This is a genomic window from Comamonas sp. Y33R10-2, assembly GCF_019355935.1.
Taxonomy (GTDB): domain Bacteria; phylum Pseudomonadota; class Gammaproteobacteria; order Burkholderiales; family Burkholderiaceae_C; genus Comamonas.
In genome coordinates this window covers 1149542-1207212 of the sequence record NZ_CP079925.1, presented here as the reverse complement: position 1 = coordinate 1207212, position 57671 = coordinate 1149542, and the positions used below count along the sequence as shown (strand labels likewise).

The 57671-nt window shown below is 55.4% G+C and carries 48 protein-coding genes, 2 tRNA genes and 1 pseudogene (1 of these 51 cut by a window edge); 26 read left to right on the top strand and 25 right to left on the bottom strand.

Features of this window, described 5'->3' with window-relative positions; genetic code table 11:
* Window positions 1-87: 87 nt before the first annotated feature.
* Complete coding sequence (locus KUF54_RS05455; protein ID WP_219345646.1) at window positions 88-1527, bottom strand: short-chain fatty acyl-CoA regulator family protein; 1440 nt, start codon at window positions 1525-1527, stop codon at window positions 88-90.
* Window positions 1528-1700: 173 nt separating this feature from the next.
* Here KUF54_RS05455 and prpC point away from each other — a divergent pair, with 173 nt between their 5' ends.
* The 5 genes from prpC to KUF54_RS05430 all read left to right on the top strand — a co-directional run bounded on the left by prpC (window position 1701) and on the right by KUF54_RS05430 (window position 8215).
* Window positions 1701-2885, top strand: a complete 1185-nt coding sequence (gene prpC / locus KUF54_RS05450; RefSeq protein ID WP_219345645.1) for a 2-methylcitrate synthase — start codon at window positions 1701-1703, stop codon at window positions 2883-2885.
* Between the two features lie 18 nt (window positions 2886-2903).
* On the top strand, window positions 2904-3353 hold the full coding sequence (locus KUF54_RS05445; RefSeq protein ID WP_219345644.1) for a GntR family transcriptional regulator: 450 nt from the start codon (window positions 2904-2906) through the stop codon (window positions 3351-3353).
* A 21-nt stretch (window positions 3354-3374) separates the two neighbouring features.
* Complete coding sequence (acnD, locus tag KUF54_RS05440) at window positions 3375-6002, top strand: Fe/S-dependent 2-methylisocitrate dehydratase AcnD (RefSeq protein WP_219345643.1); 2628 nt, start codon at window positions 3375-3377, stop codon at window positions 6000-6002.
* 78 nt (window positions 6003-6080) lie between these two features.
* Window positions 6081-7289 carry a 2-methylaconitate cis-trans isomerase PrpF gene (prpF, locus tag KUF54_RS05435; protein ID WP_219345642.1) on the top strand — a complete coding sequence of 403 codons (1209 nt, stop codon included), beginning with the start codon at window positions 6081-6083 and terminating at the stop codon, window positions 7287-7289.
* 65 nt (window positions 7290-7354) lie between these two features.
* Complete coding sequence (locus KUF54_RS05430; protein WP_219345641.1) at window positions 7355-8215, top strand: oxaloacetate decarboxylase; 861 nt, start codon at window positions 7355-7357, stop codon at window positions 8213-8215.
* 204 nt (window positions 8216-8419) lie between these two features.
* On the opposite strand, the gene KUF54_RS05425 is transcribed toward KUF54_RS05430, so the two are convergent.
* The gene (locus KUF54_RS05425) at window positions 8420-9310 is read right to left on the bottom strand and encodes a LysR family transcriptional regulator (RefSeq protein WP_219345640.1); all 891 of its coding nucleotides are present in this window, start codon (window positions 9308-9310) and stop codon (window positions 8420-8422) included.
* A 102-nt stretch (window positions 9311-9412) separates the two neighbouring features.
* Between KUF54_RS05425 and msuE the strand changes: the two genes are divergently transcribed.
* The 3 genes from msuE to KUF54_RS05410 all read left to right on the top strand — a co-directional run bounded on the left by msuE (window position 9413) and on the right by KUF54_RS05410 (window position 12134).
* Window positions 9413-10009 carry an FMN reductase gene (gene msuE / locus KUF54_RS05420; RefSeq protein ID WP_219345639.1) on the top strand — a complete coding sequence of 199 codons (597 nt, stop codon included), beginning with the start codon at window positions 9413-9415 and terminating at the stop codon, window positions 10007-10009.
* Between the two features lie 45 nt (window positions 10010-10054).
* Window positions 10055-11038 (top strand): DUF1852 domain-containing protein, encoded by a 984-nt coding sequence (locus KUF54_RS05415; RefSeq protein ID WP_219345638.1) that lies wholly within the window; start codon window positions 10055-10057, stop codon window positions 11036-11038.
* Between the two features lie 70 nt (window positions 11039-11108).
* Window positions 11109-12134, top strand: a complete 1026-nt coding sequence (locus tag KUF54_RS05410; protein ID WP_219345637.1) for a methionine synthase — start codon at window positions 11109-11111, stop codon at window positions 12132-12134.
* 136 nt (window positions 12135-12270) lie between these two features.
* Here KUF54_RS05410 and KUF54_RS05405 read toward each other — a convergent pair.
* Window positions 12271-12972, bottom strand: a pseudogene (locus KUF54_RS05405) (hypothetical protein); the annotation flags it as partial.
* A gap of 151 nt (window positions 12973-13123) precedes the next feature.
* Between KUF54_RS05405 and KUF54_RS05400 the strand changes: the two are divergent.
* Window positions 13124-13513: an MAPEG family protein gene (locus tag KUF54_RS05400; RefSeq protein WP_219345636.1), complete on the top strand. Its 390-nt coding sequence runs from the start codon at window positions 13124-13126 to the stop codon at window positions 13511-13513.
* Between the two features lie 90 nt (window positions 13514-13603).
* On the opposite strand, the gene KUF54_RS05395 is transcribed toward KUF54_RS05400, so the two are convergent.
* Together KUF54_RS05395 and KUF54_RS05390 are read right to left on the bottom strand one after the other, a co-directional pair.
* The gene (locus tag KUF54_RS05395; RefSeq protein WP_219345635.1) at window positions 13604-13972 is read right to left on the bottom strand and encodes a DUF1428 domain-containing protein; all 369 of its coding nucleotides are present in this window, start codon (window positions 13970-13972) and stop codon (window positions 13604-13606) included.
* A gap of 426 nt (window positions 13973-14398) precedes the next feature.
* Window positions 14399-15253, bottom strand: a complete 855-nt coding sequence (locus KUF54_RS05390) for an SDR family oxidoreductase (protein ID WP_219345634.1) — start codon at window positions 15251-15253, stop codon at window positions 14399-14401.
* A 69-nt stretch (window positions 15254-15322) separates the two neighbouring features.
* Between KUF54_RS05390 and KUF54_RS05385 the strand changes: the two genes are divergently transcribed.
* The gene (locus KUF54_RS05385) at window positions 15323-15760 is read left to right on the top strand and encodes a helix-turn-helix domain-containing protein (RefSeq protein ID WP_219345633.1); all 438 of its coding nucleotides are present in this window, start codon (window positions 15323-15325) and stop codon (window positions 15758-15760) included.
* Window positions 15761-15962: 202 nt separating this feature from the next.
* On the opposite strand, the gene arsH is transcribed toward KUF54_RS05385, so the two are convergent.
* The 6 genes from arsH to KUF54_RS05355 form a co-directional block, all read right to left on the bottom strand.
* Entirely contained in the window at window positions 15963-16682 is a 720-nt protein-coding gene (arsH, locus tag KUF54_RS05380) for an arsenical resistance protein ArsH (protein WP_219345632.1), read from the bottom strand.
* A gap of 13 nt (window positions 16683-16695) precedes the next feature.
* Window positions 16696-17982 (bottom strand): arsenic transporter, encoded by a 1287-nt coding sequence (locus KUF54_RS05375; RefSeq protein WP_219345631.1) that lies wholly within the window; start codon window positions 17980-17982, stop codon window positions 16696-16698.
* 49 nt (window positions 17983-18031) lie between these two features.
* Entirely contained in the window at window positions 18032-18535 is a 504-nt protein-coding gene (locus tag KUF54_RS05370; protein WP_219345630.1) for an arsenate reductase ArsC, read from the bottom strand.
* Between the two features lie 35 nt (window positions 18536-18570).
* Window positions 18571-18894 (bottom strand): helix-turn-helix transcriptional regulator, encoded by a 324-nt coding sequence (locus tag KUF54_RS05365; RefSeq protein ID WP_219345629.1) that lies wholly within the window; start codon window positions 18892-18894, stop codon window positions 18571-18573.
* A gap of 125 nt (window positions 18895-19019) precedes the next feature.
* The gene (locus tag KUF54_RS17525) at window positions 19020-19166 is read right to left on the bottom strand and encodes an integrase core domain-containing protein (protein WP_370627602.1); all 147 of its coding nucleotides are present in this window, start codon (window positions 19164-19166) and stop codon (window positions 19020-19022) included.
* A gap of 61 nt (window positions 19167-19227) precedes the next feature.
* Window positions 19228-20187 (bottom strand): MerR family transcriptional regulator, encoded by a 960-nt coding sequence (locus tag KUF54_RS05355; protein WP_219345627.1) that lies wholly within the window; start codon window positions 20185-20187, stop codon window positions 19228-19230.
* 160 nt (window positions 20188-20347) lie between these two features.
* Here KUF54_RS05355 and KUF54_RS05350 point away from each other — a divergent pair, with 160 nt between their 5' ends.
* The 9 genes from KUF54_RS05350 (at window position 20348) to KUF54_RS05310 (ending at window position 27810) form a co-directional block, all read left to right on the top strand.
* Window positions 20348-21655 carry an NAD(P)/FAD-dependent oxidoreductase gene (locus KUF54_RS05350; protein ID WP_219345626.1) on the top strand — a complete coding sequence of 436 codons (1308 nt, stop codon included), beginning with the start codon at window positions 20348-20350 and terminating at the stop codon, window positions 21653-21655.
* Entirely contained in the window at window positions 21652-22491 is an 840-nt protein-coding gene (locus tag KUF54_RS05345; protein WP_255576317.1) for a DUF1365 domain-containing protein, read from the top strand. Before KUF54_RS05350 ends, KUF54_RS05345 begins: the two co-directional genes overlap by 4 nt.
* Before the next feature lie 5 nt (window positions 22492-22496).
* Entirely contained in the window at window positions 22497-23720 is a 1224-nt protein-coding gene (locus KUF54_RS05340; RefSeq protein ID WP_219345625.1) for a cyclopropane-fatty-acyl-phospholipid synthase family protein, read from the top strand.
* Window positions 23721-23851: 131 nt separating this feature from the next.
* The gene (locus KUF54_RS05335) at window positions 23852-24406 is read left to right on the top strand and encodes a chalcone isomerase family protein (RefSeq protein ID WP_255576315.1); all 555 of its coding nucleotides are present in this window, start codon (window positions 23852-23854) and stop codon (window positions 24404-24406) included.
* On the top strand, window positions 24403-25737 hold the full coding sequence (locus tag KUF54_RS05330; protein ID WP_219345623.1) for an MFS transporter: 1335 nt from the start codon (window positions 24403-24405) through the stop codon (window positions 25735-25737). The genes KUF54_RS05335 and KUF54_RS05330 overlap by 4 nt, the downstream gene beginning before the upstream one ends.
* Window positions 25734-26270, top strand: a complete 537-nt coding sequence (locus tag KUF54_RS05325) for a DUF3833 domain-containing protein (protein ID WP_219345622.1) — start codon at window positions 25734-25736, stop codon at window positions 26268-26270. The genes KUF54_RS05330 and KUF54_RS05325 overlap by 4 nt, the downstream gene beginning before the upstream one ends.
* 11 nt (window positions 26271-26281) lie before the next feature.
* Window positions 26282-27082 (top strand): SDR family oxidoreductase, encoded by an 801-nt coding sequence (locus tag KUF54_RS05320; RefSeq protein WP_219345621.1) that lies wholly within the window; start codon window positions 26282-26284, stop codon window positions 27080-27082.
* Window position 27083: 1 nt separating this feature from the next.
* Complete coding sequence (locus KUF54_RS05315) at window positions 27084-27572, top strand: nuclear transport factor 2 family protein (protein WP_219345620.1); 489 nt, start codon at window positions 27084-27086, stop codon at window positions 27570-27572.
* A 147-nt stretch (window positions 27573-27719) separates the two neighbouring features.
* Window positions 27720-27810: transfer RNA gene (locus KUF54_RS05310), tRNA-Ser, on the top strand.
* A gap of 61 nt (window positions 27811-27871) precedes the next feature.
* Here the strand turns inward: KUF54_RS05310 and KUF54_RS05305 are convergent.
* Genes KUF54_RS05305 through KUF54_RS05295 form a run of 3 tightly spaced genes read right to left on the bottom strand, consistent with a single transcriptional unit; the run spans window position 27872 to window position 30237 of the window.
* A complete protein-coding gene (locus KUF54_RS05305) occupies window positions 27872-28672 on the bottom strand; it encodes an amino acid ABC transporter permease (protein ID WP_219345619.1) in 801 nt (266 codons plus the stop codon).
* The gene (locus KUF54_RS05300; protein WP_219345618.1) at window positions 28669-29331 is read right to left on the bottom strand and encodes an amino acid ABC transporter permease; all 663 of its coding nucleotides are present in this window, start codon (window positions 29329-29331) and stop codon (window positions 28669-28671) included. The genes KUF54_RS05305 and KUF54_RS05300 overlap by 4 nt, the downstream gene beginning before the upstream one ends.
* Before the next feature lie 3 nt (window positions 29332-29334).
* Window positions 29335-30237 carry a glutamate ABC transporter substrate-binding protein gene (locus KUF54_RS05295; RefSeq protein ID WP_219345617.1) on the bottom strand — a complete coding sequence of 301 codons (903 nt, stop codon included), beginning with the start codon at window positions 30235-30237 and terminating at the stop codon, window positions 29335-29337.
* Window positions 30238-30383: 146 nt separating this feature from the next.
* On the opposite strand from KUF54_RS05295, the gene KUF54_RS05290 reads away from it, so the two are divergent.
* The 4 genes from KUF54_RS05290 (at window position 30384) to KUF54_RS05275 (ending at window position 32693) form a co-directional block, all read left to right on the top strand.
* Window positions 30384-30460 (top strand) — tRNA-Gln (locus KUF54_RS05290).
* 403 nt (window positions 30461-30863) lie between these two features.
* A complete protein-coding gene (locus tag KUF54_RS05285) occupies window positions 30864-31082 on the top strand; it encodes a hypothetical protein (RefSeq protein ID WP_219345616.1) in 219 nt (72 codons plus the stop codon).
* A 22-nt stretch (window positions 31083-31104) separates the two neighbouring features.
* Complete coding sequence (gene infA, locus KUF54_RS05280; protein WP_219345615.1) at window positions 31105-31371, top strand: translation initiation factor IF-1; 267 nt, start codon at window positions 31105-31107, stop codon at window positions 31369-31371.
* A 332-nt stretch (window positions 31372-31703) separates the two neighbouring features.
* Window positions 31704-32693: a bile acid:sodium symporter family protein gene (locus KUF54_RS05275; protein ID WP_219345614.1), complete on the top strand. Its 990-nt coding sequence runs from the start codon at window positions 31704-31706 to the stop codon at window positions 32691-32693.
* 75 nt (window positions 32694-32768) lie between these two features.
* On the opposite strand, the gene KUF54_RS05270 is transcribed toward KUF54_RS05275, so the two are convergent.
* The 8 genes from KUF54_RS05270 to KUF54_RS05235 form a co-directional block, all read right to left on the bottom strand.
* Window positions 32769-34745, bottom strand: a complete 1977-nt coding sequence (locus tag KUF54_RS05270; RefSeq protein WP_255576314.1) for a LapD/MoxY N-terminal periplasmic domain-containing protein — start codon at window positions 34743-34745, stop codon at window positions 32769-32771.
* A gap of 46 nt (window positions 34746-34791) precedes the next feature.
* Window positions 34792-35451 (bottom strand): transglutaminase-like cysteine peptidase, encoded by a 660-nt coding sequence (locus KUF54_RS05265; protein ID WP_219345613.1) that lies wholly within the window; start codon window positions 35449-35451, stop codon window positions 34792-34794.
* Window positions 35452-35760: 309 nt separating this feature from the next.
* Entirely contained in the window at window positions 35761-44673 is an 8913-nt protein-coding gene (locus tag KUF54_RS05260) for a retention module-containing protein (RefSeq protein ID WP_219345612.1), read from the bottom strand.
* 275 nt (window positions 44674-44948) lie between these two features.
* Window positions 44949-45587, bottom strand: a complete 639-nt coding sequence (locus tag KUF54_RS05255) for a response regulator transcription factor (protein WP_219345611.1) — start codon at window positions 45585-45587, stop codon at window positions 44949-44951.
* Window positions 45588-45619: 32 nt separating this feature from the next.
* On the bottom strand, window positions 45620-47023 hold the full coding sequence (locus KUF54_RS05250) for an HlyD family type I secretion periplasmic adaptor subunit (protein ID WP_219345610.1): 1404 nt from the start codon (window positions 47021-47023) through the stop codon (window positions 45620-45622).
* Window positions 47020-49308 carry a type I secretion system permease/ATPase gene (locus KUF54_RS05245; RefSeq protein WP_219345609.1) on the bottom strand — a complete coding sequence of 763 codons (2289 nt, stop codon included), beginning with the start codon at window positions 49306-49308 and terminating at the stop codon, window positions 47020-47022. The genes KUF54_RS05250 and KUF54_RS05245 overlap by 4 nt, the downstream gene beginning before the upstream one ends.
* A gap of 12 nt (window positions 49309-49320) precedes the next feature.
* Window positions 49321-49566, bottom strand: coding sequence for a hypothetical protein (locus KUF54_RS05240; protein ID WP_219345608.1), 246 nt, complete (start codon window positions 49564-49566; stop codon window positions 49321-49323).
* Window positions 49567-49651: 85 nt separating this feature from the next.
* Complete coding sequence (locus KUF54_RS05235) at window positions 49652-51103, bottom strand: TolC family outer membrane protein (RefSeq protein WP_219345607.1); 1452 nt, start codon at window positions 51101-51103, stop codon at window positions 49652-49654.
* A 932-nt stretch (window positions 51104-52035) separates the two neighbouring features.
* Here KUF54_RS05235 and KUF54_RS05230 point away from each other — a divergent pair.
* The 3 genes from KUF54_RS05230 to nth all read left to right on the top strand — a co-directional run bounded on the left by KUF54_RS05230 (window position 52036) and on the right by nth (window position 55158).
* Complete coding sequence (locus KUF54_RS05230; RefSeq protein WP_219345606.1) at window positions 52036-52344, top strand: SWIB/MDM2 domain-containing protein; 309 nt, start codon at window positions 52036-52038, stop codon at window positions 52342-52344.
* Window positions 52345-52763: 419 nt separating this feature from the next.
* Window positions 52764-54413 (top strand): ShlB/FhaC/HecB family hemolysin secretion/activation protein, encoded by a 1650-nt coding sequence (locus KUF54_RS05225; protein ID WP_219345605.1) that lies wholly within the window; start codon window positions 52764-52766, stop codon window positions 54411-54413.
* A gap of 88 nt (window positions 54414-54501) precedes the next feature.
* On the top strand, window positions 54502-55158 hold the full coding sequence (gene nth, locus KUF54_RS05220) for an endonuclease III (RefSeq protein WP_219345604.1): 657 nt from the start codon (window positions 54502-54504) through the stop codon (window positions 55156-55158).
* A gap of 58 nt (window positions 55159-55216) precedes the next feature.
* On the opposite strand, the gene cobT is transcribed toward nth, so the two are convergent.
* The 3 genes from cobT to KUF54_RS05205 all read right to left on the bottom strand — a co-directional run.
* Window positions 55217-56308 carry a nicotinate-nucleotide--dimethylbenzimidazole phosphoribosyltransferase gene (gene cobT, locus KUF54_RS05215; RefSeq protein WP_219345603.1) on the bottom strand — a complete coding sequence of 364 codons (1092 nt, stop codon included), beginning with the start codon at window positions 56306-56308 and terminating at the stop codon, window positions 55217-55219.
* A gap of 183 nt (window positions 56309-56491) precedes the next feature.
* On the bottom strand, window positions 56492-56950 hold the full coding sequence (locus KUF54_RS05210; protein ID WP_219345602.1) for a hypothetical protein: 459 nt from the start codon (window positions 56948-56950) through the stop codon (window positions 56492-56494).
* A 129-nt stretch (window positions 56951-57079) separates the two neighbouring features.
* Window positions 57080-57671 carry the end of a cobyric acid synthase gene (locus KUF54_RS05205; RefSeq protein WP_219345601.1) on the bottom strand. Its footprint extends 863 nt past the window's final position, so the window shows 592 of its 1455 coding nt (coding positions 864-1455); its start codon lies off the right edge, out of view — the gene reads right to left on this strand; the stop codon is at window positions 57080-57082.

Below are 57671 nucleotides of genomic sequence, written 5' to 3'. Positions count from 1 at the left end.
ACCAGCTTCGGTGGTGGATATCGTTGAATAGACTCCCTGAGGTAAAAGTCTTACGAGAGAGACTTGACATTGGAATTGCCGTGCCTCCTACCCATATGGCACAAATCCGCTCTCATTTTCATTGACTCTCAACGGCTTTCCCACGAATGGGAAGGCCCGCTGCGGGCAGGCGTTGCGCTCACAGACTTTGCAACCCATACCGATGGGAGTAGCTGCGTCAACATTGCGCAGATCAAGCCCTCTGGAATACACCAATCTTGCCGCGTGCTGCAAATCGCAGCCCAGCCCAATGGAGAAAGTCTTGCCTGGCGCCCCCCAGCCTGCTCCCGCATGACTGATAGTGCGAGCAATCCACAAGTACACACGCCCATCCGGCATGGATGCTAGCTGCGGAACGATTCGACCTGGCTGGGTGAATGCCTCATATACGACCCACAACGGGCAAGTACCGCCGGTTTTAGAAAAGTGAAAATGCGTGGCCGACTGACGCTTGCTGATATTGCCTGCTCGGTCCACCCGAATAAAGAAAAACGGAACGCCCGGTGCATCGCCCCGCTGCATGGTGGAGAGACGATGGCACACGGTCTCAAACCCCACACCAAAGCGCCGCGCTAACAAATCGATGTCGTAGTGCAGACACTCTGCAGCTTTCAGGAATTCGCCATAAGGCAAAACAAAAGCACCAGCAACATAGTTTGCTAAGCCAGTGCGGGCTAAGCGTCTTGTGGCGTCATCCTTCCATTGAATCGACTGCAGAGCCTCGTGTATCAATGGCTCAAATTCGAGCAATGCCAGTTGCGTTGCCAACTGAAACGCTTGCTGTGCAGGACTCAGTTGAGGCGCGATGTAGAGTGTGCGTGCGCTTGCATCAAAGCGGCGGTGACTGTAGTTTGCCTCCGTTGCATTTGCTGCACGCAACACCAAGACCTTGTGACTGTCTCGCAAGCGGTTTTGCAGCCATTCCTGAACATTGCCTTGCTCTGCGGCCAGTTTTGCTAAAGCTTCTGCGGCACGATCCAATGCATCAAAGTAATTTCGGTGGGCAAAGAAAAAATCTCGCACAGCCTCAAACGACATTTGCCTTGCCGGCTCAGCAAGCTCAATGCCGCCTCCTTCAAGATCAGTGCGCCCGTCCCCTAGGCGAGCCGTCAGAGCCTCCAGCCGCTCAGTATCAGCCAAATGGCGCTGGTGCATGGCCAGCAAAGCCTGAGCCAGTTGCGGAAGCTTTGAAGCAAGCTCTCGCAACTCAGGCAAAGGCACAGTGCTATTGGCATGGGGCATCGCTGCCAAAGCATCACGCAACTGGGCCAGCAAACGCGCCTCTTCATCCTCAGAAAATTGCTGAATATCTACGCCCAGCACTTTGTGGATCTTGAGTAGTACCGCCACCGTGAGCGGGCGCTGATCCTGCTCTATCTGATTCAAGTAGCTAGGCGATAGCTCCAGCGCGTGTGCCAGCGCAGCTTGAGTCATCCCACGCTCGGCGCGCAGGCTACGCAAGCGTACTCCCATAAAAGTCTTAGCCATCTTCTCGCTCCCTGTTCTTGTTCTGCATTCAAAAAATTCGCAAACTTTGCAAAAACACAAATTTCTCTTCGCAATCATTCGCCAATTCAGCTCTATCTCTCTCTAATGCAAATGCGTAGATTGCGAAGTATCGCAGACAAAACTGTGATTTCAATCACGTCTAGGAGACCCGCATGAGCATCGTGGCCGAACCCAAAATCGCATTGACTACCGCAGCAGGTAGTAGTTTCAAACCCAAGAAATCCGTCGCTCTGTCCGGTGTGACAGCAGGGAACACCGCTTTATGTACTGTAGGCAAAACCGGCAACGATTTGCACTACCGTGGCTATGACATTCTGGATATTGCCGAAGTCTGCGAATTTGAAGAAGTCGCCCACCTGCTGGTGCACGGAAAGCTGCCCACGCGCGCCGAACTGAAAGCCTACAAGACCAAGCTCAAGGCTTTACGCGGCCTGCCCACCAGTGTGAAAGTGGCACTGGAGCAACTGCCCGCCGCCAGCCACCCTATGGATGTGATGCGCACCGGCGTCTCTGCCATGGGCTGCGCCCTGCCTGAAAAGGATGACCATAACCTGCCTGGAGCACGCGATATTGCCGACCGCCTGATGGCATCGCTGGGTTCCATGCTGCTGTACTGGTACCACTTCAGCAATTCGGGGCGCCGCATCGAAGTGGAAACTGACGACGATTCCATCGGAGGCCACTTTCTGCACCTGCTGCATGGAGCCAAGCCATCCCAGACTTGGGTGCGCGCCATGCATACCTCGCTCAATTTGTACGCCGAGCATGAGTTCAATGCATCCACCTTCACCGCTCGCGTGGTAGCAGGCACGGGCAGCGATATGTACTCTGCCATCACCGGTGCGATTGGTGCATTGCGTGGCCCAAAGCATGGCGGAGCCAATGAAGTAGCGTTTGAAATCCAGAAGCGCTATGACAACCCCGCCGAAGCCGAAGAGGATATTCGCCGCCGCGTGGATGCCAAGGAAGTCGTCATCGGCTTTGGCCACCCCGTCTATACCGTCAGCGACCCACGCAATGTGGTGATCAAGGGCGTGGCTAAACAGCTTTCTGATGAAGCGGGCAGCACCAAGATGTATGACATCGCTGCACGCCTGGAGTCGGTGATGTGGGAAGTTAAGAATATGTTCCCCAACCTCGACTGGTTCAGCGCCGTCAGCTATCACATGATGAGCGTACCTACAGCCATGTTCACACCGCTGTTTGTGATGGCCCGCACCAGTGGCTGGGCCGCCCACATCATTGAGCAGCGTCAGGACAACAAGATCATCCGCCCCAGCGCCAACTACACAGGCCCGGACGATTTGAAGTTCGTGCCCATCGACGAGCGCCAGTGAAATCTTTGCCAAAAAGCTATGACTGCCCTGCCCATGCAACCTCATTCACTGTGCATCGCCATCGCTAGCAAACTGCGTGAACGCATTCTTAGCCACCGGATCCCGCCTGGCAGTGACATCCAAGATGGAGTGCTGGCCCAGGAGTTTGGCGTCAGCCGTACACCTGTGCGTGAGGCCATGAAACTGCTGTGTCACGAAGGACTGCTTACCGCGCAACCAAGGCGAGGCATGAGCGTCACCCAGCTCTCTGCTGCGCAGCTTGCTGAGGCCCGACTGCTGTGCCAGCTGCTTGCTCAGCATTTGTCGCAATTAAAAGCCCAGCCGCTCAGTGCCTGCACAGAGCTGACCGAGCGTTTGCATGCGGTTGCGCAGGCAAGGCTGCATTTGGCGCTTGGCCCTCTCGCGCATACACCTTTGAGCTATTCCACCCCTCAAGCAGTGCACCAGCACACCGCTTTGGCGCTCTGAAACCCGAGACAGAACAAAATAATGAGCAAACCCCAACCTCATCACTACCGCAAGCCTTTACCAGGCAGTCAACTGCATTACTTTGATGCCCAAGCTGCAGTGGAGGCCATCAAACTCGGCGCCTGGGCCACCCTGCCCTACACCAGCCGTGTCCATGCCGAAAACCTGGTGCGCCGCTGTGATCCCGCCATCCTGACCGAATGCTTGACGCAAATCATCGAACGCAAGCGCGAGCGCGACTTTCCGTGGTTCCCGGCTCGCGTGGTCTGCCACGATATTCTGGGCCAGACGGCTCTGGTCGATCTGGCTGGCTTGCGTGATGCAATTGCTGATCAAGGTGGTGACCCCGCCGCCGTCAACCCTGTCGTGCCTGTGCAACTGATCGTGGATCATTCTCTGGCAGTGGAATGCGGTGGCTTTGACCCCCAGGCTTTTCAGAAAAACCGCGCCATCGAAGATCGTCGCAACGAAGACCGCTTTCACTTCATCGACTGGTGCAAGCGCTCATTCAAGAATGTGGAAGTGATTCCACCGGGCAACGGCATCATGCACCAGATCAATCTGGAGCGCATGAGCCCAGTGATCCATGCTATCAATGGAGAAGCGTACCCCGATACTCTGGTAGGCACGGACAGTCATACCCCTCATGTCGATGCGCTGGGCGTGATCGCCGTGGGTGTGGGCGGGCTGGAGGCTGAAAATGTCATGTTGGGCCGCGCATCTTGGATGCGCCTGCCCGAGATCATCGGTGTGAAGCTCACCGGCGAGCGTCAAAGCGGCATCACCGCAACCGATACCGTGCTGGCCCTGACCCAGTTCCTGCGCCAGCAAAAAGTGGTGGGCGCCTACCTGGAGTTCTATGGCGAAGGTGCCCGCAGTCTGACCATTGGCGACCGGGCAACCATCTCCAATATGGCGCCTGAATATGGTGCCACCGCCGCCATGTTTGCCATCGACGAGCAAACCATTGACTACCTGCGCTTGACAGGCCGTGAGCCTGCTCAGGTGCAATTGGTGCAAACCTACGCCAAGCAAGCTGGCTTGTGGGCAGACTCGCTGATGAATGCCGAATACGAGCGCACGCTGCAGTTCGATCTGTCCAGTGTGGTGCGCAATATGGCCGGACCATCCAATCCTCATGCGCGTCTGGCCACTAGCGACCTAGTTGCCAAGGGTATTGCGGGCGAATGGACTCAGCCAGAGGGCCAAATGCCTGACGGTGCAGTCATCATTGCCGCCATCACCAGTTGCACCAACACCAGCAATCCCCGCAACGTGATTGCAGCAGGTTTGCTGGCACGCAACGCGCGCAATCTAGGCCTCACGCGCAAGCCATGGGTCAAGTCGTCTTTAGCCCCCGGCTCCAAAACCGTGCCGCTGTATCTGGCTCAAGCTGGCTTGCTGCATGACCTTGAAGCACTGGGCTTTGGCGTCGTCGCTTTCGCCTGCACCACCTGCAACGGCATGAGTGGCGCTCTTGATCCGGCCATCCAGCAAGAGATCATTGATCGCGACTTGTACACCACGGCCGTACTCTCGGGCAACCGCAACTTTGACGGGCGTATCCACCCCCATGCCAAACAAGCCTTCCTCGCTTCGCCACCGCTGGTCGTGGCCTATGCGATTGCCGGCACGATTCGCTTTGATATTGAAAACGATGTCCTCGGCACCTTTGAAGGTCGCGAAATTCGCCTCAAGGACATCTGGCCCAGCGATGAAGAGATTGACCGCGTGGCCAAGGCCGCCGTCAAGCCCGAGCAGTTCCGCCAAGTCTACGAGCCCATGTTTGCCATCCATGCCGACAACGGTACTCAAGAAGAAGCGCTGTACCACTGGCGCCCTCAAAGCACTTACATTCGCCGCCCGCCCTACTGGGAAGGTGCACTGGCCGGAGAACGCACTCTGCGCGGCATGCGGCCGCTGGCCATACTGCCGGACAACATCACCACTGATCACCTCTCTCCCTCCAACGCCATCATGCTGGACAGTGCAGCCGGTGAATACCTGCACAAAATGGGTCTGCCTGAGGAGGACTTCAACTCCTACGCCACGCACCGGGGTGACCACTTGACGGCACAGCGCGCAACCTTTGCCAACCCTAAGCTGTTCAATGAGATGGTGGTGGATGACAACGGCCAAGTGCGCCAAGGCTCGCTGGCCCGCGTGGAGCCAGAAGGCCAAGTCATGCGAATGTGGGAAGCCATCGAGACCTATATGGATCGCAAGCAGCCGCTGATCATTATTGCGGGTGCCGACTACGGTCAGGGGTCGAGTCGCGACTGGGCTGCCAAAGGTGTCCGCTTGGCCGGGGTCGAAGCGATTGTGGCCGAAGGCTTTGAGCGCATTCATCGCACCAATCTGATTGGCATGGGCGTGCTGCCGCTGGAGTTTTTACCGGGCACTACGCGCCACACCTTGGGACTGGATGGCACGGAGACCTTTGATGTGATCGGCCAACGCAAGCCCGGTGCGCAACTGACGCTGCATATCTACCGCACCACTGGTGCCCGCACTGAAGTGCCTGTCACCTGCCGTTTAGACACCGCCGAAGAAGTCAGCATCTACGAAGCCGGTGGTGTGCTGCAGCGCTTTGCCCAAGACTTTCTGGCTGAAAACATCGAACAAAAAGTGCTTGAGCAGCAGGAATGACGAGCACAGGCAGCTATCAAAAAAGTAGTAGCTACCGCTTGCAGACATCCTGCATCTCATGGAGAAAGCGAAAGACAAATGAGTGAAATCAAGCAGTTCGCTGCGCAAATCAAAATTCCCGCCACCTATATGCGTGGCGGCACCAGCAAGGGCGTGTTCTTTCAACTGCAAGACTTGCCCCCAGCGGCCCAGCAACCCGGCCCGGTGCGTGATGCTATTTTTTTGCGCGCTTTGGGCAGCCCCGACCCCTACGGCAAGCAAATCGACGGCATGGGCAATGCATCGTCCTCAACCAGCAAGGCGGTGATCCTCTCCAAGAGCATCCGCCCAGACCACGATGTGGACTACCTGTTCGGTCAGGTCTCCATAGACCGGCCCTTTGTAGACTGGAGCGGCAACTGCGGCAACCTGAGCGCCGCTGTTGGCCCCTGCGCCATTCACATGGGTCTGATCGATATCGCAAAGATCCCGCACAACGGCGTGGCAACCATCCGCATCTGGCAGGCCAATATTGGCAAGACCATTGTGGCCCATGTGCAAATGTCAGAAGGCCAGGTGCAGGAAACCGGTGACTTTGAACTCGATGGCGTGACGTTCCCGGCTGCCGAAGTGCCACTGGAGTTTCTGGAGCCCGCTGACGATGGAGATGACGGCGGCGCAATGTTCCCCACCGGCAATCTGGTTGACCGGCTGGATGTCCCCGGCGTGGGTAGCTTTGCCGCCACCATGATCAATGCCGGTATTCCCACCATCTTCTTGAATGCCAAAGAGATGGGCTACACAGGCTGCGAGCTGCAGGAAGCAATCAACAACGATACCGAGGCTCTCGCCAAATTTGAGAGCATTCGCGCCCACGGTGCGCTGCGCATGGGCTTGATCAAGAACTTGAGCGAGGCCGCTACCCGCCAGCACACGCCCAAGATTGCCTTTGTGGGCCCCGCGCAAAGCTATACGGCATCTAGCGGCAAGGCCATTGATGCCGAAGCTATTGATCTGCTCGTGCGGGCGCTGTCCATGGGCAAGCTTCACCACGCAATGATGGGGACTGCTGCGGTAGCCATCGGCACAGCGGCGGCCATTCCCGGCACGTTAGTCAATCTGGCGGCTGGCGGCGGTGAGCGGCAAGCCGTGCGTTTTGGCCACCCCAGTGGCACGCTACGAGTGGGTGCCCAAGCCAAGTGCGTCGACGGCGAATGGCAAGTCACCAAAGCTTTGATGAGTCGTAGCGCCCGCATCCTAATGGAAGGCTGGATACGTGTACCCGCCGACGTCCTGCACGCCAAATAAGTATTCAAACAGGCTGTAGCGCTTGATGCAAAAGTACTTGCAGCTATCAAAACAAGAGACAGATCATGAACCCAAAACAACAACTCAAAGCCTTGGCCGATTCGCGCCGTGGCGTGCTCGTGCCCGGTGCCTTCAATGCCATGTCTGCCAAAGTGATCGAAGATCTGGGCTTTGAAGCCATCTACATCACCGGCGCTGGCGTCACCAATATGTGGTTTGGCATGCCAGACCAAGGCTTTATGGGCCTGAGCGATATCGCTGACCACACAGCCCGCATCCGCGACGCCGTGCAAGTGCCGCTACTCGTCGATGCCGATACCGGCTTTGGCAATGCCGTCAACACTTACCATGCCGTGCGCACGCTAGAGCGCGCCGGTGCCGACTGCATCCAGCTCGAAGACCAGGTCAGCCCCAAACGCTGCGGCCACTTCAACGGCAAGCAAGTCATTGAAACCAGCGAGATGCTGGGCAAGATCAAGGCAGCCGTCGATGCTCGCCGTGATAGAGGCACCCTTATTATGGCCCGCACCGATGCCGCTGCTGTTCACGGCTTTGAAGCCGCCGTCGAGCGCGCACAGCTGTTTCAGGAGGCCGGTGCCGATATTCTGTTTGTGGAAGCCGTGACTCAGGCTGAAGAAGTGCGCGCCCTGCCTCAGCGCCTGCAAGCTCCCCAGCTCATGAACATGGTCATCGGCGGCAAGACCCCCATATTTAACGCTGACGAACTAGGCGCGCTGGGCTTTGGCTTTGTGCTCTACGCCAACGCGGCCCTGCAAGGCGCGGTCGCCGGCATGCAAAAATGCCTGACCCTGCTACGCGATGAACACAAGGTCGATGAAGACCCTGCCATCGTGGCCCCATTCCTTGAGCGCCAGCGACTGGTGAACAAGGACTTTTGGGATGGGCTGGAGCAGAAGTACAAATAACTTGCGTATCGACGTTGAGGGCATTGAGGGCGTTGAGGTTTCCTCAAATCTTCTCGCCGCTCCAAAGTAGAAAATCCAGCCCGCAAAGGTCTTTGCATGCATGAGCAAGCAATGTCAGGGCTGGATGAGCTGCCTGTGCAGCCTCAATAGTGTTGGCCTCTCTTAGAGGGCTAGGGTCTGTTGAAAATTGATCGAAGATCGCAATCAAATTGCGACTGAGCCCCTGGCCAATGCAATAAACGCCTGCAAGTAGTCCGTGTGCAATTCAGACTCGCGAGCGCCTAGATAGATTTGTTTGGCAATTCCTTTGGTGCCCAGCTTCACAGATGTCACCGCCATCTTTTCGGCATATGCCAGAGCCAGCCAGCGCGGCAGTGCGGCCACACCGCGGCCGCTGGCCACCATCTGCATCATGATGTCCGTGGTCTCTATAGTTTTATGGCGGCGCGGCGAAATACCTGCGGGCAGCAAAAACTGGGTGTAGACATCGAGTCTGTCCACTGCCACGGGGTAGGTAATCAGCACCTCGCTCATTAAATCCTTGGGATTCACATGCTTGTGGCCAGCAAGCGCGTGATCACTGCTGACGACCAGCACCTGCTCGTAGTCAAAAACAGGCTCGAAGTCCAGACCTGGCTTGAATAACGGGTCGGGCGTGACCAGTAAATCAATCTCATAGCCATACAGCGCACCAATGCCGCCGAACTGGAATTTTTGCTTCACATCCACATCCACATCAGGCCAAGCCGCCAGATACGGTGAAACGATTTTCAGCAACCACTGGTAGCAAGGGTGGCACTCCATGCCAATGCGCAGCGTGCCGCGCTCCCCCTGCGCAAACTGCTTAAGTCGCTCTTGGGCCAAATCCAGTTGCGGCAATACACGGTTGGCCACCGCCAGCAGATATTGCCCAGCCTGAGTCAGGCGCAGGCTGCGGCCTTCGCGCAGCCAGATGTCGGTGCCCAGTTGGCCTTCTAGCTTTTTCATGCTGTGACTGAGCGCCGACTGGGTGACGCACAGCACATCGGCGGCGGCCGTCAAAGAGCCTTGTTTTTCAACCTCTTGAATGATGGCGAGATGGATGCGCTCTAGCATTGATGAATTTAACTCATGGTTATGTGAGATTTAACCATTTTACTTCATGGTCCGGAGTACCTAGTATTCACCCTAGTTTCTTTGAGAGGGACAAGCCATTCCATGAGTACTATCAAAACAACACGACCACTGCGCGTAGTCGCCGTTTCCGGCGGGCTGCAGCGCCCTTCCAAATCAGCAGCGCTGGCCGAGCATCTGCTGGAGTTGATTGCCAGCGAAATCCCATGTCAGCCACACCTGATCGAAATAGGGCAAATCGCAACTCAATTCGCTGGTGCGGTCTGGCGCTCACAACTGCCCGGCGCGGTGGTGCAGCAACTGGCAGCGGTTGAGCAAGCAGATGTGCTGATCGTGGTCACCCCAGTTTTTCGCGGCTCTTACACCGGGCTGTTCAAGCACTTCTTCGACTTCATTGAACAAGATGCCCTGATCGACAAGCCGATCTTGCTGGCTGCGACAGGTGGCAGCGAACGTCATGTGCTGGTCATTGACCACCAGTTGCGACCACTGTTTAGCTTCTTTCAGGCTCGTACCTTGCCGCTGGGCATCTATGCCACCGACAAAGATTTTTCGGGCTACCAGCTGCAAAGCGAGGCCTTGATAGAGCGGGCTAACTTGGCGGTTCAAAGGGCTCTCCCAATACTGCAATTGACGCAGCGCACCGCGCCCTTGCACACCGAAGAATGGCTCGCAGCCTGAAACAAGCATCTTCCTTATTTTAAAAAATCAAATCACTGGATCGCCATGACTACCGAACTCAGCTTTGAGCTCAAGAGCATTTGCTTCGATGAAAACTACCACCCTTCGGACTGCACACGCTTAACCACCAATTTTGCCAACCTGGCAAGGGGTGCAAGCAGGCAGCAAAACCTGCGCCACACGCTGAGGATGATTGACAAGCGCTTTAATGACTTGGCCCATTGGGACAATCCTGCAGGAGATCGCTACACGGTCGAGCTGGAGATCATCTCAGTCGAGATGTATTTAAATGCCAAAAGCGCTGATTCAAGCTTTCCATTGATCGAGATTTTGAAACCACGCATTCTCGACAAAGCAACGAACAAATGTTTTGACGGCATTGCAGGCAACAGCTTTTCTTCCTATGTGCGCGATTACGACTTCAGCGTTCTGCTTCCTGAGTACAACCTCAATAGGGCGGAATTCAAAACGCCGGAGAATTTTGGCGACTTACATGGCAAGCTGTTCCAAGAGTTTGTCAACTCGAACGTCTACAAACAGCGCTTTCACAAGCAGCCTGTCATCTGCATCAGTGCATCAACCAGCAAGACCTACCGGCAAACAGGCAACCAGCATCCCGTGTTGGGGATCGAATACCAACAAAGCGAGCTGTCATCGACGGATCAATACTTCGCCAAGATGGGGATGAAGGTGCGCTTTTTCATGCCGCCAAACAGCGTCGCCCCCTTCGCTTTCTATTTCCATGGTGACTTGTTAAACGACTACACCAATCTGGAGTTGATTGGCACGATCGCCACGATGGAAACCTTTCAGAAGATCTACCGGCCCGAAATTTACAACGCCAACTCTGCAGCTGGAAAGTTCTATCAACCAAGCTTGAAGCACCAAGACTATTCGCTGACGCAGATTGTCTATGACCGTGAAGAGCGCAGCCAGTTGGCTGTTAAGCAAGGCAAGTTCACGCAAGAGCGCTTTATCAAGCCCTACAAGCATGTGCTTCAACAGTGGGCGACCGAGTTCTCGATCTGAGAGATCTGAACAGGCACCAGCAGCTTTATTGATCCTCATCGTCACACCCCATTTTTTAAGGAATTCTCTGATGTTTGAAACCTCCATCGCAGGCAGCTTGCCCAAACCCGCTTGGCTGGCTGAAACCGACAAGCTCTGGCCTCAATGGAAAGCTGAAGGCGATGCGCTTCGCCAGGCAAAAGCAGACGCGACACTGCTGTGGATAAAGGCCCAGGAGGATGCAGGCTTAGACATCGTGTGTGATGGCGAACAATCGCGCCAACATTTCGTGCATGGTTTGTTGGAGCAGGTCGAGGGCATCGACTTCGACAACAAGGTGAAGATGGGCATCCGTGATAACCGCTATGACGCGATGGTGCCGCAGGTGACATCAACCCTGCGCCTGAAGGGCCGCGTACATGCCTTCGAAGCACAGCTGGCCCGCGCACACACGAAGAAAAAGCTGAAGTTCACTCTACCTGGCCCCATGACCATAGTGGACACCGTTGCGGATCGCTTTTACGGAGACAAAGTCAAAATGGCTTTTGCCTTCGCAGAACTGCTGAACCAAGAAGCACTAGCCCTGCAAGCCGAAGGCGTAGACATCATCCAGTTCGACGAGCCTGCCTTTAATGTTTACATGAAGGATGCCGCCGACTGGGGTGTGAAGGCACTGGAGCGCGCAGTGCAGGGCTTGAGCTGTACGACGGCAGTCCACATCTGCTACGGTTACGGCATCAAGGCGAATACCGACTGGAAGAGCTCTCTCGGAGAAGAATGGCGCCAGTACGAGACAGTATTTCCCGCACTTGCACTCAGCAGCATTGATCAAGTGAGCTTGGAATGCATCCACTCCCATGTGCCACCCAACCTGATGAAACTGCTGGCCGGCAAGGACGTTTTGGTCGGCGTGATCGATGTTGCCAGCGATGTCGTCGAGACCCCCGAGGAAGTGGCTGACACCATTGGCCGAGCGCTGGAGTTCGTACCCAAGGAGCGACTCTTTCCATGCACCAATTGCGGCCTCGCGCCGATGAGCAGGGATGTGGCGTGGCGCAAGCTGGAAGCGCTAGCTGCGGGCACAAAACTGGCTAAGGAGCGCCTTACCAAGACTTGATTTGTAAAAGTTCCGATCTGATCTGACAGTTGCTCCCGTTTCGACGGGGGCGGTTGTCAGATTAATTCAGCACTTTTACTTTCTCGCCCCATTCCTCTTTTGCATCAAGCAATATTTGCATCGGTGTCCTGCTTCAGCACATCTTGCCCTGATGTGCGCGCTGGCCGTTGTAGTCGATCCAGTCATCCAAATCCACCTACAATTCCGCAACTCTGTGCCTCAGTCCGTCAAGATTCGCAACATGCCCATGCCTTCCTCGACAAAGAATGGCAGCACCCGATCATTGAGCAAGTCAGCACCGGTGAACAGCATCTTGGTGGTGTAAAGCTTGGGGCATCCCATTTGGAATAGTTATCCACCAAGGCCTGCTGGTAGATGCGGCCCACTCCCTTGATCGGGTCCACGTAGAAGGTGTCTTGGGTATTGGCTACCTAGGCAGCCAGGATGCGCCGTTTCGATTTCTCCGCAGGCCAAGTCATCGTCACGCTTTCACTCCAATGCTGTCACCTGGGCCTCCGTGAGAACGCATCTGGTCTTGACCACCTCAGCTTCTAGGTTGGATAGCCGTTGCTTAAAGCTGGCCAGTTGATGACGCATCCAGATGGAGCGCACGCCAGAGGGCGATACGAATATGCCTCGCCTGCGCCCCTCGTTGCTGGTGCGCAATTACCCATGGGGGGGCTGCTCAAGGGCATAGGCGATGACAGCCGCTTCAGCAGTTGAAGGTGTCACGAGAGACGCCCATGACTTTGCAGGCTTTGGAGATATTGCCCAACTCGCTGGCAAGCTTGAGCAAGCCGACCTTGTGCTGGATGATGGTTTGGTTGAAACTGTTCATGAGGTTTCTCCGTTGGGCGCTTGCACGCCAGGATTGATAAAGATTCGTACTCTTATCAAAACGGGAACCCTCACCTGTTAGCAAGGCCCACTGTCAGATCAAGTCTGAACTTCTACACATTTTTTAGCCACGCTCACTCATTACATGCCCTATGACACTCGCAGAAATTTGCATCCTAATTGCCTGTTTGCTTCCAATAGTCTGCGCGGGTATCGCCAAGTCAAAGAGCTTTGGCAAACCCCATAGCGATGGCGGTTTTGATAACAATAATCCAAGATTGTGGCTCGCAAATCTTCAGGGTTGGCAAGCTCGTGCTCACGCAGCACAACTCAACAGTTTCGAGGCATTGCCTCTCTTCATAGCTGGAGTTTTGGTGGCTCAGCATCACAATGCAAATCAGTACGTGGTCAATGCTCTCGCAGCGTCATTTATCGTCATGCGTATTGGCTACATCTGGATGTACCTTATAGATTTCGCAAGCTTTAGGTCAGTTCTTTGGGCCCTCGGCCTAGTTAGTTGTATCGCTCAGTTCTTCATTTAAGAGCAGCGGTCTGAGCAAACGATACCTAGCTTAGACGTCAGCTGCCGCTGAAAGCAGCCGCAGTAGTTGCTGTTGGACTCAGAGGAAAACTCAAGCATTGACTTCGACGACCTGCTCAAAGCCGCCAAAGATCATGCGTTTTCCATCGAAAGGCATGGGCGGGTTGTCGGGTGAGGACGGATCCATACGTGGATCTTCCATCATCTTTTTCATAGCGGCGTCGCGCGTGGCCTTGTCCGGCCACTCTACCCAGGAGAAAGCTACCGTCTCATCTGACGTGGCCTGAACGGAACGGCGAAAGTCGGTAACTTTTCCGACGGGAACATCATCACCCCAAGCCTCAATAACGCGGATTGCACCCAGCTCGATAAATATAGGGTCGAGTTTGCGCGCGTGCTCGATGAATTTCTCTCTGTTGGCAGTGGGGACAGCAATAACGAAACCATCTATGTAGGGCATGTCTTTACTCCTGCTAAGTTGACTTGTCAGAGCGATGGAGCATCGCAGTGCCCGCCCACTCAGCCTCTGTAATAGGACATTAAGCCTTTTGAACGCAGCAGTCACGCTCAAGTAATCAACGAAAGCATGGGCTTTCTGCACATTCAACTTTAGAGACCACCTTTCCGATAGTTCGCGGAGAGTTCAAAAAGCTCTGTTGTTAGTTTATCTTGTACTCATGCTTTCGGCCAATATCAGGCTTACGACTTTGTGGTGACCATAGTCTTGTTTGTCTATACAACGTCTACCTGCTGCCTTTTTTCGCTATTCCATTTCAACTGAATCAGCCGAGCCTATCTGCTTTCAAAGGAATAGCAAAAACTCGTTATTTCATCGTCATTGATGAAATCCGATGGAGTTGATAAAGCGTTTATCTATTTGTTCTTCTCACACCGCAGGTGGAATTGCATGCGAAACACAAGCGGCCAAAGGCGTAGTAGGTCGGCCAATCAGTTTGGACAGTGCGCGCCCATCGTCGAACAATGCGCCTTTGGACACCAGCACATCAATGGCGGGCAAAGCATCAGGCCAAGGAGCCGGAACTCCAGCCTTACGAAGCGCCGCTGAATAGTTTGCGGGTGCCAGATCCGTATAGGGGATCTCCTTGCCGGTCTGACGCGAGATTTCGGCAGCGAGCTCGGCCAGAGTGTAGGCACTATCTCCTGCAAGCTCATAGGTCTTGCCTTCATGCCCCTGCGTGGTGAGCACGGTGACCGCTGCATCGGCGAAGTCCGCACGTGATGCCGAAGCGATCTTGCCTTCCCCGGCGCTGCCAATAAGGGTGCCCATTGCCAAGGCTGCGCCTACGGACATCGTGTAATTTTCGGTGTACCAACCATTGCGCAAGATGGTGTAGCTCAGGCCGCTGGCTTTCAGCAGATTCTCCGTTTCCAGATGCTCTGGGGCCAGACCTAGCGGTGAGTGGTCCGCATGGAGCAGGCTGGTGTAGACCACATGCTTAACGCCCGCCGTCTTGTCTGCCTCAATCACGTTGCGATGTTGGCTTACGCGTTGGCCGACTTCGCTGGAAGAAATAAGCAAAAGCGTATCGATGCCAATCAGCGCTTGGCTCAAGGTTTCCGGGCGGGCGTAGTCAGCCTCTCGCACTTCAACGCCAAGGTCCACCGCCTTGGATGGTGTACGAACCAAGGCAACGATGTTGGTGGCAGATACTTTGGCGCGCAAGCCTTCAATGACCAAGCGTCCAAGTTGACCAGTAGCGCCAGTGACTGCAATTTTCATAGTGATTTGAGGATGAATAAAGAGATGGAGACACTGTACGATTAATGCTTATTTTTTGTAAGTACGCACATGAACGTAAGTACCCCTTCTCCAGCTTTACCCAACCTCGAAAACGAAGCGACGTTGCTCAACGCCATGCGCCGCGGGGAACTCATGGACGGAGCTTGTGCCGGCCGAGAGGTGCTCCAGCATGTCACCAGTCGATGGGGCGTGCTGATCCTGCTCGTACTTGAAACCCGTGTCCACCGCTTTAGCGAGTTGCGCCGCGCCATCGGTGGGGTCAGTGAGCGCATGTTGGCCCAGACATTGCAATGGCTTGAAGCAGATGGTTTGGTGAACCGCAAAGTGTTCGATGTCATGCCTCCGCATGTGGAATACAGCCTCACTCCTCTGGGACTCGAAGCCGCCGAGAAAGTCAGAAGTCTTGCAGACTGGGTGGTGAGCAGTCTTCCCAAGATTCTTGAGTATCAAGCTGAACAGCAGAGAATCGCAGAACCTCAGCCGTGACAGTCGTCGTTTAGTTAGTTGATACAGCATAGGGATTAGTGGCTCAAATACACCTGACTTGAGCTTATTGATTCTCTACAGATAAAACATCGCAGTGTTCCAGTCGTCCTGCAGTTAGTCAGATTTGGGGAGAACTGCGACAGCAGAAGTCGACTAGTAGCTGTAGTTCATTTCATTGGCCGAAACCGGACATTTGGGCCGCTTAGATGCTCCGCAAGTTCACCCGCTTCGATAGTGCTTCGGCAGACTCCCGCCTCTCGCTGTAGCGGTCTGTCAAATATGGCGTTGCATCCCGCGTGAGCCAGGTGAACTTCACCAGTTCCTCCATCACGTCGACCACACGCTCGTAGTACGCGGAAGGCTTCATCCGACCCGCTTCATCAAACTCGGCAAATGCCTTGGCAACCGATGACTGGTTCGGGATAGTCAACATTCGCATCCAGCGTCCCAGCACGCGCATTTGGTTCACGGCGTTGAATGACTGCGACCCGCCACAGACCTGCATCACCGCCAGCGTCTTGCCCTGAGTTGGCCGTACCGCCCCCGCTGTGAGAGGAATCCAGTCAATTTGTGACTTCAGGATGCCGGACAACGCCCCGTGGCGCTCAGGAGAGCACCACACCATGCCCTCGCTCCAAAGCGCCAACTCACGCAGTTCTTGCACCTTGGGGTGGTCGTCTGGCGCTCCATCCGGCAGCGGCAATTCACGTGGGTCAAAGAGCCGTGTTTCGGCACCCATAGCCTGCAACAGCCGAGCTGCCTCTTCAGCCAACAAACGGCTGTACGAGCGTTCGCGCACCGAGCCGTAGAGCAGCAGGATGCGCGGGGGATGTGATGCCCGCGCAGACGGCGCAAGTCGCGCTAGGTCGAGCGGCAGAAATTGAACGGGGTCGAGGTTTGGCAGGTCAGAGGTATCGGTCATATGCATTTCAGAATCAGCCAACGCTCAGGCGTAGCGCGAGAGCAGCGAGGGTGACGGTAAGTACCGGAATCGCTAGGACGAACCCGACACGGAAGTAGTAGCCCCAGGAAATCTTCGTTCCCTTGCTAGACAGAACGTGAAGCCAAAGCAGCGTCGCTAGGCTGCCGACGGGCGTAATCTTGGGGCCAAGGTCACAGCCAATCACATTGGCGTAGACCATGGCCTCCTTAACCAGACCCGTAGCGCCGGACTGTTCAATGGACAGAGCGCCGACCAGAACGGTGGGCATGTTGTTCATCACTGAGGACAGGCCTGCAGTTAGAAACCCAGTTCCCATCGCAGCGCCCCACACTCCACACTCCGCAAAAACATCGAACGCTCGAGCCAAAGCACTGGTCAAACCTGCATTGCGTAGGCCATAGACCACGAGATACATCCCCAGCGAGAACACCACGATTTGCCAGGGTGCACCCTTCAAGACCTGGATGGTGCAGATAGTTCGGCCCCGTGCCGCAACTGCCAACAGAAGTGCTGCGCAGACCGCCGCCACCGCACTGACTGGTACGCCCAATGGATCCAGACAGAAGAACCCCACTAGCAGCAACGCCAACACAGCCCACCCTGCACGAAAGGTGGCGATGTCCCTAATCGCGGAGCTCGGCTCTTTCAGCCGTTCCAATGCATACGTTTGCGGCAAGTCCTTGCGAAAGTACAGGTACAGCACACTGAGACTGGCGCCCACGGCGGCGAGGTTCACGGGAACCATGACCGATGCGTACTCGTTGAATCCAATGTGGAAGAAGTCGGCAGAAACTATGTTGACCAGGTTGGACACAGCCAGTGGCAAACTGGCGGTGTCAGCAATGAAGCCCGCCGCCATCACGAAGGCCAGCGTGCTTGCTGGCGAGAAGCCCAGCGCCACCAGCATGGCCATCACGATGGGTGTCAGGATGAGTGCAGCCCCATCGTTCGCGAAGACAGCAGAAACAGCGGCGCCAAGCAGCACGATGAAAGCAAAGAGTCGCTTGCCACTCCCGCCACCCCAGCGGGCCACGTGCAGTGCGGACCACTCAAAGAACCCTGCCTCATCAAGCAGCAAGCTGATGACGATGACCGCAACAAAAGTCGCAGTCGCGTTCCACACAATGCCCCATACGACAGCGATGTCCGACCAGTGCACAACGCCTAGAGCAAGGGCCACGAGGGCGCCGATCGACGCGCCCCAGCCGATGCCCAGCCCTCGCGGTTGCCAGATAACTAGAACTAGGGTGCAAACAAAAATCAGGATGGCCGCAAGCATGCGCTGTTCTTCATTTTTGGTGGATGCGGATGGGTGCCCGCATGGGGCATCAACTATTGGATAGGTCGCGGGCTGACTGCTGCAATTTCAGCTTGCCGATGGCTAAGGGCGGCAGATTGATGAAAAGCTCCAGGCGCTGGCGGATGGCAAGCAAGGTCTGACGAAACGCGGCTTCTCGATCTTCGTTTGAACCTTCGACCTCGGAAGGGTCGGCATATCCCCAATGGGCCGTAGCCGGGTGCCCTGGCCAGTATGGGCAAGCTTCGCCGGCAGCGTTGTCACACACAGTAATGACGAGGTCCATGTGTGGTACGTCCGGTGCATCAAACTCATCCCAGCTCTTGCTGCGCAGAATCTCAGTGGAGACTCCAATTTGCTCCAAGGCGGCTATCGCCAGTGGGTTGGGCTGCTGGTTCTCGCGAGGACTACTCCCTGCGGAAAACGCTTTGAAGCGCCCACCTCCGAGATGGTTCAACAGCGCTTCAGCCAGGATGCTTCGGGCGGAGTTGTGTGTGCAAAGGAACAGGACGTTCAGAGGCTTCTCGGAGGTCATGACAGGTAACGTACGTTGTGGGGAAGGCGGTGGATTCAGCAGGACTTGCAGGTCACATCAGCCACTTCGCATGTGGCACCAGCGCAGCAGTTCTGAGTCATGTAGGCCAGAAGACTGTTCATGCGGCCGAAGGAAGCGCGGTAGACCAGATTGCGGCTCGCACGCTCTTGCGTCACCAGCCCCGAATGCGTCAGCTCCTTGAGATGAAACGACAGCGTGGTGTTGGCGGTGTCCAGTGCCTCGGCCATAACGCCAGGCGTCAGTCCGTCTTGGCCTGCGACCACAAGCGCACGGAAGATGCGCAGGCGCAGTGGATGGGCGAGTGCTGCAAGGGAGTTGACGACTTGTGATTCATCCATGGCGTAAATATACGATATTTCAATAAATGTGGAAATATAGAATGAAAATTTTACTATTTAAGTTTTAAAGCCTCATCGTTTTCCTGCGCCACCTAAAAGTAGAGGTTAGGGAAACGCTTGACAAGCTACGCGACCGGCGAAATCCGGCCTAGCGATTCAAATGGACGATGGTGGTTATAGCGATGCAGCCAGTCCTCGCTCATCGAGCGCACTTCCTGCAACGATTCAAAGATATAGCAGCCGAGCACCTCCGTTTTGAGTGGCGCGAAGATTCGAGGAGGCTTCAGCTCATGCGTCGAGACTACCTAAACTGCATTTATGCGACAACGCCATTTAGTCCCGCACTTGGTGAGTCATACGCCAGCTCTCAACCAAGGCGGGTAAGCCCTCCAGATCTTGCAATGCAGTCATACCTTCTAACGGTTTTTGATAAAGACTGATGCAAGAGCCTCCAACCCATATAGCTCTCTCCCGAGGCAGGGCTTTGCGTAAATCACGCAGGCAGTTTTGTACCGCAGCCGCACTATGCACATTACTAAAGCTCAGTGCCACCACATCTACTTCATAGGCTGCGGCTGCTTGCACGATATCGCCCAGCGGGGTTTGGGTGCCTAATGAAATGCAGGTACAACCTTCCAGTGTGAGCAAAGATTCGACCATCAGCAGTCCCAAGCCATGTAACTCTTGCGGCACAGTGGTGAGCAGCACCTTGGGCATTTTTTGCAACCCCGTGTGACGCAGCGTCTCCAAATTACTACGCAAAACATTGGTCATCACCTCGGTATATAGGTGCTCTCCAAAGACTTCAAATCGCCCTTGCGCCCAAGCTTCACCAACGGCTGTTGTTAAAGGGGCCGCAACATCGTGCACAAAAGCAGTCACTCCTTTTCGCATCAGCATGTGCTGCAGCTGATCGCGCAGTTCTGCGGCTTGGTGAGCATCAATGCGCTGTAGCAGGAATTCTAGATTTTCCAGTTCTGTAGATGCAGCCGATATTACTATTTTTGTCTTAGACAAATCTTGAGTCTTGTCTAAGAGATTATTCAGTTCTACATCATCCAAGTGCACGACTTTCCCTGGCCGATGACCCGCATCAAGCAGGCGGCGAATACGCTTCAAGCGCTGAACTTGATCAGGGGGATAACGACGGTCATCGGCAGCATCACGCAGCGGCTTAGGAAAACCATAGCGCTTCTCCCATACTCTAAGAGTGTCTTTGGCGATTCCAGTCTCACGTTCAACAGCCGTGATGGGCAATGCGTCTTGTGATCCTGTGTGTTGTGTAGAAGTCATGTTGCGTATTGAATCAAAAAGGCGCGCCCATCAAACCGTTGACATCGGATGATGGTGATATTTTAAAATTGTCTTAGACAAAAGTATTTTTGTCTACTACATTAGGCATCTGTTCAGATTATTTTCGCTGCAACACCACACGCAAAAAACAAGGTTACCCATGAAAGTCGCTGTAATTGGCTCCGGCATCTCCGGCTTGGCAGCAGCCTATCGCTTGAATACTCATTGCCAAGTGACTCTGTTTGAAGCTGGACCCTACTTTGGCGGGCATACCAACACCCTAGATGTCACCTTGCCTGATGCGCAAGGCCAGGAAGTGACACACGGCGTGGACACCGGATTTTTGGTCTTTAACGAACGCACCTACCCGAAATTGATCGCGCTTTTTGACGAGCTGGACGTTCCCACGACGCGCACTGACATGTCTTTTTCTGCGCAAGTGCCAGATGCCAGCCTGTTGGGCCGCACACTGGAGTGGAATGGCGCTAATTTAGCTACCGTCTTTGCACAGAAAAGCAATCTATTGCGCCCCAAGTTCTGGGGCATGTTGCGTGAAGTTCTGCGTTTCAATCAACTATGCACGCAGATTGCGCAAGCCAATGAAGAACAGACGTTGACCCAGCCTCTGGCGGACTTCTTGCAACAACACGCCTTTAGCAGAAGCTTTCGCGATTGGTACTTTTTACCCATGTTGGGCTGCATCTGGAGCTGCCCTACAGATCAGATGCTGCGCTTTCCGGTTGCCACGATGATTCGCTTTTGCCACAACCATGGCCTCATTCAGGTGAGTAATCGCCCCCAATGGTGGACAGTCGCTGGTGGTGCACGCCAATACGTACACCGAATCGTTAAGACACTGGCAGATGCGCGCTTGAACACCCTCGTGCAACGGATTGAGCGCGATGAATATGGAGCCAACATCTACAGTGCCCAAGGCTGCGAGCGTTTTGATGCCGTAATTTTGGCTGTGCACAGCGACCAAGCATTGCGTTTGCTGGCACAACCATCCGCACAAGAGCAAGCCGTATTGGCGGATATTCATTACCAACCCAATATGGCCGTGCTGCATACCGATGCTTCGGTGATGCCGCAGCGCAAAGCCGCATGGGCCGCGTGGAACTATGAACGGGCGACCTCCACAGCCCGTGAATCCTCTCATGTGTGCTTGCACTACTGGATGAATCAGCTTCAGCCGCTGCCTTTTGCACAGCCTGTTTTTGTCTCTTTAAATCCTGTGCGCGACCTAGATGCATCCAAGGTGATCGCCACGATTGACTATGCGCACCCCGTCTTTAATACGGCAGCTGTGCGCGCGCAGCGTCAGGTCACCTCTTTACAAGGGCAGCAACGGACATGGTTTTGCGGAGCCTGGACGGGTTACGGCTTTCACGAAGATGGTTTGAAATCAGGGTACGCCGCAGCACAAGCTTTGCTGAGCGCAAAACTGCCTGAGCAGGAGACTGTATGAGTACTCCCTCGCACATGCAGACACAATCCCTGGCAGGCACAGTTCAAAGCGTTGGCCCGCTGATTGGTTTTGGCCATGTACACCACACACGCCTGCGCCCCCGCATGCACCGCTTTGTGTACCACACGTTCAACGTGATGCTGCCCATGCGCACACTGCAACTTCACCCACAATCTGCCGGGGTTTTGGCGCTAAACCGCGCTGGCTTTCTAAGTTTTTGGGATGCTGACCATGGCGATGGACGCAGTCCCGAGCAAGGTGGCGCGCTGGCCTGGCTGCAAGAGGTGTTGCTATCTCAAGGCATCACCGATGCCGATGGCCAGATCTGGCTGCAATGCTTTCCCCGTGTGTGGGGTTACAGCTTTAAACCCGTGAGCTTTTGGTATTGCCACCGCAACGATGGCAGTTTGCGCGCCATCGTGGCCGAGGTGAACAACACCTTTGGTGAGCGCCATACCTATGTGCTCGATCACCCGCAGTACGGACGCGGGCTGCAAGCTAGCAAGGCGTTTCATGTGTCACCGTTTTGCGAAGTCGAAGGCTCATACCGCTTTGAATTTAAGCGCTCTGAAGCGCATGGCCTCGGTCAAATTACTGCGCGTGTGGACTATGCCGATGCCCAAGGGCCGCTACTGCTCACGGGTGTCACCACACGCTTGCAGCCACTAACCGCCAGCACGCGCCGGCAAGCGCTTTGGAAATATCCCCTCATGACCTTCGCTGTCATTGCCCGCATTCATTGGCAGGCATTGCGGTTATGGCTCAAGCGCGTGCCATTTCACCGCAAACAGCAGCCGCCCGAGCAATCTGTTACCCGCAGCTCTACGACCCATTGATCACCATGCACCCCACTGCCCCCACCCCAACCACCATGTCCTTACCCACGGATGCACCTTCTGTGGCGCGCACTGGCTTACGCTTGCTGCAAGGCATACGTCATGGCTGCTTGCTGCTGGAGTTGCCGGATGGGCGCCAGTTGCGCTACGGCTCAGGTGATGGCTTGACGGCCTCAGTGCGACTCAAAAACTGGAATGTATTCAATGCAGTGATGCGTTCTGGCGATATCGGGCTGGCCGAAAGCTATATCCAAGAAGATTGGACGACCCCGCATTTGGCCGATTTATTTCGTTTACTGCTGGCCAATCGAGAAGCTCTGGAAGACTTGATATATGGCTCCTGGTGGGGGCGCTTGGCCTATCGCATTCGCCACCTGCTGCGCCGCAATACTAAGGCCAACAGCCGCAAAAACATCCATACCCACTACGACTTGGGCAATAACTTCTACCAGCTGTGGCTAGACCCCAGCATGAACTATTCCTCCGCTTGGTTTGAGGGCAACTTGGAAGGCGAATTGACACAAGCGCAATACGCCAAAGTTCGCCGCGCCCTGCACAGTGCAAACGTGCAGCCAGGTGATCGTGTCTTAGAAATTGGTTGCGGCTGGGGAGCGCTGGCTGAGTTGGCAGCCAAAGAGTACCAAGCCAATGTGGTCGGCGTCACGCTGTCAACCGAGCAACTGACTTATGGCCAGCAACGCATGTCTGATGCCCGTGTTCAGCACTGCGTGGATTTGCGCCTGCAAGACTACCGCGACATCCAAGATGCTCCTTTTGATGCCATCTGCTCCATCGAGATGATTGAAGCCGTAGGTCAAGCCTATTGGCCCACCTATTTCAGCCATGTCCATCGCTTACTCAAACCCGGTGGCAAAGCCTGCATTCAAGCCATTGTGATTGATGACCAATTGTTTGAGCGCTATGTGCAGGGCACGGACTTTATTCAGCAATACATCTTTCCGGGTGGTTGCTTGCCGAGCCCAGCGCGCATCCGCGAAGAGGCTGAGCGTGCAGGACTACGTGTCCAAGAAGAGTTTGCATTTGGCCCAGACTACGCAGAGACACTTCGACGATGGCATCACAGCTTTGTGCAACAACGCGGGCAAATGCTGCTGCAAGGTTTTGATTCACGCTTTTTGCATACGTGGGAGTTTTATCTCGCGTACTGCGAGGCCGCTTTCAACGCAGGCAACATCGACCTCGTGCAGTACACACTGGTGAAGGATTAATCAGGTCATTCAGCGGCTGATCAGCTTAACGCTCATTGCGTTTTCTGTTCAAACCATCGATGTGAATCCAGATCTATAGAGGCATGTTGTATATGCATAAAAGTCGAATTTCATTTCTGAAATCTTCCCTATTGCAACTGAGCCTGACGTGCTTAGGCTTAGTCGCCTCAAGCAGCGGGTTTGCCTCCACAACGGCAGCCACGCCTTCCGCTGTGGTGCAGCAGTTTGCGCAGCCGCCTCGTTTGGCGGGGCATGGGAAAATGCGTTTTTTAGGCCTGCGTATTTACGATGCACGACTGTGGGTGGGGCATGAGTTTGATGCCAATACCTTTGGCAATTACCCCGTGGTGCTTGAGCTGACCTATCACCGAACGTTTACGGGCAAAGCGATTGCAGAGCGGTCTGTCCAAGAAATTGAGCATCAGCGTGCGCTAAGCCCTGATCTAGCTCAGCGCTGGACTGCACAGTTGGCGCAATGGCTGCCCGATGTGAAAGCCGGCGACAAATTGACTGGCGTGTATTTGCCGGGCCAAGGTATGCGTTTGTGGCACGGGGAGCAAGCGCTAGGCCTGGTCGAAGACCCTGAGCTGGCACGCCACTTTTTTGGCATTTGGCTGTCACCTAAAACTTCAGAGCCAAGTCTGCGCAGTGCCTTGCTGGCGGGCTTAAAGCCAAGTACGCCATGAATACGCCTTTGCAGTCGCAATCGCATTTGAATGTACCCGATGCACAGCCCAATGGGCTACCTTGGCGCGGCGGCTTGGCGTATGGCTTGCTTGGCTTTCCACTCGCGTTCGCGGCTCTGCCCTTGTATGTCGTGCTACCCAACTATTACGCCCGCAGCTTTGGCTTGTCGCTTGCCACTGTGGGCGCTTTGATGATGGTGGTGCGGTTGATGGATGCCATTGTTGATCCTTGGCTTGGCCGTGCCAGCGACGCTTTGTTTGCATGCAGTGCACGCGCCGTGCTGTGGGTGGGCGCAGGGGCTGCGCTGCTGCAGTGGTCTGGCATGGCAGGGCTTTTTTTTCCTGCAATGACTAATCAAACGGCATTGGCTGTATGGCTGGTAGCAGGTTTGCTACTGACATGCATTGCACACAGTTTTTTGGTGATTGCACACCAAGCATGGGGGGTGCGTTTAGGGGGCGATGAGTTGTTGCGCAGCCGCATAGTGGCTTGGCGTGAAGGGCTGGGTCTCGCCGGTGTGATTGCCGCATCTGCTTTATCGGTGGTCTGGGGCGCTTATGCCATGCTGGCGGTGTTCGGTTGTGCTTTGCTGCTGGGCTGGAGCTTTTGGTGGCGCGCGCCACAGCCTCTGAAGTTGAGCGTACCGCAGCGATCTGAGAGCGCTTCTTTGTGGCAGCCATTAGTGCAACCCGCATTTCGGCGGCTATTGGCTGTGTTTGTATGCAATGGCATTGCCAGCGCTATCCCCGCTGCATTGATGCTGTTTTTCGCACAAGACCGCTTAAGAGCGAGTGAACAAGCCACCGCCGTTTTCTTGGTGCTGTACTTCATATGCGCAGCTGCATCCATGCCGCTGTGGCTGCGATCGATACGGCGTTTCGGCCTAGTGTGGAGCTGGCTGTTTGGCATGCTTTTGGCCGTGCTCTGCTTTGCGTGGACTGCGAGCTTGGGCTCAGGCCAGATTCAAGCCTTTGCACTGATTTGCGCCTTGACGGGCATCGCTCTGGGCGCAGATTTGGCAATCCCTGGTGCGCTGCTGGCTAAATTGATTGAGCAGCAAGGCGCACAAGGCAGTCATGACGGTGCCTACCTAGGCTGGTGGAACCTTGCTACCAAACTCAATCTTGCCCTCGCCGCCGGTGCAGCCTTGCCCCTGCTGCAATGGCTGGGCTATGCCCCCGGCAGCCACGATGAGCAAGCGCTTCAGCATCTGGCATGGGCTTACGCATTGGTACCTTGCACGCTCAAGCTCATAGCAGCTTGTCTTTTGTATGTGCTGCTCATTCGCCCAGAGCGCGAGTCGAGATTTAACTGGAGGAACGCATCATGACCTTACGTCGCACTTGTTTGTTGGCCGCGCTTGCGGGTACTGCCGCTCTAGTCGGGTGTGCTGGTCCTCAAGTCACAGACTACGCCAAAGAAAAGCCAGTGCTAGAGCTCGATCGTTATTTCAACGGACGCGTGATGGCGCACGGCATTTTCCAAAAGCGCAATGGCGAGGTAGCGCGGCGCTTCACCGTGGTCATGGACTGCCACTGGGAGGGAAATCAAGGTGTGCTCGATGAACATTTCAGCTATGCCGACGGCAGCAAAGAGCGCCGCGTGTGGCGCCTGACTAAACATGCCGATGGTCGCTATACCGGGCGTGCAGATGATGTGGTGGGTGAAGCCACAGGGCAAACATCTGGCAATGCCTTCCGCTGGAACTACACCTTGCGCTTGCCTGTAGACGGCAGCACGTATGAAGTGCAGTTTGATGACTGGATGTTTTTGATCGATGAGCAAGTTCTGCTCAACCGCGCCACGATGAGCAAATTTGGCATTCGCTTGGGCGAGGTTTTGCTGTCCTTTCAGAAGATGTAAAGGAAATACGGATGCCTCTCAACCCTCCCGTCACCGACTGGCAAGGCAAGCGCGTTTGGCTCATTGGCGCCTCTACGGGCATTGGACTGGCACTGGCCAAAGCACTTTATGCGCGAGGCGCACAGGTCATTGTTTCTGCAAGAAACCAAGAGGCGCTACATGAATTTGCAGTGCAGCACGTTGGCTGCCAAGCGCTTGCACTGGATGTGACGGACCGTGAGGCGGTGGCCCATGCAGCTAAGCAACTGCAAGCTGAAGCTCCACTCGATATGGTTTGCTACTGCGCGGGTTACTACAAACCCATGCGCGCAGACAACATCGACTTGAATGAGTTGCTGCGCCACCAGCAAGTCAATTTCACCGGTGCCTTGCACGTGGTATCCGCCGTTGTGCCGGACATGCTTCGCGCCGCGCGCCAAGGCTGCGAAGGAAATCAAGGCTATACACCGCACCTTAGTTTGATCTCTAGCGTTGCCGGCTTGCGTGGGCTGCCACAGAGCTTGGCTTATGGGCCAACCAAAGCGGCACTGATCAACTTGGCGGAGACTTTGTTTCTGGATCTACGCCCTCAGGGGGTGGCCGTGAGTGTGGTCAACCCCGGTTTTGTCGACACCCCGCTGACCGCACAAAATGACTTCCGTATGCCTGCACTGCTGACGCCGGAGCAAGCGGCCGATGCCATGATCAAAGGCTGGCAAAGAGGCGTCTTTGAAATGCATTTCCCACGCCGCTTTACAGGATGGTTGCAACTGCTGCGATTGCTGCCCTACCGTTGGTACTTCCCTTTGATACACCGCATGACCGGTTTGTGACATGACACTATCAAACCTTGCAACGCAGTCCCAGCCCCAGGTGCTCCCTGAAGTTCTAGCTGGTGTACAGCGACTGGTGTCTTTCTATGAGACCCTCAGTCTTGAGCAGTTGGACAAGCTGCCGACTTGCTACGCACCACAAGCCCATTTCAAAGACCCGTTCAACGATGTACAAGGTGTAGACGCGATTCGCCAAATTTTTGCCCATATGTTTACCACCGTGGATGAACCAAAATTTGTAGTCACTGAGCAGCTAGTCCAAGGGCAAAAAGCATTTTTGGCGTGGGAGTTTCACTTTCGTATGCGCCGATGGCGTAAAGGAGTTGCCCAATGCATTCGCGGCGGAACGTTTTTACGACTTGATGCGCAAGGCATGGTGCTAGAGCATCGAGACTATTGGGATGCTGCTGAAGAACTCTACGAAAAGCTGCCCGTGCTAGGCGGTGTGATGCGCTTCTTGCGCCAAGCAGGCGCTGCGCCAAGTCTCTGAAAGTTGCCTGCGAAACAAAGCCACTTACTTGCAGAATGCCCTAGCGAATCATTTTTCATCGCAAAAATGAGATTAGAATACATACCAACGGATCACTCTTAACAAGCCAAGCAGTTTGCTTGGCTTTGCATTTAAGAGAATGATTTAGGAAGGGTGGATGAGTGGCTTAAGTCGCACGCCTGGAAAGCGTGTGTGGGTTAATAGCCCACCGCGGGTTCGAATCCCGCCCCTTCCGCCAAAACACAAAGCCTCGTCTAGAAATAGGCGGGGCTTTTCTGTTTCAACGATGCATACAACTTTCAATGCACAGGCGCAGCAAACCGCTTGCTCACCCTTGAAATTGCGTAATTCACAAGGCAATAAAGCACAGCCACTGCAAGGTAAACAGGCACCAGAGAGTTGTAGTTAGCAACGAGCACCTTTGCGTTTTGCATGAGTTCACCGTAGGTAACAACGTAGCCGAAGGTAGTGTCCTTGACCACGATCACCAGTTGTGCAACCAGCGCCGGGACAATGTAGCGAAGCGCCTGAGGAAACACGACAAAGAAAAAAACTTGGGCCTCAGACATTCCCAGACTGCGTGCCGCATCGGCTTGGCCACGTGGAACAGCGAACACCCCTGCTCGGTAAACCTCAGCGACTATTGCAGCAGTACTCAAGCCAATGGGCAGTGTCAGCATCCAATAAGTGCTCAGCTTTATTCCAGCTGATGGAAGTACCAAAAAGCAAACATAAATCAGCAGCAGCGTCGGCGTACCACGCAAAAATTCAATAAGAGCAATGCTAGGCCAACGCACCAGCCTCTGCCGCGACAAACGACCCAGCAGCAGCACTAGCCCGAATGTCAATGCAATAACGGCCGCCATTGCCGCCGACGCCAGCGTACCGAGCATGCCTTTGACCAGAAATGTCCAAGTCGTTGGCCAAGCAAAAAACTTCCAAAATGGGGCTTCAAGCTGCCCAGCAGAATGAAACCTGAACAGAACACCCAGTACCAGCAAAAACAACACGACGGCAGCGATTGCGCTCACAGTCCTTGTGATGGTTTGAGCCCTAGGACTAGGGGCCACAAACAAAATATCTTCCAAAGATCGACTCATCGCAGTATTCGCACTTTCTTTTCTACTGCCGCGCCAACCCAGGCGATGAGCAGTCCGCTCAACACGTACATAGCAGCAGCCACAGCGAATGCGGCAATACCAGCAGCAGAGTCGGTCGCGATCTTGGAGACAAGAGCAGTAAGCTCCCTGCCCTGAAGCGGCACTTGCGACGCCAGCGAGGTAGAGAGCATCAAGGCGATGATGAGAGATGTCATAGGCTGCACAACCGCACGCAACGCCTGCGGTAAAACAATCGCAACAACCACCTGCATTGGCCGCATACCAAGACTAAGTGCCGCCTCAATTTGGCCACTATCAACCGTGTTGATACCAGCTCGCAAGTAATCTGCTGTGAAAGCGGAGCAGACCAGCATCAAAGTCAGAATGACTGCAAGCTCATAATCGATCAGCACATTGAGATCTGGCAGTGCAAACACAATAAAGATCAGCAATGCCACACTAGGAATATTGCGGAAAGTCTCTACATAGGCACTTAAAGCAAAACGCAGTGGCGGCAAAGGAAGAAGCCGAAGCACCGCCACAACAATGCCCAGCAAGAAGCCGGGCACGAACGAGGCAATCGTGAGCTTCCATGTCAACAAGAGAGCCTGCCAAAAGGCAGGCCCATGATTGCTAAAGAGTTGGAAAATTTCGTCCATCACTCAAGGGTGTGCTGGCGGCTTTGGAACAATGGTGTTTCCCGTACGCTGCCCGATGGAAATGGACCAAAGTTTGGCCCAAGTGCCATCTGCTTCCAGCTTCTTCAAAAAAGCATTAATGAAAGCCACACCGTCCGAGCCCTTAGGCAAGCCAATGCCGTAGGAGTCCTGTGCTCCAAAAGTCTCGCCCGCCAACTTAGCATTGGCAAACCCAAGGCTCAAAGCATTGAGCAGCAAGGTGTAATCAGTCACATAAGCATCCACGCGCCCTTGGCGCAGTGAATCAAGGGATTCTTGATGAGACTGAAATTCTTGCACGACAGCCTTAGGCGCGTACTGTGCAAGTATCGCGGGCCCGGTAGAGCCCGCCTGTGTGGCTACCCTCTTACCTGCTAGGTCGGTATACGACTGAATGGCCTTGTTGTTCCCCTTGACCAACACTGCGGCCTGAGACGTGTAGTAAGGCCCAGCAAACGAGATTTTCTCAGCACGAGCTGGCGTGATGGAATAGGTTGCCAACACCATATCAACCTGATTGTTGATGAGCACTTGTTCGCGTGTGGACGAATTGACCTGCGTAAATTGGTACTTAGCACCATCGCCCAAGATATAGCGCGTGATGAGTTGCGCCAGCCCTATATCAAAGCCTCGAATTTTTCCATCTTTCTCGTTAAGCATTGAAAACAGATTCGACGTTTGCGTGCTGCCCAAACGCAGAGCACCCGCCTGCTTAATCTTGCTAGCCCAAGCGCTCGATGCAATGGTCTGCGCATCGGCAACCGGCCCCTGCACAATCAAGGCATCAAACGCTGCCGCGTTAATGGGCGTGCCTTGCGCAAAAATTGATCCACCAGTGACTGCAGCCAGTGCCACCACAGTAGATTTCAGAATAGATTTGATCATCATGCGACGCTCTTGAGTACGGTGTTACCTAAATCAATATATAGCAGTTATAGGCTTCATCATCTCAACCAGGGCAACACAGCGCCTTCAGCCAAACTTCAACACTTTCCAAAATTCATAGCTAAATTGCTATACAATACGCGTCTTCTAGGGGAGTCGCCAAGTTGGTTAAGGCACCGGATTTTGATTCCGGCATGCGAAGGTTCGAGTCCTTCTTCCCCTGCCAGAACATCTCAAAACCTTGATTGCTTATGCAGTCAAGGTTTTTTGCGTTTAGCAACCCCTTACCTTTTAAGTCTTTACTACTCTAGTTGCTAAGGACTGAGCTTCACCGTCATAAGGTGGTTGCTCACTAAGCCCCCCGACACTACCGAAAGTTGCCCATCAAGAGGCAATGCTTTATAATGCTAAGGTTTGCTGCATGAAACTTGCCTCATGCAGCATGAACGGCAGATCTCACGTTGTCACATGCTCGACTGCGTCAGCCTGAGTGTTTATCTTCGGCAAGAAGCATAAGCCACTCTCAAGCGGCTGACTCACTTGATCCAAGCTCACTCAAGCAGGATCTTTTACATTTTTTCAGTGGATGGAATGGCCCAAGTCTGGGCTTGTGCCACCGCTGACACGATATGCACAAAGAACTAATTACAGAGCGTGTCGGCAACTACATTGTGACTGCCCTCACCAACATAACCCACTCCGGCAAAGTGGCTGCAGCGGTCTCCATCCGCCGTGGCGAATATGACCGGATTTTCAGCTTCATTCGACAGTTTGACACCCCGGATATGGCCAGCAAATATGCACTCGCTGAAGGGCGCTGCATGGTGCTGGAGAACCAGTTGAACTGAGTCTTTCTAAAAAGGAATTGTTTTGGCCAAAGAAGAATTGATTGAGATGCAAGGCAGAGTTGACGAAGTGCTGCCTGATGCCCGTTTTCGTGTAACGCTGGATAACGGCCACCAGTTGATCGCCTACTCCGGCGGCAAAATGCGCAAGCACCGTATTCGCGTGCTGGCAGGTGACAAAGTCACATTGGAAATGTCGCCATACGACCTGAACAAAGGTCGCCTGACTTTCCGTCACATCGAGCGCTCGGGCAGCGGCCAAGCTCCTCAAGGTCAGCAGCGCAAGCGCTAATCAGCGAGCAAGCGATTTGGCTAAGGCCCTCGCCACCAGCTGGACGCCGAAACCTTTACGGTACTCCTCCAGCAGGCCCATTGCCAGATAGGCGGAATTATCCATATGCCATCTAACGAATGCCAGCACAGACTCAGCGGTCTGAGCTGGCATTTTTTTGCTTGTCGTTTGGCAGATTTGCTGCGCATAGCCACTGCATCACTGGCTTAGGTTGATAACAATTTCATAGATCTATCGAATAAATACATTTCTCTTTTGGGCAAATACCGTATCCAATACGCAGCCATGACGCGCCAGCGCGGTGCTTTACATGGATGCCCTCAATTCAACATATGTCTCGCTCTCGTTTTCTTCCTGACAACTTCACACTGGCACTGATTGCCAGCATCATCATCGCCAGCTTGTTACCCGCATCAGGCAAGGCAGCCGAGTATGTCGAGTGGACTACCACCGCGATCGTTAGCCTGCTGTTCTTTCTGCATGGCGCCAAGCTTTCGCGCCAAGCAATTGTGGCGGGCATAGGCCACTGGCGATTGCATGTGTGCATCTTTATCGCCACCTTTGTCATGTTCCCCATTCTGGGACTGGCTCTGCGCCCCCTTCTCTCGCCCTTAGTCACCACCGAGATGTATGTCGGCGTCATCTTTCTTTGCACCCTGCCCGCTACGGTTCAATCCGCTATCGCTTTTACTTCTATCGCGCGCGGCAACGTGCCGGCCGCTATCTGCAGCGCCTCGGCCTCAACCTTGCTGGGCATTCTGGTTACACCCATTCTGGTCAGCCTGCTGCTGAATAAAAATGCTGAAGGTGGCGATGCGCTACGCGCCGTTGGCAAGATCGCGATGACGCTGCTGCTGCCTTTTGTCATCGGCCATTTGCTGCGCCCCTTAATGGCTGGTTTTTTGCAGCGCCGTTCAGCCATCATCAAACTGGTGGATCAGGGCTCAATTTTGTTTGTGGTCTATGCCGCTTTCAGTGCAGCGGTCATCAGCGGTTTGTGGAAGCAGACGCCCATTCCCGCCCTCATCGGCCTAATTGTGCTGTGCTGCGCCTTGCTGGCCGTTGTACTAGCCATTACAACGTTCGGTGCTCGCCACCTAGGCTTTAACAAGGAAGATGAAATCACTTTAGTGTTTTGCGGCTCTAAGAAAAGCATGGTCAGCGGCATCCCTATGGCCAATGTGCTGTTCCCCGCCGCATCGGTCGGTGCGATTGTGCTGCCGCTGATGCTGTTCCATCAGATTCAGTTGATGGTATGCGCCGCACTAGCACAGCGATATGCACAGCGCCCACAAAGTGCCGAAGACAGTACGACACACTGATACTTCTACACACGTCATACAAACAAAAAAGGGACGCTAATCAGCGCCCCTTTTTTCATCAGTTGCTCGCCAACCTCAAGCGAGCAACGTCAATGCCTGATGCTTACGCAGCAGCTCTAGCGATTGTGCATTCACAGACTCCGTCACCACGAGCTGAATTCCAAGTTGTGCGGTAGTGCTGGCCATCGCCTCCAACAAGTGCAAAGCGCCTGGGCTGCGCGCCGATTGCTCTACAAAGCTTGCACCCAGTTTCACGTAACGCAGAGGCAGGGTGTGCAACTGGGCCAGCACCATGGGCTGCTGATCCAGTCGACGCAAGCCCACACCAACACCCATCTGCGCCATGGATTGGCAAAAAGCAGTCATCTCATTCGGGTAGGCCATCAGCCCATGCGCATCTAACTCAAGGCACAACTTCGGAAGTCTCCGCGCCCACTTTGGCGCTTTAAGGACATCATGCAAACGCCCCAGGAAATCTGACTGGACCAGTGACGGCAACGAGATACGTACCACCAGTTCAGCATCCTCTTGCTGCAACCATTTCAGCCCCAACGCAATCGCGTTCAAGTCGCAATCAGCCGACATACCTAAGCGCACAGCGACAGGTAAAAACAGCGACCCCATCAAAGACTCGCCGGCTGCAGTACGCAACGTCAGCGAGGCCTCATAACGCCTTTTTACGCTATCAACTCCCGCAAACAGCATAGGCTGCACAGATAAGGACAGCGCATCCGGCGATTCAAGCGAAGCTATCAGCATCTGACGCCACAAGGTCTCGCCCGCCATATTGGAGACTACTTCCTCATCCCCATAGGCCACATATTCAACTTCAGACTGACCCGAGCTTTCGGCCCGCATCACGCCATAGTCCAGCCGCGAAAGCACACCAGCAACCGAGCTTGAAGCCGTGTAATCTGTCAGCGCAAAGCTCCAACGACACCAGTGGCCGCCACTCAAAGTCAAGCGCATTGACTGCAGCACTTGGCGCACCTCCAGCACTAATGACATGGCCTGTGGCCCTGCCAACACAGGCATCAGCACGACAAAATCTGCGCCATTGAGACGGGCCAATTGCGGGCTGTAATCTGGGTGCCCCTTGAGTACTTGGTTGACACGCTCGCCCACCGACTTCAGCCAAGCATCCGCGGTAGCACGCGTCATTTGGGCATTCAATGCCAGCAGATCACGCTGACGAAACAGCATCACATAGCCATGTGCAGCCTCGGGATCCAATCCAGCAAGTGCACGATGCAGTTCATTGACGAAGTATTTGCGGTTTGGCAGCAACGTCACAGGGTCGCGATTTACTTCTAGCTCTAACGACTCAATCCGCGTCATTTGCTCAAGCGCGGTTGCCTGCACACGCTCTCGCGTATCAGCAATGGCACTTAGCACCGGTAGCAGCTCTGCCACAGTCGTTCTCGCCAGCGGCAGCAGCGCACCACGCTGGCCTGACTGGCGACCAATCGACTGCACCCGCGCAGAAACCTCTTGCTGCAACACTGCGCGAAACCACTTGAGCAAAAACACCACAAACAGCGCCCAAGCCAGCCCCGCCACCACCACCACTCCCGTCATGCGCACACTGCTACCCCACAGGGCTAGACGTGCATAACTATCGTCAACCTCCAGCGTCAACTGACCCACCTGCTTCCAGCCATCACTGACCACGCGCTGCACCTGCGGTGTATTCAATGGAAGCAAGTCAGAAAACCACTTAGGTGCCCGCCTACTTGTATGCTCAGCGGGCGCTTCTGCTGCCAAACCACGCTTGCGCTCGAACAAGGTTTGGCCCTCGGGGGAAGTCAGCGCAATACGCCTAAACTGCCCACCATCGTACAAAGCCATCATTAGCAGCTCTTGTGTGACTGGGTCTTGGTTTGCGGGTTGCGACAGTGACAAGGCCAGCGAAGACACCGCGTTCTCCCCCTCGGACTGCAACTGCCCATCCAAGTACTCACGCGCGGCATCAATGCTGAAAGCCAGCGTACCCATCAAAATGGCCGCAATAGCCACCGTCACACTAATCAAAAGTTGTTTTAACAACGACATCTTCCGGCCTCATCTTTGCCATGAATTTCAAAATTGACTCGAAGCCTCATGGCAAAAAACCTTCCTGCTTCATTCGCACCAGCAAATCCCGCCAGCGCGTAATGCGATCCACGGACGAAGGCTGCGCCCCCGCCACATAAACACCTTGAGCGTTAAAACTAAATACAGGCGTCAAGTCCTTGCGCTGACTGGCTGGTAGCAAAAAATTCACCATGCTGTCGAGCACCAAAGGCTCGGCCACCGGTGTTTCGTAGTAGCCCAGCACCATGTGCGCAATACTCTGAGTGCTGCCCACCCCACCCATACGCGCACGCACATAGATCAGCCGCAGTTTTTCAAGCGGTACCCCCAGGCGCAGCAAAGAGAAATACTTGCCAACCACAAAGTCTTCACAATCGCCCGCCCCTTTGCCCAGCGTCTCTAGCGGAGTCGCCCAGTAATCAGGCTGCGACCACAGCACAGCATCCTCGGTATGAACTACCGCTCGATTCCAAAATTCATTGATGCCAGACAACTGCTGCTGCAATGCCTTGCCTTGCTGAGCCTGCAGCATGGCTAGCCACTCGCTCAAAGCCTTTGCACCCGCAGCTCCGTAGCGAGACTGCATGGTTTGCTGCAGGCGAGTGGCGTCGAAATCTAGAGCAATCGCACCTGGCCCATCTTTAAAAGCCCAGACACCCAACGCTGCCGAACCCAAAACAAGCATCCCTCTGCGCGAAAAACGCAGCGGCCGCCCCACAAACGCAGGGGACGAAAGGCTAAGACTGGGTGAAGTGCTCAATCGAGTTGTAAATCAGCAAAGCACTCAAAGCAAAACTTACATCGAGTGCTTTTATATATTGTGTTTAGCGCTATGAATTTTGAAGACTCGATGAGAACGCAATCAAGATTCAATGCTCACAAATGTAACAAATCATGCAAGCTCTGCAAATGAACAACCATACCGAACTCTGTGAGGTCAGGCAGAAAACTTAATATTTCAAAAGTTCTGCCTGAATTCGATCTTGCTCGCTTATCAGCTGTGATCAATCTTGAGCTTACCTTGATCAATCAGCTGCTTGATCATCGCGTTCTGGTCATGGCTCATGCCCACCAGATCCGAGCCCTCAACCAAGATCTTCTGGTTGATGCCATTACCATAAGCATCGAGTACGCCAGTCGTCGATACCTTGATCACCGTATCGATGGTCTTGCCATCGGCTTCGGTACGGGTTTCGAGGTGCAGGAACTTACTCAGATCACTCGAAGCCTCTTCACCTTGCAGCAGATCGGCCAGAGCAAGCGCATCGTTACCCGAAGCACCAAAGTTCTTCACTACATCGGTGACCGGACGCTCTACCGTACCCTCATCACCCTGGTGCCAGACGAACAAGTCGTCTTCGGCCGTACCCAGCAGCAAGTCGCCGGACGGCGTGCTGTGCACTTCATGGCTGCCGGTATCGGTACTCAACAAGGTCATGCGCGAAGCAGCCAGCGCCGATGTCTCATCTAGAGAGTCGAGTATGTCGTTAGATGTGAGCAAGCCTGTGACAGCCGTGCTGCTTAAGGCAATAGTGTCCGAACTGGGAACGATGGCAATGAAGTCATCGAACGTCACCGAAGCATTCGTGTCGTTACTGTTGCCCTCATGCACCGTCAAGAAAATACGATACGTCGCATTCTTTTCGAGCGCCGTCGTGGTGAAGATGCCCGTACCTGTAATGACACCACCAGAAACAGGAGACCAAGTTACCCCGTCATTGGTGCTCTCGTAGAGCGTCCAAGTCACAGAATCGTCGCGGTGACCGGCATTGCTGAAGCCTGTCACCATGAACTGCAGCGTGGTCCCCTTCACGACCGAGGTGTAGGTCGGCGTCACCGCCTTAGCATCACCGTTCGCTCGACCGTTGTTGTCCGTCAGCACCAAGCCGCCGTCATTAGCAATGCCATCCGATCTCGAGCCATTGATGCGACTGAGCAGCCATTTGTCTTTATCGCTGCTCAGTGTGTTCGTGTTCGACAGATCGGAGTTGCTCTTGTAGACGCGAGTGCTGTCTGAGTTGTCGAGCGCCCAGGCATTCTTTTCATCGCTATTGAAAGTCGCCAGCTTTGCGATGGTAAAGCTCGCACTCCCCTCTGCCGTGCTGCTTCCATCGGCAGCAACCGCAACGACCTTGACCTCATGGACTTGCACATTTTCAGGAACGGTCATATTCAGACCAGTGATGGTGACAGCCTTGGTAACGGGATGAATGCTCACCGAGTAACTGCCGTTGCTGGCCAATGGCAAGGACCAGTGCGTCGCATCAATCTGGGTTCCAGCAGACAGGGTCACACCCTTTGGCACTTCCACAGTCACTTTCGTAATCGTCTCGGAATAATCCAGATCCTGAGGTGTGGCTGTAATCGTTACAGGATAAGTAGTCGCCGTTTTATAAGTCACTTTGTGAATCAGGTAGTCGTCATCCTTACGAGGGGCATCAAACACAATCTGGCTAATCGTGTTTCCTGCTGGAACTTCTAGCTTGAACGCTGTCTCCACCAGATCAGTGCCACCCTTGACGAATCCATATAAGCCGCCCGCTACCTTAGTCCCGTCTGCGTTATATCCCAGAGCAACGGGTTTTTTCGCTTGGTCAAACATTTGATAACGAGCCCATTCATTCGAAGCCAACCACGCGAACTGAACCGTGATTGCTGTTACTGGTGTATTGAACTCAATCACCAGAGACTCAGACTTACCCGAATTAGAGGCACGACCAATTTCTTTTTCGTCACCAGACGCATCACCAGTCACACCAAAACCATCTTGCTTCGAGTCCTTCTTGATACTGACAGTGCTTGCCGTGCCATTAGCATTAAAAGCTTTCACCGTATGGTTCACATCGGACGAGTTCACGTTGGCATTCGTAATTGATGTCGTAATGGGCATCGATCCATTTCCCACATTCACCTTAACAACGGGAGTATCCGCCACTGGCGTTACAACAATATTCAGCGTACTCGATGCACCAGTGCTGTTGGTATAGCTAATGCTTGGAACCGTGCCGCTCCAATCCTTAGTGGGATTGAAGGTGTAGCTGCCATCTGCTTCCAAATTGATGCTACCAACCACTTTGGAGCCAATCATCACACCAACAGGAGAGCCATCCGGCTTATAAAGAGTAGAGCCACCATTGATCGTGAAGCCGGTCACCGTCATAGCACCAACAACATAGCCCTCATCGTTGGTCAATACATTTCCTAAGACTGAGGTGTCTTCGTTTGTTGTCTCGCTATCAGCTGTTGCGTCATTAACGCCATTGATGGTGAAGGTGATGGTCTTGGCGTCCGTGTCGCCATCCTTGTCCGTCAGCGTGTAGCCCAGCGAGACGCTGATGCTGTCGCCGGTTTTAAGGGCCTGCGTGGCGGGCTTGCTGCTGTCCAGCACGAACTCCCATGTGCCATTTTTGTTGGACGTCAGCGTTCCGTAGTCGCTGAGGCTGACGGTGGCGGCACCGAGCTTGGCGACCGCTGCACCCCATGTAACGGCATCGGTAGCAGCCTTGCCGTCCGCACCAAAGCTGTTGCCGGTATGGCTGGTGACGTCGCCGCCGAGGCGGCTGCTGGTGTTGTCTTCGGTCAGTGTGCCGGCCGTGATGTCTTGGGCCACAGGCATGTCGTCGACGATGGTGATGACGATATTGCCTGCAGCAGTGCTGCCGCCATTGCCGGTGACGGTCACTGCAATGCTGTCGCTCAGGGTGTTGTTGCCCTGGCCATTCGCATGCGTTTGCGCCGCCTTGAGGGTGTACTCATAGGTCAGCGTGCCGCTCTTGCCGTCAGCGCCCGGGGCGTAGGCGGTGATCTTGAGAGTGCCTTCTCCGGTGTCCACGGTAGCGAGCTTGCTCACATCTTTGAGCTGCTCCACGGTGTAGGTCACATTGCCCAGCTGGATGCTGGCCACGCCGTCGGTGGCGCTGACTTGCACGCTGCCGGTGGTGATTTCTGTCTTGTCGTTGACCGAGCTCAGGCCTGCTTCGTAGACCTTGCCTGCATCCTCTCCCACGCCAGGCACGGGCGTGACGCTGGAGGTGTCGTCTGCACCCAGAATGGTGAAGGTGATGGCCTTGGTGGCCGTATCGCCATCCTTGTCCGTCAGCGTGTAGCTCAGCGAGACGCTGATGCTGTCGCCGGTTTTAAGGGCCTGCGTGGCGGGCTTGGTGCTGTCCAGCACGAACTCCCATGTGCCATTTTTGTTGGACGTCAGCGTTCCGTAGTCGCTGAGGCTGACGGTGGCGGCACCGAGCTTGGCGACCGCTGTATCCCATGTGACGGCATCGGTGGCGGCCTTGCCGTCCGCACCGAAGCTGTTGCCGGTGTGGCTGGTGACGTCGCCGCTGAGGCGGCTGCTGGTGTTGTCTTCGGTCAGTGTGCCGGCCGTGATGTCTTGGGCCACAGGCATGTCGTCGACGATGGTGATGACGATATTGCCTGCAGCAGTGCTGCCGCCATTGCCGGTGACGGTCACTGCAATGCTGTCGCTCAGGGTGTTGTTGCCCTGGCCATTCGCATGCGTTTGCGCCGCCTTGAGGGTGTACTCATAGGTCAGCGTGCCGCTCTTGCCGTCAGCGCCCGGGGCGTAGGCGGTGATCTTGAGAGTGCCTTCTCCGGTGTCCACGGTAGCGAGCTTGCTCACATCTTTGAGCTGCTCCACGGTGTAGGTCACATTGCCCAGCTGGATGCTGGCCACGCCGTCGGTGGCGCTGACTTGCACGCTGCCGGTGGTGATTTCTGTCTTGTCGTTGACCGAGCTCAGGCCTGCTTCGTAGACCTTGCCTGCATCCTCTCCCACGCCAGGCACGGGCGTGACGCTGGAGGTGTCGTCTGCACCCAGAATGGTGAAGGTGATGGCCTTGGTGGCCGTATCGCCATCCTTGTCCGTCAGCGTGTAGCTCAGCGAGACGCTGATGCTGTCGCCGGTTTTAAGGGCCTGCGTGGCGGGCTTGGTGCTGTCCAGCACGAACTCCCATGTGCCATTTTTGTTGGACGTCAGCGTTCCGTAGTCGCTGAGGCTGACGGTGGCGGCACCGAGCTTGGCGACCGCTGTATCCCATGTGACGGCATCGGTGGCGGCCTTGCCGTCCGCACCGAAGCTGTTGCCGGTGTGGCTGGTGACGTCGCCGCTGAGGCGGCTGCTGGTGTTGTCTTCGGTCAGTGTGCCGGCCGTGATGTCTTGGGCCACAGGCATGTCGTCGACGATGGTGATGACGATATTGCCTGCAGCAGTGCTGCCGCCATTGCCGGTGACGGTCACTGCAATGCTGTCGCTCAGGGTGTTGTTGCCCTGGCCATTCGCATGCGTTTGCGCCGCCTTGAGGGTGTACTCATAGGTCAGCGTGCCGCTCTTGCCGTCAGCGCCCGGGGCGTAGGCGGTGATCTTGAGAGTGCCTTCTCCGGTGTCCACGGTAGCGAGCTTGCTCACATCTTTGAGCTGCTCCACGGTGTAGGTCAGATTGCCCAGCTGGATGCTGGCCACGCCGTCGGTGGCGCTGACTTGCACGCTGCCGGTGGTGATTTCTGTCTTGTCATTCACCGAGCTCAGGCCTGCTTCGTAGACCTTGCCTGCATCCTCTCCCACGCCAGGCACGGGCGTGACGCTGGAGGTGTCGTCTGCACCCAGGATGGTGAAGGTGATGGCCTTGGTGGCCGTATCGCCATCCTTGTCCGTCAGCGTGTAGCTCAGCGAGACGCTGATGCTGTCGCCGGTTTTAAGGGCCTGCGTGGCGGGCTTGCTGCTGTCCAGCACGAACTCCCATGTGCCATTTTTGTTGGACGTCAGCGTTCCGTAGTCGCTGAGGCTGACGGTGGCGGCACCGAGCTTGGCGACCGCTGCACCCCATGTAACGGCATCGGTAGCAGCCTTGCCGTCCGCACCAAAGCTGTTGCCGGTATGGCTGGTGACGTCGCCGCCGAGGCGGCTGCTGGTGTTGTCTTCGGTCAGTGTGCCGGCCGTGATGTCTTGGGCCACAGGCATGTCGTCGACGATGGTGATGACGATATTGCCTGCAGCAGTGCTGCCGCCATTGCCGGTGACGGTCACTGCAATGCTGTCGCTCAGGGTGTTGTTGCCCTGGCCATTCGCATGCGTTTGCGCCGCCTTGAGGGTGTACTCATAGGTCAGCGTGCCGCTCTTGCCGTCAGCGCCCGGGGCGTAGGCGGTGATCTTGAGAGTGCCTTCTCCGGTGTCCACGGTAGCGAGCTTGCTCACATCTTTGAGCTGCTCCACGGTGTAGGTCACATTGCCCAGCTGGATGCTGGCCACGCCGTCGGTGGCGCTGACTTGCACGCTGCCGGTGGTGATTTCTGTCTTGTCGTTGACCGAGCTCAGGCCTGCTTCGTAGACCTTGCCTGCATCCTCTCCCACGCCAGGCACGGGCGTGACGCTGGAGGTGTCGTCTGCACCCAGAATGGTGAAGGTGATGGCCTTGGTGGCCGTATCGCCATCCTTGTCCGTCAGCGTGTAGCTCAGCGAGACGCTGATGCTGTCGCCGGTTTTAAGGGCCTGCGTGGCGGGCTTGCTGCTGTCCAGCACGAACTCCCATGTGCCATTTTTGTTGGACGTCAGCGTTCCGTAGTCGCTGAGGCTGACGGTGGCGGCACCGAGCTTGGCGACCGCTGTATCCCATGTGACGGCATCGGTGGCGGCCTTTCCGTCCGCACCGAAGCTGTTGCCGGTGTGGCTGGTGACGTCGCCGCTGAGGCGGCTGCTGGTGTTGTCTTCGGTCAGTGTGCCGGCCGTGATGTCTTGGGCCACAGGCATGTCGTCGACGATGGTGATGACGATATTGCCTGCAGCAGTGCTGCCGCCATTGCCGGTGACGGTCACTGCAATGCTGTCGCTCAGGGTGTTGTTGCCCTGGCCATTCGCATGCGTTTGCGCCGCCTTGAGGGTGTACTCATAGGTCAGCGTGCCGCTCTTGCCGTCAGCGCCCGGGGCGTAGGCGGTGATCTTGAGAGTGCCTTCTCCGGTGTCCACGGTAGCGAGCTTGCTCACATCTTTGAGCTGCTCCACGGTGTAGGTCACATTGCCCAGCTGGATGCTGGCCACGCCGTCGGTGGCGCTGACTTGCACGCTGCCGGTGGTGATTTCTGTCTTGTCATTCACCGAGCTCAGGCCTGCTTCGTAGACCTTGCCTGCATCCTCTCCCACGCCAGGCACGGGCGTGACGCTGGAGGTGTCGTCTGCACCCAGGATGGTGAAGGTGATGGCCTTGGTGGCCGTATCGCCATCCTTGTCCGTCAGCGTGTAGCTCAGCGAGACGCTGATGCTGTCGCCGGTTTTAAGGGCCTGCGTGGCGGGCTTGCTGCTGTCCAGCACGAACTCCCATGTGCCATTTTTGTTGGACGTCAGCGTTCCGTAGTCGCTGAGGCTGACGGTGGCGGCACCGAGCTTGGCGACCGCTGCACCCCATGTAACGGCATCGGTAGCAGCCTTGCCGTCCGCACCAAAGCTGTTGCCGGTATGGCTGGTGACGTCGCCGCCGAGGCGGCTGCTGGTGTTGTCTTCGGTCAGTGTGCCGGCCGTGATGTCTTGGGCCACAGGCATGTCGTCGACGATGGTGATGACGATATTGCCTGCAGCAGTGCTGCCGCCATTGCCGGTGACGGTCACTGCAATGCTGTCGCTCAGGGTGTTGTTGCCCTGGCCATTCGCATGCGTTTGCGCCGCCTTGAGGGTGTACTCATAGGTCAGCGTGCCGCTCTTGCCGTCAGCGCCCGGGGCGTAGGCGGTGATCTTGAGAGTGCCTTCTCCGGTGTCCACGGTAGCGAGCTTGCTCACATCTTTGAGCTGCTCCACGGTGTAGGTCACATTGCCCAGCTGGATGCTGGCCACGCCGTCGGTGGCGCTGACTTGCACGCTGCCGGTGGTGATTTCTGTCTTGTCGTTGACCGAGCTCAGGCCTGCTTCGTAGACCTTGCCTGCATCCTCTCCCACGCCAGGCACGGGCGTGACGCTGGAGGTGTCGTCTGCACCCAGAATGGTGAAGGTGATGGCCTTGGTGGCCGTATCGCCATCCTTGTCCGTCAGCGTGTAGCTCAGCGAGACGCTGATGCTGTCGCCGGTTTTAAGGGCCTGCGTGGCGGGCTTGCTGCTGTCCAGCACGAACTCCCATGTGCCATTTTTGTTGGACGTCAGCGTTCCGTAGTCGCTGAGGCTGACGGTGGCGGCACCGAGCTTGGCGACCGCTGTATCCCATGTGACGGCATCGGTGGCGGCCTTTCCGTCCGCACCGAAGCTGTTGCCGGTGTGGCTGGTGACGTCGCCGCTGAGGCGGCTGCTGGTGTTGTCTTCGGTCAGTGTGCCGGCCGTGATGTCTTGGGCCACAGGCATGTCGTCGACGATGGTGATGACGATATTGCCTGCAGCAGTGCTGCCGCCATTGCCGGTGACGGTCACTGCAATGCTGTCGCTCAGGGTGTTGTTGCCCTGGCCATTCGCATGCGTTTGCGCCGCCTTGAGGGTGTACTCATAGGTCAGCGTGCCGCTCTTGCCGTCAGCGCCCGGGGCGTAGGCGGTGATCTTGAGAGTGCCTTCTCCGGTGTCCACGGTAGCGAGCTTGCTCACATCTTTGAGCTGCTCCACGGTGTAGGTCACATTGCCCAGCTGGATGCTGGCCACGCCGTCGGTGGCGCTAACAGTCACCGAACCTGAGGTGGTATTGCTACCGTCCTTGGCTACCAAGCCTTCTTCAAAGACACGGCCTGCTTCTTGATCGGCTTTAACCTCTGCCCAGTCAGCTGTGCCAGTAACGATCACAACAATCGTTTTGGTATCGGTGCCGCCATGTCCGTCATCAACGGTGGCGTCAAAGCGCTCTTCCCGCTGTTCGCCCTCAGGCAACGCCTGCACTGCTGGATTATCGTTATCCAGCGTATAGGTCCACTTGCCATTGCCATCAATTACCAAATTACCAAAGCTGCCCTGACCACCGTTGTTAACACTCCAAGTGTGAGTGTCAGAGGTATCTACATCAGTTTCCGTTAACTGACCACTCGCCGTGAGTTGCGCATCTTCCGTAACGCTTCCTGTCACCTCGCCAGCCATGGCCGGGTTGTCGTTCATGCCCACCACAGTGATGGTAAGGGTACTGGACGAGGTGCTACCCGCTGCATCGGTCACCGTGTAGGTGTAGGTTTCAGACAGTGTTTCGCCAACGGCCAGCGATTGCACGGACTGTAGGCTGTTGTCGAGCACGTAGCTATAGCTGCCATCCGTGTTGAGCGAGACCACGCCGTATTGACCCTGAGCCGAACCCACGAGCACAGTACTGTGCTGCGCCAGCGTGCCCTGACCGAGTTGATCGTTGCCAAGTACATTGCCGCGCAAAGGAGCCGCATCGTCTTCAAAAATACGACCTTGATCAGCTTGTGCCAGAGGATTGGCAGCAGGGGCAAGAGGGGGTGCAGGAGGAGGAGCCTGCTGCTCATCGACCATGACACCTGAAGAAATACGTTCTTGAGTCTGAGCACCTGCTGGACGTGGATAAGCCAGCGCAATCGGTGACACCGCTTCAATAATGCTTGCCAAACGCACAAAGGTGCTGCCGCCTTCGCTGCCGCCACTCAAGCCAGCGGCTGTGGGGTCGATGTTTTCAAAGGGGTCTTGACCGTTGTTGATGGCAGCGATGATCTGATCGATCTCGGCGTTGGCGGGATTGGCGATAGCCGCTTCTGTTGGCAGAGGTGGCTGGACCAAATCGGCCGTGAGTTGCACATTCTGGTTCTCGCCGACGATCAGCAGGGGCTGACCGTCTGCCTGCAGCTGCACAGTGCTACCGGAGGCCGTGACGATCTGGGCATCAGCGGGGATGCGCATGCCTTCATGGATGACCGTGAGATTACCGTCACTGCCACGGATCCACGCCTGACCGGTGAGCTTGGTAACGAGAATAGTCTGTGCCGCCATGGTGATCTGCCTCTTTGATGAATTAGGTTGCGGGGGCGTGCATAGACAACCCTCCAATATTTCTGACGAGATAGTAGGAGTTAGCCTACTTAGCCGCTATTGGCGTCAAAGCCAATACAGCCCGATTTCTGCACTATTGGTTCGATTGAGATCTACCAAAAACCTAAGGCCCGCAAATGCGGGCCTTAGGTTTTGTAGAAGTTTTCACTTCTATATTGATAGCTAAAAGTCTTTATATACAAATGACCGCAAGCACTTTTAATTGAAAATCAACATTAAGCCAGTTGTTTGCGGCCAATGCCGTGAACTTTGAGCGTCAGCATCAAGCGGTCCTGCACCTGCAGCTTTTCAAACACAGCTGACAGATGTGCGCGCACCGTACGTTCACTGATCGACATACGCTCGGCAATTTCAGCGTTGCTGTCGCCCAGCGATGCGTATTTCGCCACTTCTTGCTCACGGGCCGAAAGAGCGCTAGCCCAATCCACATCGGCCACGGGTAATCGGGCATCCACATCGCGCAGCAAACGCTGCATGAGTGAGCGGCCCAGCCAGATATTGCCGCCAGCCATGCTCTGCAACATGCGGGACAAGACTTCTGCACTTGACTGCGCATGGGCGTAGCCACAAGCGCCGCGTGACAACAACTGGCGCCCCTCTTCATCGCCGGGGCGGTTGCTTAGCACCAGCACCTGCAGGCCTTGCAGCAACTCCACCCAGCGGGCATCGCTGTTTGCAGGCAACTGGGGCAAAGCTGCGTCTAAAACAACGAGGCTGCGGCCTTGCTGCTTCCAGCGCTGCATATCAGCCAGACTTTGGCCGCGCGCAGGCATCCACTGGGGTCCTGCGATTTGCTGCCAGCCTTGCCACAAGGTGGCATCCTGAGTCAGTAACAAAACAGGCAATGTGCTCATACCGCTCCCTTTGATTTGTTGTTCCATGAGAGCTAGCGCTCAGTCAAGGCGTTGGACTTGGCGCGCAAAATGGGCTTGAGCAGGTACTGCATCAGCGTGCGCTTGCCAGTGAGGATGTGCACTTCCGCTTGCATGCCGGGAATGATGGGGCGGGAGTTATCGCCCACATGCGCTTTCTCGGTGCGAACTTTGACGACATAAAAGGAGTTGCCCTTCTCGTCCGTCACCGTATTGGCACCAATTTGCTCAAGCTTGCCTTGCAGGCCGCCGTAAATGGCAAAGTCGTATGCGGTGAACTTCACCTCAGCGCCTTGACCAGAATGCAAAAAGCCTATGTCGCGCGGGTTGACTTGCACTTCCATCAGCAAGGAGTCATCTAACGGCACGATATCCAGAATGTCTTTGCCGGGCTGCACCACGCCGCCAACGGTGTTGGCCATCAAGGTGTTGACCGTGCCGCGTACGGGAGAGCGCACCTCGGCAAGCTTGACGCGGTCTTCCAGCGCGACCTTGCCCTGCTCCAAGGTGCCCAGCTTGCCCTGCACTTCAGACAACTCGGCCCGGGACTGGTTGCGGATGGTTAATTCAGACTCTTGAATCTTGCGCTCAGCCTCTTGAATCGCAGCCTGAATACGGCCTACTTGCGCGCCGGCGGCTCGGGCCTCACCGCAAAAACGTCCCACATCACGCTGCAGTCTGAGCAAATCCACCTCAGACACTGCACCACTCTTGAGCAAGGGGCGCGTGACGGACAATTCTTCCGAAGTCAAACTACAGCTAGACGATGCTTGGTCTCTGTTGGCCTGCGTTTCACGCAGCTCTTGCTGGCGTTGGCGCAGTTGGTCGCGTGCAATATTGACGTTGGTGTTCAGCTCCTGAGAACGGCTCTCCCACATGCGCCGCTCCATCTCCACGAGCTGAGGCGCTGCTGCCATCACATCTTCAGGCACTTTAAAAGTCTCGCCCGAAGCCAAAGCCTGCAAGCGCGCAGCCTTGGCCTTTAGAGCCAGTAGCTCAGCCTTGTTCTCACCCAGAGATGAGCCATAGCGAGTGGGGTCGATACGCAAAATAACCTGGCCTTTTTCGACATGCTCTCCGGGGTGTACCAAAATTTCTTTGACGATACCGCCATCCAGACTCTGCACCACCTGCACCTGGCGCGAAGGAACAACCTTGCCCTGGCCGCGCACCACTTCGTCGATAGAGCCAAAGCTCGCCCAAACCACCAGAACCAATACCGTCGCCAACGATCCCCAAATCAAGAGGCGCGAGCCCCGCGCCTGCTGCTGGCCAGCTGCCCATTGGGCATCCGCCTTCAAATCATCGGGCTGGTGTGTGGCCACGCCTTCGTTGCCATCCAGCAGCCAGCTCTGCGCCCTAGCCATCATCACTTTCAAGCGTGAAGGATTTTGTTTTTTCACTTCTGACTCACTCATACACGCGCTCCTGCTCCGCCAATGCGGCCTTGCTTGAGTGCGTCAATAACATGCTCCTTGGCACCATCAGCAACGATTTTTCCGTTATCAATAACGATGAGTCGGTCAACCAGCGTCAGCAATGCCGTTCTGTGCGTGACCAGCAGTACGGTCTTACCAGCTGATGCCTCTTGCAAGCGGCGCTTGAGCTGGGCTTCACTTTGGTTGTCCAGATTGCTGCTGGGTTCATCGAGCAGCAGCATGGCAGGGTCATTGATCAAAGCGCGGGCCATGGCAATCGACTGGCGCTGACCACCCGACAAAGACTCACCACGCTCGCCCACCAGCATGTCGTAGCCCTTGGGGTGGTTGGCCACAAACTCATCGACCCCTGCAACGCGGGCCGCGCGCAGCATATCCGCCTCGCCAGCAAACGGTGCACCTATCAGCAGGTTTTGCTTGAGGCTGCCGTAAAACAGCATGGGGTCTTGCTGCACATGGCCAATGGCACGGCGCAGGTCTACCGGGTCAATCTGGCGCACATCTACGCCGTCAATCAACACCGCGCCTTCGGTGGGCTGGTACAGGCCCAGCACCAGCTTTTCCATCGTCGTCTTGCCAGAGCCGATGCGGCCAATAATGCCCACGCGCTCGCCGGCGCGCACGCTAAAGCTCACGCCACTCAAGCTGGCCTGGTCGCTGCCCGGATAGGCAAAGCTCACGTTGCGAAACTCAATTGCGCCGCGCAAATCGGGGCGAGAGACGAACTCGCGGTCTGCAGGGTGCTCCACCGGCATCTTCATGTAGTTGTCGATAGAGTTAAGCGATGTGCGCGCATTGTGGTACTGCATCATCAGCCCCGCCACCTGACCAAAGGGCGCGAGGCAGCGCCCCGCAATCATGGATGCAGCAATGATGCCGCCCATAGAAATAGCCGACTCTTGCACCAAATACACGCCAATCACCACCACCGCAACACTGACCAGTTGCTGCAATGTCTGCACAAAGTTCACCGTACCGGATGAGATGAACTTGATCTTGCCGCCCATATGGGCGATGTATTGCGTAGAAGACTCCCACAATCGCTGCACACCGCTTTGCGCGTTCAAAGTCTTGATGGCTTCAAGATTCGTCAGTGACTCCACCAGCATGGCATTGCGCTGGGACGAGGCCTGAAAAGTCTTGAGTGTCAGCGCTTCCATGCGCGCCTGCGCCCAGAAAGACACCAACAAAATCGCGCCAATCGCTATTACCGGCGGGATCAGCATCCACGGCGAAACCCAAGCAATAGCTAGCAAAAACAAAAGCACGAAAGGCAAGTCGACCAAGGTGGTCAGGCTTGCAGAGGCAATAAAGTCGCGCACCGATTCAAACGAGCGCAGATTGGCCGCGAACGATCCCACAGACGCTGGGCGGCTTTCCATGCGCAAGTCCAGCACGCGCTCCATGATCTGGGCGGAGAGTTTGACATCGACCCGCTTGCTCGCAGCATCCACCACATAGGCACGCGCCGTCGTCAGCACAAAGTTAAAGATCAGCACCAAAGAAATGCCAATGGCCAACACCCACAGCGTCTCCACCGCGTTGTTGGGCACCACGCGGTCATACACATTCATGCTGAACAAGGGCATGGCAAGCGCAAAAATATTAATTAGTACCGCCGCGACCAGCGCATCGCGGTACAAGCGCTTGTTGTCCATCACCACTGCCCAAAACCAGTGGCTGCTGCGTGGCTCCATGCCTTGCTGAGCAGCACGCTGCTCGAACCGGAACTGCGGGCGCACGAAGCACATCAACCCCGAATATTCCTGCAGCAAAGCTTGCGCTTCGACCTCTACCGGACTTTCCGATTCAGGGTATTGCAACAAGAAGCTCTCGTTACCAACGCTCTTGAGCAAGAGGCAGGCACGATTGCCGTTGAGCAGCAAAATGGCTGGCAGCAAGCCCTCAGGCACATCCGCCAGGCCGCGCTCCACAATGCGGGTACTGAACTGGGCGCGCGCTGCTGCACGGGCCAGCAAGGATGGCGTCAAACGCTGATTGACCAGCGGCAAGCCATTGCTTAAGGCCTGCGCGGTATAGGGCTTGCCATGCAACTGAGTCAGCTGCACCAAGCAGTCGAGCAATGGATCAGCATGGGTTTCATGCGCAGGAATGCGCCAGTCGTCAGTCGCCTGAGACACAGCAACCTCTGGTGAAGCGGCCTGTGGTGAAGCCTTTGGCCTCGTGCCATCAGCAGCCTTTTGTCCAGTTTCATCGCTGGCTCGCACCGGCGCCAATGAAGGCGCGAAGTCTGTTAGAGACATTTTCAACCTAACCTACAAAAGCTCTTCAGCGTCATCAATCAAGTCCAGCGAATTACGCAAACGCTCGCGCACACGCTTTCGCTGGCTCAACTTCTCCAGCGCCTGCGGGGGTAAATCCGTCAGGCGTAAAGAGCCGTTGCTCAGCAAGGCATCAATCAAATCCTCCAGTACACGGATGAAATCCGCATCCAGAGCTGATAGTTCTTGCCGAGAAGACTTTCCCGAGAGCGGTGAATCGCTTTTATCCATCTTGTCCATCAACTTCTACAAAGGGTGCCCGAGGCGCACAAAGCACACAGAGCACATAAGGCACATGGGGCATGTGCGCGCCAGGCACCCTGTTTTACTTAACTGCCACAGGAGTCAGGTTGCTGGTATCAGGCACCGAAGACTTGCAGCTGCGCAGCAAATCCTCAGGCAAGGTCAGCGCTTGCTGCTCTTCAGGGCGGCTCGCGTCATGCGGTTGAGCCAGGCCCAGCACAGGCAAAATCTGGCTGGACAAAGTCAGCCACTGGTACTCTGCCTTCTTCATGTCGTACTGCGCATTGACCATTGCACGCTGAGCATCGAACAACTCGTTTTCAGTGTTCAGCACGTCCAGCAAAGAGCGCTGACCAATCTTGAACTGCTGCTGATACGCCACACGCACCTTAGATGTGGACAGTACATGCTCTTGCAAGAAAGGCATTTGCTGACGCATGCGCGCCATATTGTTCCAGCTGATGGACAGCTCCTGCTGCAAATTACGGCAGGTGTAGTCACGCACGTCCTGCGCGGCATAGCCCTGTGCAATGGTCTGACGCAAACGTGCCTCATCCGCGCCACCGCGATAAAGGTTGTAGGTCAGCATCAGCTGGACACGTGAGCTCTGGACATCCCAATAAGCTTGAGACATCTGATCGCGATCGCGGCCAGTGGATGCGAGCAATTCCAGCTTTGGGCTATGCGCACCCTTGGCGGACTTTTGGCCCGCTTCAGCCGCATGCACCAACGCCTGCTTAGACAGCAGCAATGGGCTGGCGCGCAAGGAGTCACCAAAATCCTTGGACGCACCGGCTACGGGCAACTTGCCAGACACATCAGGCACAGGGTCCAGCGTCGCGGCTGGGTACTCACCCACCACACGGCGATAGCGCTGCATCACGTCGTTGAGGTTGTTGCTCTCGGTCATCAGATTGCTCTGCGCCAGAGATAAACGGCCGCTGGCCTGCTCCATATCCACACCGCGACCCACGCCTGATTGCTGGCGATCACGCAATTGGCCAAGTGTTGTTTGGTGAGTACTAAAGTTCTCACGCGCCAGCTTTTCCATCTCACGGTAACGCTGCACATCCAAGTAAGCTGCGACGGCATCGTTGGCTAGGCTCTCTGTCGTTGCGCGTAAGTCATAGAATTTTGCGAGCTTCTCAAAACCCAGTTGGCGAATGTTGCTGCTGGTGGTGAAACCATCAAAAATCAGCTGGCGCAATTGCAGATTCCAACCCGGGCGATTCCAGTCCTGCGATGGCGAATCTTGAATGTGGCTGCGCCACTCGCGCCCCAGCCAGCCTTGTGCGGTCACTTGAGGGCGCCAGCCACCACGGGCCACGTTCTGACCCTCCATCGAAGAGTTCAAGTCGTGAAAGCGAGCCTGCACCTCAGGGTGTGTCATCAACACCTGCTCCACCACTTTTTGCAGCGCAGTGCCCTGTTCATTGGCCTGCTGAGCATTCAAAGTGGTCTGCGCCATGCCAGCTGCAGTCCAGGACACCATGCCCACTGCAGCCAAAATTTGAGCGATTTGATTCAATTTCATTGTCTTTCCCTCTAGGTCGGCTTCAAGCGGACAAAAGGATGCCTGCCTCGTCAGCAGACTGACGAGTTACATCGGCAGGAACATACATTCGTCGTTCCGGCAGAAGCCTTGTTAATTGGTATTTACCGCCAGCGGCGCAACATCGGCACCGCCTGCAATTCAGGCTCTCGCACGGAGACCTGAAGCTCGCGCATTCACATGCATTAGCTGCCTCTCATCGCCACTCATTATTTTTTCAAATAATTACCGAAGAATGAACTTCTGCTACTTGAAGACAGGCACACCCGTGCCAGCGATCCTCAATCAAGCATGACGAAGACAGGCTGTGAAGCTACTAAGGGCTAGGCACAGCGCATTTGGAGATGGTCCTTTCACATTAGCAAGGCGGAGCCTCCAGCTTCTGGCCGGTGTTCTTTACGCATAACCTTGCATATGAAGTCCGTGTTAATGGAAGATCTCCTACAACACCATCAAACAAATGACTTCAATCCAGAATTTAGCATAGTGGTTGAAAGCAATTGTTTCAGAATCGCCATAACCATGTTCCGCATTCACTAATTGTGTTTGAGGCATCGCTGTTACATAAACCTGAATCGACCCGCTTTCTCTAGATAGCTGCCAGCCTCACACGATTGCCTCTATCAACGACCTGCAACTTGCTTGCTCAAAAAGTCGAAACACACACATCTCTGAAGGCTTACAAGCCGGAGCACGGACTCCAATGCGCGACCTAGAGAGCAACTTTTTCACAACACTCCCGAGGGAAAACCCACAAAAACAGGCTCGAAAGGGCTTCTCTGCAACAAATCAAAGCAAAAAACACTCGACTAGCTTGGAAGAGCGATTTTTTGCTATTAGCATCTATCTCAACCAGTGGATTGCAGCTGTTTTTCGCTGGTGAAAAGTCCACTACCAATTAGGAAATAAGCAACATGGCAACTGCAAAGAAGGCAACCGCTGCAACACCCGCAGCCGCTCCTGCCGCTAAGAAGCGCACTCCCAACGCTGCCTTCATGAAACCTCTGACACCCAGCGCTGCTCTGGCTGCCGTGGTTGGTAAGGATCCCCTGCCACGCACTGAAATCATCAGCAAGCTGTGGGTCTACATCAAGGCCAACAACCTGCAAGATGCTGCTAACAAGCGCATGATCAATGCAGACGCTAAGCTTAAGGAAGTCTTCGGCAAGCCCCAAGTCTCCATGTTCGAGATGGCTGGCCTGATTGGCAAGCACGTCAAGTAAGCTTTCGTCTTGCTCTGACTCTCAAAAACTGGTCACAACCAGTCATGCCGCTCACTTATTCATAGTGAGCGGCATTTTTTTATTCAAAACCGTACTGCCTGTCGCTCTCGCTGCCGTATTCCAGACCATCATGTGTCAGCGAACTCCTCATTAACGCGAGATACATAAGCGAGCGTATTCACAAGGCCAAGAAACTGTGATTTTTCAAAATCAGAAATCACTTGATATGCGCTCAAAAAGGTTTGGCAAAACCTCAAATCAACAAAATTACGCTAATAGTGAGCTTTTTTACGACATGTTAGTACCCAATTTTAGGGATACGAGAAACAATATGACGTAGAACAAAACTGGAGCAACTTTTGTACTTTAAAGAGCAAAAACAGCACCGCACAGGCGCATGGCTTTCGACTCTGGCCCTCATGGGTATCGCCTCATGGGCATCAACGGCCTCCGCCCAGCAGGCTGGCAACCCACTTAACAGCCTACCCCAGGATGCAGCAAGGCAGCTACAGGCCCCGCAAGCGCCTGTGCAGCTGCAAATTGACCGACCTCAGCCTAGCCCTCAAGACATCGCCAGCCAACAAGTTGCAGTGCGCGGTGTGAACGTACAAGGCAGTACGGCCATTCCTTTTGAGGAAATTAGCGCGCTGTTCACGCCCTTTATCAACGGCACGCACACTTTGGGCGAGCTAAATGCCGCCACACTCAAAATCAGCGAGTTGTATCAGCGCCACGGCTATGCGCTGTCCTTTGCCTATCTGCCGCCTCAAAACTTCGCCAACGGGGCTGTGCAAGTCATGGTCGTAGAAGGCCATGTAAAGAGCCTCAATCTAGAGGGCAACTTTGGCCGCTCTGAAGACGATATTCGCGAGCTAGCCCAGCCTTTACTCAATGAGCGCCCGCTAACTACGCAAACTTTTCAGCGTCAAACCCAGCTGATGGCACGCCTGCCCGGTGTTCAGATCACTGCATCGGCCAGCCTGCCCACCACAACCGATGGTGGTGTACCGCTACTGATCAAGTCCAAGCACAAGCCGGTTTTGCTAAGTATCAGCGGTGAAGCGCGCAAGCCTACCCCGCGCATGATTGCCTCCATCACCCTCAACGACCCGCTGTGGGCTGGCAGCCAGTTGCAAGCCTCAGCCCTGCTGCAAAACCCTGAAAAGGAGCGCTTTGCCAGCGTGGGCTTCACCCAGCAACTCACGCCTGAAGGCACGCAGGCCCGTGTGAGCTACTCGGACTACCGCAGCCTCAATCCGCCTGCAACGCGCATTCCGGGGATTAATGATTTGACGCGCCAGCGCAAACTGGATTTCAACATTAGCCACCCTTGGATACTGAGCAGCGCCACACAACTGTCCACAACCGCAGGCCTTTACGCCATCAACTACAGCCGCGAACTGGCGGATGCAGAAGCCTCTTTTCTGCGCGAAGATCAAGTCCGCACGCTTTACGCCCAAATGGCTTGGGCCTCTTTTAGCAGCAATAGCACACGTTCAGCCTCTGTGCTTTTGGCCCATGGTCTTGACGGCATGGGAGCGCGTCAAAACACCAGCCTGCGCGTGGCGAATGATCTTTATCCTCTCCCCACAGAGGCCAAGCTCAACTTCACCCGTCTAAACGCTGATTACACCCAACGCCACCGTTTCGCAAACAAGCTGGGCGCAGCTTTTGCGATTGGCGGCCAGTACAGTGGCGACATTCTTCCTATTCCTGAAAGAATTTCCTTTGGCTCGACCCGCTTTGGCCGTGGCTATCAGGCTGGTGAGTTTGCTGGTGATTCTGGCTTAGGCACAAGTGCCGAGTTGAACTACCAATTCCCAGTCAACCTCGCTTGGGTCAAATCTGCCGAGCCCTACTTGCTTTATGAGTGGGCACGCACGCACCAGCAAACCACAGGCGCCAGCGGCAATACGCTGCGCTCCGCCAGTCTGGGCCTGCGCCTGTCTGATAATCGCTACTACGCGCTGGATGTGGCAATGAGCAAGCCGCTGGGCGACAGCTCCATCAACAACCCCAACCGGGAACTGCGTTACAGCTTGGTGCTGAGCTACAACCTTGAGCCATAGACCTTAGACCATTTTTAAGCCCAAGCCGCTGCTCAGAACAGCGGCTTTTCTTTTTCCTCACTCTCCAGCGACAAGCCACAATAGCGCCATGAAGAAAAGCGATATCGAGCCGTTTTTTGCCGTGCTCAAAGCGGCCAACCCCACGCCGCAAACCGAGCTGGAATACACCACGGTGTTTGAACTGCTAACTGCCGTGCTGCTATCCGCACAAGCCACCGATGTGGGAGTGAATAAGGCCACGCGCAAGCTCTTTCCCGTTGCCAACACACCGCAAGCCATTCTGGATTTAGGTCTTGAAGGGCTTGAAAGCTATATCAAGACCATTGGTCTGTATCGCAGCAAAGCCAAGCATTTGATGGAAACTTGCCGCATGCTGGTCGAGCTGCATGGCAGCAAAGTGCCCGATAACCGCGAAGCACTCGAAGCCCTGCCCGGCGTAGGCCGCAAAACGGCCAATGTGGTTCTCAACGTCGCCTTTGGCCAGCCCACCATGGCAGTGGATACGCATATTTTTCGCGTCAGCAACCGCACAGGCCTAGCTCCCGGCAAGAACCCTCTGGAAGTAGAAAAGCAGCTACTCAAACGCGTACCCGATGAATATGCCGTGGACTCTCACCACTGGCTGATTTTGCTAGGCCGTTATGTCTGCCAAGCGCGCAAGCCGCGCTGCTGGGAATGCGTGGCATCCGCCTACTGCGACTTCTCTCCGAAGACGCCTGCACCCGCAGCCAGCAAAAAAAGCTAAAGCAACTGCAGTCTATATAAATTAAGCACTAACAGCTATCTTTTCAAGAGCAGAGCAATCAGCTTTTGGTGCTGACGCCTGCTGCTTCAAAACTGGCCATTTCATTGAGTATGGTGCAAGCCGATTGCAGCAGCGGCCAAGCCAGCGCAGCACCCGAGCCCTCACCCAAACGCAGCTGCCAGTCCAGCAAAGGCTGGGCCTGTAAATGAGCCAACATGCGGACATGTCCCGGCTCACCAGAGCGATGAGAATACACACAGCGCTGCAGCACATGGGGCTGCAGCCGGCTGGCAATCAGCACCGCAGCCGTGGTAATAAAGCCATCCACCACAATCACGCGGCGCTCTGCAGCAGCCTGCAGCACGGCGCCTGTCATGGTGGCAATTTCCAGCCCCCCCATAGCGCTCAGCACGGCCAGCGGCTCTTTCACACCTGCATGGAAATCCAGCACCTTTTTCAGCACCGCAATCTTGCGCTCCAACCCTTGGCTGGAGAGGCCTGTACCCACGCCCGTGACGGCCTCAATGGGCTCGCCGCACAAGCGCGCCAGCAGCAGCGATGCGCTGGAGGTATTGGCAATGCCCATCTCGCCTAGCAACAGCGCGTTGCCAGGCAGCTTTTTCACCAACTCTGCGCCGTTACGCAAAGCCATGGCGCATTGCTGCTCAGTCATGGCTGGGCCTTGGCTGCAATCGGCTGTGCCGTAAGCCACTTTACGGCGCCACAGGCGAGGTTGATTGGGTTCTTGCTCACGCGACTCAAAGTCACGGGCCACACCGCAATCCACCACGTTGAGCGCCACCCCGTTCTGGCGCGAGAGCACGCTCACGGCAGCGCCGCCGGCCAAAAAGTTCTCCACCATCTGCCAAGTCACATCGACGGGATAGGCGGAAACGCCTTGCGCAGCCAAGCCATGATCAGCCGCAAAAACCACCATCTGCGGGTACAAAAGCTGCGGCGACTCGTTACCCAAAATGCTGGCAATGCGCAGCGCCTGCTGCTCCAGCACGCCAAGCGAGCCTTGGGGCTTGGTTTTGAAGTCGAGCTTGTGCTGAATCCGAGTAGTCAGCGCTGCATCGTGAAGATCTGGCACCTGCGGGCAGGACCAAATAGTGGACAAAGAGGAGTCAGAAAATTGAGCGGAACTCATGCATGCAGTCATTGCCGGTACAGCCAAGTCTTGCGCCCTCTGCCACCGGGAAGCAAAAGCGCACTATTCGAGTCCGCAAGTATCGCGCTTTCGCCTCAGCGTGGCAGACAAGCACAGGCATTCAAGCCAAAAACCATTGAAAAAGGCCTCAAAGGGCCTTGGTGATAATGCTGCGAAGCACGATCAGCGAGTGACTTGCTCTATGACAGTCTCGCGCAAAATACCGCCATCCTTGACCGACCCACTCACGGCACCGCCCTTGACACGCTCAGCACAGGCAAGGCGATCTATATCTGTTTTGAACACATTGCAGCGGGCAAAAGCATTGCGCTCGTATTGGTTCAGGCCCTGGCTGTCACCCATCTGGCCTTTTGGCGCATCGCTATTAACATCGCGATTCTCAACAGCGTTTTCGCCATGTTTGTGATGATGCTTATGGTGACCTTTATGGTGATGCTTGTGGTGGCCTTTGTGATGATGCTTGTGGTGCTTTTTCATCTCCGGCTTAGCCGCTTGAACGGCTGCGGCGGCTGAATCAGTCGCAGGTTTAACGGGCTCCATCTGCGCACTAGCCAAACCGGCCAGCGACAAAACGGTGGCCCCCAAAGCCATTTGAAGTGTACGAACCTTGAAAAAAGCCATATGCAACTCCATTCCTAAATAGTAAATAGCGTTAACAGCTTGACCGCAACCCGCGCTGCGGCTTATCGGCTTAGCTCACATCGGTTTGCAGGATAAGGACCACAAGCGAGCTCCATGCACGCGCATGGATTAGAGCGATTCTTTGTCAAACCACTGCTCAACACCCTTGGCCAACCGCTCAAACACCTGATCTAAGTGTGGTGCATCGTGGCCAAACAAGGCTTGAATCACCTGCGCGTTTTCAAATAATCCATGCAAATAAGTGCCAAGCACCGCTGGGTTGCCGCCCTGCCACAGCATGCCGGGCAATATCTCTTGCGCAGGATTTTCTGCGCCAGCTTGCATGTCAGCGCGCAACTGGGTCTGGCCATGGTGAATTTCATAGCCATTGACCTGCACACGCGTCAACTCACTCCACGGCGCTTGCAGCGCTGGCAAGGTCAGCGTGGTGGGCTGCACAGTTTTGTCTTGGGAAAACAAGGTGGCCAATGGCAGCAGCCCCAAGCCGGGCGCATTGCCATCCACCCCATGCAGATCAATCAATGCCTCGCCCAGCATTTGCAGGCCGCCGCAAATGCCCAGCACGCGCTTGCCAGCATGGGCATGGGCTACTACCGCCGTATCCAGCCCTTGCGCTCGCATCCATGCCAGATCAGCGGCCGTCGCCTTGCTGCCGGGCAAGACGACCCAGTGCGCATCGGCTAACTGTGCAGGGCTGCGC

Coding starts and splice junctions, on each gene's coding strand:
- KUF54_RS05325 (WP_219345622.1), top strand. CDS start 25,734: ATGACCTTACGTCGCACTTGTTTGTTGGCCGCGCTTGCGGGTACTGCC.
- KUF54_RS05330 (WP_219345623.1), top strand. CDS start 24,403: ATGAATACGCCTTTGCAGTCGCAATCGCATTTGAATGTACCCGATGCA.
- KUF54_RS05250 (WP_219345610.1), bottom strand. CDS start 47,023: ATGAGTGAGTCAGAAGTGAAAAAACAAAATCCTTCACGCTTGAAAGTG.
- KUF54_RS05255 (WP_219345611.1), bottom strand. CDS start 45,587: ATGAGCACATTGCCTGTTTTGTTACTGACTCAGGATGCCACCTTGTGG.
- KUF54_RS05345 (WP_255576317.1), top strand. CDS start 21,652: ATGAGTACTCCCTCGCACATGCAGACACAATCCCTGGCAGGCACAGTT.
- KUF54_RS05295 (WP_219345617.1), bottom strand. CDS start 30,237: ATGATGATCAAATCTATTCTGAAATCTACTGTGGTGGCACTGGCTGCA.
- KUF54_RS05305 (WP_219345619.1), bottom strand. CDS start 28,672: ATGAGTCGATCTTTGGAAGATATTTTGTTTGTGGCCCCTAGTCCTAGG.
- KUF54_RS05315 (WP_219345620.1), top strand. CDS start 27,084: ATGACACTATCAAACCTTGCAACGCAGTCCCAGCCCCAGGTGCTCCCT.
- KUF54_RS05370 (WP_219345630.1), bottom strand. CDS start 18,535: ATGACCTCCGAGAAGCCTCTGAACGTCCTGTTCCTTTGCACACACAAC.
- prpF (WP_219345642.1), top strand. CDS start 6,081: ATGAGTGAAATCAAGCAGTTCGCTGCGCAAATCAAAATTCCCGCCACC.
- KUF54_RS05320 (WP_219345621.1), top strand. CDS start 26,282: ATGCCTCTCAACCCTCCCGTCACCGACTGGCAAGGCAAGCGCGTTTGG.
- acnD (WP_219345643.1), top strand. CDS start 3,375: ATGAGCAAACCCCAACCTCATCACTACCGCAAGCCTTTACCAGGCAGT.
- KUF54_RS05445 (WP_219345644.1), top strand. CDS start 2,904: ATGACTGCCCTGCCCATGCAACCTCATTCACTGTGCATCGCCATCGCT.
- KUF54_RS05240 (WP_219345608.1), bottom strand. CDS start 49,566: ATGGACAAGATGGATAAAAGCGATTCACCGCTCTCGGGAAAGTCTTCT.
- KUF54_RS05350 (WP_219345626.1), top strand. CDS start 20,348: ATGAAAGTCGCTGTAATTGGCTCCGGCATCTCCGGCTTGGCAGCAGCC.
- KUF54_RS05225 (WP_219345605.1), top strand. CDS start 52,764: ATGGGTATCGCCTCATGGGCATCAACGGCCTCCGCCCAGCAGGCTGGC.
- KUF54_RS05245 (WP_219345609.1), bottom strand. CDS start 49,308: ATGTCTCTAACAGACTTCGCGCCTTCATTGGCGCCGGTGCGAGCCAGC.
- KUF54_RS05365 (WP_219345629.1), bottom strand. CDS start 18,894: ATGGATGAATCACAAGTCGTCAACTCCCTTGCAGCACTCGCCCATCCA.
- cobT (WP_219345603.1), bottom strand. CDS start 56,308: ATGAGTTCCGCTCAATTTTCTGACTCCTCTTTGTCCACTATTTGGTCC.
- KUF54_RS05400 (WP_219345636.1), top strand. CDS start 13,124: ATGACACTCGCAGAAATTTGCATCCTAATTGCCTGTTTGCTTCCAATA.
- KUF54_RS05230 (WP_219345606.1), top strand. CDS start 52,036: ATGGCAACTGCAAAGAAGGCAACCGCTGCAACACCCGCAGCCGCTCCT.
- KUF54_RS05270 (WP_255576314.1), bottom strand. CDS start 34,745: ATGTCGTTGTTAAAACAACTTTTGATTAGTGTGACGGTGGCTATTGCG.
- KUF54_RS05260 (WP_219345612.1), bottom strand. CDS start 44,673: ATGGCGGCACAGACTATTCTCGTTACCAAGCTCACCGGTCAGGCGTGG.
- msuE (WP_219345639.1), top strand. CDS start 9,413: ATGAGTACTATCAAAACAACACGACCACTGCGCGTAGTCGCCGTTTCC.
- KUF54_RS05430 (WP_219345641.1), top strand. CDS start 7,355: ATGAACCCAAAACAACAACTCAAAGCCTTGGCCGATTCGCGCCGTGGC.
- KUF54_RS05355 (WP_219345627.1), bottom strand. CDS start 20,187: ATGACTTCTACACAACACACAGGATCACAAGACGCATTGCCCATCACG.
- KUF54_RS05300 (WP_219345618.1), bottom strand. CDS start 29,331: ATGGACGAAATTTTCCAACTCTTTAGCAATCATGGGCCTGCCTTTTGG.
- KUF54_RS05285 (WP_219345616.1), top strand. CDS start 30,864: ATGCACAAAGAACTAATTACAGAGCGTGTCGGCAACTACATTGTGACT.
- KUF54_RS05375 (WP_219345631.1), bottom strand. CDS start 17,982: ATGCTTGCGGCCATCCTGATTTTTGTTTGCACCCTAGTTCTAGTTATC.
- KUF54_RS05410 (WP_219345637.1), top strand. CDS start 11,109: ATGTTTGAAACCTCCATCGCAGGCAGCTTGCCCAAACCCGCTTGGCTG.
- KUF54_RS05455 (WP_219345646.1), bottom strand. CDS start 1,527: ATGGCTAAGACTTTTATGGGAGTACGCTTGCGTAGCCTGCGCGCCGAG.
- nth (WP_219345604.1), top strand. CDS start 54,502: ATGAAGAAAAGCGATATCGAGCCGTTTTTTGCCGTGCTCAAAGCGGCC.
- KUF54_RS05275 (WP_219345614.1), top strand. CDS start 31,704: ATGTCTCGCTCTCGTTTTCTTCCTGACAACTTCACACTGGCACTGATT.
- KUF54_RS05265 (WP_219345613.1), bottom strand. CDS start 35,451: ATGCTTGTTTTGGGTTCGGCAGCGTTGGGTGTCTGGGCTTTTAAAGAT.
- prpC (WP_219345645.1), top strand. CDS start 1,701: ATGAGCATCGTGGCCGAACCCAAAATCGCATTGACTACCGCAGCAGGT.
- KUF54_RS05425 (WP_219345640.1), bottom strand. CDS start 9,310: ATGCTAGAGCGCATCCATCTCGCCATCATTCAAGAGGTTGAAAAACAA.
- KUF54_RS05210 (WP_219345602.1), bottom strand. CDS start 56,950: ATGGCTTTTTTCAAGGTTCGTACACTTCAAATGGCTTTGGGGGCCACC.
- KUF54_RS05340 (WP_219345625.1), top strand. CDS start 22,497: ATGCACCCCACTGCCCCCACCCCAACCACCATGTCCTTACCCACGGAT.
- KUF54_RS05415 (WP_219345638.1), top strand. CDS start 10,055: ATGACTACCGAACTCAGCTTTGAGCTCAAGAGCATTTGCTTCGATGAA.
- KUF54_RS05385 (WP_219345633.1), top strand. CDS start 15,323: ATGAACGTAAGTACCCCTTCTCCAGCTTTACCCAACCTCGAAAACGAA.
- KUF54_RS05390 (WP_219345634.1), bottom strand. CDS start 15,253: ATGAAAATTGCAGTCACTGGCGCTACTGGTCAACTTGGACGCTTGGTC.
- KUF54_RS05395 (WP_219345635.1), bottom strand. CDS start 13,972: ATGCCCTACATAGATGGTTTCGTTATTGCTGTCCCCACTGCCAACAGA.
- arsH (WP_219345632.1), bottom strand. CDS start 16,682: ATGACCGATACCTCTGACCTGCCAAACCTCGACCCCGTTCAATTTCTG.
- KUF54_RS05235 (WP_219345607.1), bottom strand. CDS start 51,103: ATGAAATTGAATCAAATCGCTCAAATTTTGGCTGCAGTGGGCATGGTG.